Source organism: Curvibacter lanceolatus ATCC 14669 (assembly GCF_000381265.1).
Taxonomy (GTDB): Bacteria; Pseudomonadota; Gammaproteobacteria; order Burkholderiales; family Burkholderiaceae_C; genus Curvibacter; species Curvibacter lanceolatus.
Genome location: NZ_KB906286.1, coordinates 1 through 50,114 on the forward strand (window position 1 = coordinate 1; position 50,114 = coordinate 50,114).

Below are 50,114 nucleotides of genomic sequence, written 5' to 3' on the forward strand. Positions count from 1 at the left end.
ACCACACCGGCGCCCACAGTCTTGCCACCTTCACGGATGGCGAAACGCAGACCTTCTTCCATGGCGATGGGGTTGATCAGCTTCACAGTGATCGACACGTTGTCGCCAGGCATGACCATTTCCTTGTCCTTCGGCAGCTCGATGGCGCCGGTCACGTCGGTCGTGCGGAAGTAGAACTGAGGACGGTAGTTGTTGAAGAACGGGGTGTGACGGCCGCCTTCATCCTTCGACAGAACGTAGATTTCTGCGGTGAAGTGGGTGTGCGGCTTGACGCTGCCCGGCTTGCACAGCACTTGGCCGCGCTCGACGTCTTCACGCTTGGTACCGCGCAGCAAGATGCCGACGTTGTCGCCAGCCTGACCTTGGTCCAGCAGCTTGCGGAACATTTCCACGCCAGTGCAGGTGGTCTTGACGGTGGGCTTGATACCCACGATTTCGATTTCTTCGCCGACCTTGATGATGCCGCGCTCAACACGACCGGTCACCACAGTGCCACGACCCGAGATCGAGAACACGTCTTCCACAGGCATCAGGAAAGCACCGTCCACAGCGCGCTCAGGCGTGGGGATGTAGGTGTCCAGAGCTTCGGCCAGCTTCATGATGGCTTGCTCGCCCAGTTCGCCCTTGTCGCCGTCCAGCGCCAGACGTGCCGAACCCTTGATGATCGGGGTGTCGTCGCCAGGGAATTCGTACTTGGACAGCAGCTCGCGCACTTCCATTTCGACCAGTTCCAGCAGTTCAGCGTCGTCCACCAGGTCAGCCTTGTTCAGGAAGACGATGATGTAAGGCACGCCCACTTGGCGGGACAGCAGGATGTGTTCACGGGTTTGGGGCATCGGGCCGTCAGCAGCCGAGCACACCAAGATAGCGCCGTCCATCTGGGCAGCGCCGGTGATCATGTTCTTCACATAGTCAGCGTGGCCGGGGCAGTCCACGTGAGCGTAGTGGCGGTTGGCGGTTTCGTATTCAACGTGGGCGGTGTTGATCGTGATGCCGCGGGCCTTTTCTTCGGGCGCTGCGTCGATCTGGTCGTAAGCCTTGGCTTCGCCGCCGAACTTGGCTGCCAGAACGGTAGCGATCGCAGCCGTCAGGGTGGTCTTGCCGTGGTCAACGTGACCGATGGTGCCGACGTTCACGTGCGGCTTGGTACGTTCAAACTTGCCTTTTGCCATTTTTTCGACTCCGAAAAAAAATACCTAAATCAACACAACAAGGGTCAAAGCGCCCCCTGACAGGGGGCGCCGAAGAACGTGGTGCCCATGGCGGGAATCGGACCCGCGACCTCTCCCTTACCAAGGGAGTGCTCTACCACTGAGCCACATGGGCATCTGAAGGCCACCAGGCACTTCAAAAAAACTACTCTCGCAAACCGATGCTGGAGCGGGAGACGGGAATCGAACCCGCGTCATTAGCTTGGAAGGCTAGGGTTCTACCATTGAACTACTCCCGCCAAACAATGACAGGATTTCTCCCGACACTACCGGCGCTTTTGATCGCCACTCACATCAATTCACTCACTGGTGGAGGAGGCTGGATTCGAACCAGCGTAGGCGTAAGCCAACAGATTTACAGTCTGCCCCCTTTAGCCACTCGGGCACCCCTCCAGCGAATCTCGAACTATAACACAGTTTTTTAAGCCGCCTTACTTTCCGTTCGAGCCGCATGTCCTGATGAACTTGCGAGACCATGATTATGACCTTTTTTTCAGGCCTCTTTGGGCATTCCGAACAAATTTCTTCAATTGAGCCCAACTTTTTATGTTGCAGTGCACAAATCGTGTCAGCATGACCGCATGTACACCTTCCCCACTCCTGCGGAGCCGCCCAAGCGCCTGAGTCTTGCACTTCAAGGCGGAGGGGCTCATGGCGCCTTCACCTGGGGCGTGTTGGATGCGCTGCTCGAAGATGGCCGCTTCGATTTCGACGGCATCAGCGGGGCCAGTGCCGGCGCCATCAATGCCATTGCGCTCGCCCAAGGCTATCTGGGCCACCCGCCAGGTGACGATGAGCGCCAGGCCATCCGTGCGTCTGCGCGGCAGACACTGCGGCGGGTCTGGGAGGGCGTGGTGGCGCTGGGCAGCGTCGGGGCCCTGACCCAGAGTGTGATGCACATGATGCTCAACACCAGCATGGGTGGGCACATGCTGCAAAGCGCCATGGCCCCGTGGATGTCGCCATCGCAGATGAATCCGATGGACATCAACCCCCTGCGCAAATTGCTGGCGACCCACATCGACTTTGAAGGCCTGGCACGGCTGCACTCACCCCGTGTATTTGTATCTGCAACCCATGTGCGCACGGGGCTGGCCAAGGTCTTTTCCGGCCGACAACTCGACTTGCAGGCCGTCATGGCGTCGACCTGCCTGCCCATGGTGTTCCGGACCGTCGAAATCGACGGCGAGCCATTCTGGGATGGTGGCTATTCCAGCAACCCGCCGCTGATTCCGCTGATCAAGCAATGTGACGCGCAAGACATCCTGGTCGTGCAGATCAACCCCCTGCAACGCCACGAAACACCGCACTCACAGCAGGACATCCTGGATCGGGTGAATGAGTTGACCTTCAACGCCAGCCTGCTCGACCAGATGCGAAACGTGGAATTCATCAACCAGTTGATCGAACGAGGCCGCATGCAGGAGGGCGAAGACTATCGACGCATCCGCCTGCACCGTATCGATGGCGGCCAGGGCTTGGAAGACCTGCCGGCATCCAGCAAGGTGGCCACCGATGGTGACATGATCGAACGCCTCTTCAACATGGGGAAGGAGGCCGCAAAACACTGGTTGAAGCGCCACGTCGATGACGTGGGCGTGCGCGCCACCCTGCGCCTGCCCAAACCTTGAGTTCCGGGCGGAATGCCGTCAGCCGCCGCTCGCGTGCTGGTCGCGCCAGGCCCGGGCCTGGGAGAAATGCCCACACCCGATGAAAGGTGCTGGAGGTCGCAGCGCCGACAAAGGCGAAGGATGATTGGACAAAAGCACCAGGTGACGTGAGGCGTCGATCATGGGGCGCTTGCTCTGTGCGTGCGCACCCCACAGCATGAAGACCACCGGGCGAGGCCCCTGCGCCACATGCCGGATCACTGCATCGGTCAGCAGCTCCCAGCCGCGACCGGCATGACTGGCGGGCTGGCCCTCCTCCACCGTCAGGCAGGTGTTGAGCAACAACACACCTTGCTGCGCCCAACGGACCAGGCTCCCTCCGGGCGACGGGAACGCCGGGAACGGAGTCCCCAGATCCCGTTGCAGCTCCTTGAAGATATTGCGCAACGACGGCGGCAGGGGCACGCCCGGAGCCACCGAAAAGGCCAAGCCCTCCGCCTGGCCGCGCCCATGGTAGGGGTCCTGCCCCAGGATGACGACGCGCACCGCCTCTGGCGGTGTGAGCAGCAGTGCCCGCAGTGGCTGGGGCGGGAACACCGTGGCACCGTCTTGCAGACGTTGCTGTAGAAAGTTCAGCAATTGCACGCCAGCAGGCGCAGCAAAGAACTCATTCACCAGTGCTTGCCACCCGCCTGCCACAGGCCAATCGGCCGGGTTGGCCGATCCCAGTTGGTCGGGTACAGGCCGCTCGGCGGCGTCGATCAACTTCGACATTCCGTCCTCCAAGATCCCATCAGGCAAACAGATGCGCCAGCGCCTCGCCGGGATCGTTGGCCCGCATGAAGGCCTCGCCCACCAGGAAAGCGTGCACGTGAGCCTCACGCATGCGCTGCACGTCCGCCGGCCCCAAGATGCCCGACTCCGTCACCAGCAATCGGTCTGCCGGCACATCGGCCAGCATGCCCAAGGTGGTGTCCAGGCTGACTTCGAAGGTGCGCAGATTGCGGTTGTTGATACCCACCAGCGGGGTCTTGAGGCGCAAGGCACGCTCCAGTTCGGGGCGATCGTGCACTTCGACCAGCACGGCCATGTCCAGACTGCGGGCGATGGCCTCCAGGTCGGCCATCTGGGCATCGTCCAGGATGGCCGCAATCAGCAGGATGCAGTCGGCGCCCATCACCCGGGCTTCGTAGACCTGGTACGGATCGATCATGAAATCCTTGCGCAGCACAGGCAAAGCGCAGGAAGCTCGGGCCTGCTTGAGGTAATCCACGCTGCCCTGGAAGAACTGCTTGTCTGTCAGCACCGACAGGCAGGCTGCGCCATGCTCGGCGTAGCTTTGCGCAATGTCCGCCGGAATGAAGTCAGCCCGCAGCACGCCCTTGGAGGGGCTGGCCTTCTTGACCTCGGCAATCACCGCAGCCTGACCTGCAGCCATCTTGGCCCGCATGGCGCCGACGAAATCGCGCGTCAGCACCCGGCTTTCGGCATCGGCACGCATGGCGGCCAAGGGCACCTTCTTCAGGCCGGCAGCCACCTCCTCGTGCTTGACGGCCACTATTTTGTTCAGAATATCACTCATGTTCTTGCGGGCTCAGAGAGCCGTTTTTCAAAATTTTCGGAAACACCCGGTGCAAACCCCAGCCAACGCCCACAAAAAGCGCTGAAACACCCAGAGCGATCCAGGTGCCGGGGTCTTGCCACAGGCTCATCGCTCGGGCCTCAGAGTGCTGGCGTGAGGGCCTTGGCCGTGGCCACCAACTCGTTGAGCTTGGTGCGCGCGGCACCCGACTCCAGCGCGGCACGGGCACGCTGCAGGCCTTCGGTCATCGAAGGCACCACGTTGGCGGCATACAGTGCCACACCCGCGTTCAGCAACACGATATCGCGCGCCGCCCGCACGGCCGGGTCCGGGCTGTTGTCCAGCACCGCGAGCAGCAACTCACGGGATTGTTCCGGCGTGTCCACCTTCAGGGCCCGGTTGCTGGCCATGGGCAGACCGAAGTCCTCGGGATGGATCTCGTACTCACGCACTTCGCCATCCTTGAGTTCGCCCACCAGGGTGGCCGCGCCCAGGCTGACCTCGTCCATGCCATCGCGCCCGTAGACCACCACGGCATGCTCGGCACCGAGGCGCTGCAAGGCACGCACCTGGATGCCCACCAGATCAGGGTGGAACACCCCCATGAGGATGTTCGGCGCCTCGGCCGGGTTGGTCAGCGGCCCAAGGATGTTGAAGATGGTGCGCACGCCCAGCTCCTTGCGCACTGCCGCCACGTTTTTCATGGCCGGGTGGTGATTGGGGGCGAACATGAAGCCGATGCCGGTTTGCTGAACGCAGCGGGCAATCGCCTCTGGCGTGAGGTTGATGTTGACGCCCAGCGCCTCCAGCACGTCGGCACTGCCCGACTTGCTCGACACACTGCGCCCGCCATGCTTGCTGACCTTGGCCCCCGCGGCGGCGGCCACAAACATCGAGCAGGTGCTGATGTTGAAAGTGTGCGAGCCATCCCCCCCGGTGCCGACGATGTCCACCAGGTGGGTCTTGTCGGCCACATGCACCTTGGTCGAGAACTCCCGCATGACCTGCGCGGCCGCGGTGATCTCGCCGATGGTTTCTTTCTTCACGCGCAACCCGGTGATGAGGGCCGCCGTCATCACCGGCGACAACTCGCCACGCATGATGGCGCGCATGAGTTCGAGCATCTCGTCGTGAAAAATCTCGCGGTGCTCGATGGTGCGCTGCAGCGCTTCCTGAGGGGTGATGGGCATGGAAATCTCCTGAGAGGTCATGGCGTATCGCGCTCAAGGCGCGGGACGATCCGAAAAAGCCAGCTTGAGGCCGAAGCCGATGAACATCGCCCCGGCCACGCGATCGAGCCACTGCAAGCCACGCTGCACAGCGCCCAGGCGGCGAGCCATCCAGGCCGCAGCCAGCGCCCAGGCCAGATTGACCGGAATGGCGTTGAGGTTGAACAAGACCCCGAGCAGCACAAATGCCAGCGCCTTGTTGTCGGTGCCTGGCGCAATGAACTGCGGCACGAAGGCGAGAAAGAAAATCGCCACCTTGGGGTTGAGCACATTGGTCCAGAAACCGCCCATGAAGACCTGCCTCAGGCTCTGGGTGGCGCGCTCGGGTGAAGCGGCTTCGGCCTTCTGCACCAGGCTCGAATCAACCGCCCGGGCCAGCAGCATGCGCAAGCCCATCCACAGCAAATAGCCCGCCCCCAGCCACTTGAGCAAGGTGAAGGCCGTGGCCGATGTGGCCAGCAAGGCCCCCACCCCCACCGAGGCCGCGGCGATGTGGACAAAGCAGCCCCCGGTGATGCCCAGGCCGGCCACCACCCCGGCACGCACCCCGGAGCGCAGGGCATGGGAGACGATGTACAGCACATCGGGCCCCGGCGTGAGGTTCAGCAGCCAGCCGGCCAGCACAAACAGCAGCAGGTGATGGGAATCCGGCATGGCACTGCTCCCGTTTCAGCGTTGAACGCGGTCGCGCCCCGGCATGGCAGCCAGAGCGCAGCGGCTGCGGCGCCGCAACCGCATCAAGGCGCTCATGACCGCACCAGGAAGTTCTTGAGCATGGCGTGCCCATGCTCGGTCAGGATGGACTCGGGGTGGAACTGCACGCCCTCGATGTCCAGAGACTGGTGGCGCACCCCCATGATCTCGCCATCATCCGTCCAGGCGGTCACCTTGAGGTCGGCCGGGCAGCTGCTGCGCTCGATGGCCAGCGAGTGGTAACGGTTCACCGTGAACTTCTCGGGCAGCCCGGCAAACACGCCTTCTTGCGTGGTGGTGATCACACTGGTCTTGCCATGCATGAGCTCCTGAGCCCGGATGATCCGGCCGCCAAAGGCCGCCCCGATGGCCTGGTGACCCAGGCACACGCCAAGAATCGGCAGCTTGCCGGCGAAATGTTGGATCGCAGCCACCGAGATACCCGCCTCGGCAGGCGAACACGGGCCTGGCGAAATCACCAGCCGGTCCGGCGCCCGGGCCGCAATGCCCTCGAGCGTGATCTCGTCGTTGCGGAACACCTCGACCTCGGCACCCAATTCGCCGAAATACTGCACGATGTTGAAGGTGAACGAATCGTAGTTGTCCACCATGAGGAGCTTGATCTTGTTCGTCATGGCGTTCACTCCAGGCCTTCTTCAACGAGTTCAGCCGCGCGCAACAGTGCACGGGCCTTGTGTTCTGTTTCTCTCCATTCCATCTCGGGCACCGAATCCGCCACCACGCCGGCCGCAGCCTGCACATACAGCGTCTGGTCCTTGATCAGGCCGGTGCGGATGGCGATGGCCACATCCATGTCGCCCGCATAGCTGATGTAGCCACAGGCACCGCCGTACAGCCCGCGCTTGGTGGGCTCGAGTTGGTCGATCAACTCCATGGCGTGCACCTTGGGCGCCCCCGTGAGGGTGCCCGCCGGGAAGGTGGCCTTCAGCACGTCAATGGCACCCATGCCATCGTTCAGCGTGCCTTCGACATTGCTCACGATGTGCATCACATGGCTGTAGCGCTCCACCACGAAGGCCTCGGTCACCTTGACCGAGCCGATCTTGGCGATGCGCCCGATGTCGTTGCGTGCCAGGTCGATCAGCATCACGTGCTCGGCGCGCTCCTTGGGGTCGTTGATGAGTTCGACCTCGGCCGCCTTGTCTTTCTCGGGCGTGGCGCCCCGTGGGCGTGTGCCGGCCAGGGGGCGGATGGTGATCTTCTGCTCTTCGCGGCCATCGATCTCGACGCGCTCCTGGCGCACCAGGATCTCAGGCGATGCGCCCACCACATGGAAATCTCCGAAGTGGTAGTAGTACATGTAGGGCGAGGGGTTGAGCGAACGCAGCGCACGGTACAGCGACAGCGGGCTTTCGGTGTAGCGCTTCTTGATGCGCTGCCCCACCTGCACCTGCATGAAATCGCCGGCGGCAATCAGTTCCTTGGCCTTCTCCACGGCCACCAGGTAGTCGACCTTGACAAAGTCGCGCTCAGCCGGATAACCCTGGGTGGCCTTCACCACCGGGGCACTGACGGAGTACTTGAGCTGATCCTTCAGATCCCGCAGGCGCTTCTTGGCATTGGCAAAGGCCTCGGGCGTGGCTGGGTCGGCATAGACAATCAGGTACAGCTTGCCCGACAGGTTGTCGATCACGGCCAGCTCTTCGCATTGCAGCAGCAGGATGTCGGGCGTGCCCAGGGTGTCAGGCGGGCAGGTCTTCTCGAGCTTCTTCTCGACGTAGCGCACCGCGTCGTAGCCGAAATACCCCGCCAGGCCACCGCAGAAACGCGGCAAGCCAGGGCGCAGCGCCACCTTGAAGCGCTTCTGGTACTCGGCAATGAAATCCAGCGGGTTGCCCTGGGCGGTCTCGATGACCACGCCATCGCGCACCACCTCGGTCTTGGCTTCATCGCCAAAGCCGCTGGCCCGCAGCAAGGTGCGGGCAGGCAGGCCGATGAAGCTGTAGCGGCCGAAACGCTCACCCCCGACCACCGACTCCAGCAAAAAGCTGTAGCGGCCTCCGTCACGGGCATGGGCCAGCTTCAGGTACAGGGACAGGGGGGTTTCCAGATCCGCAAACGCCTCGGCAATCAAAGGGATGCGGTTGAAGCCCTGCAAGGCAAGGCTCTTGAATTCAAGTTCGGTGATCACGGCAATGAGCCTCCAGCTCTGGCGGCACCGCAGTTCAAAGGAAAGGTGCCGCGTTCATTCATCTCAACAGGCTCCGCCAAAAGGAGCCCCCGGGCGCATGCCGGCGCTGCCCGGACATGCTTGGTCAGTGGTGCACGTGAAATGGCTTGCGCCAGGGCCAGGCTCCCCGGTCGCTGCAACCTGTGATGAACGTGCGGTGAATGAACATGTCGGCAGAGTGTAGCAAACCTGCCAGCCACTCCGGCGCGCCAGTCGCTCAGGCGACGCCCGCCCCCATCGAAAACCCTGTTGCGTCAAACCGACCGACACGGGGAGACTGCAAACTCAACGATCAGGCCCACCGATCCGGGCTGATCTTCCGTCATCGACACCCATGAGCCTCCGATTTCGCACCATCGCCTTGAGCGCCTGCCTGGCCTGGCCGCTGCTTTTGCAGGCCGCCCCCACCACGGTGCAGGGCGTCAGCTTCGACGACCCCATCGAATTGCAAGGGCACAAGCTCAGCCTCAACGGCGCAGGGGCCCGTTACAAGGCCGTCTTCAGGGTCTACGCCATGGGCTTGTACCTGGAGCGCAAAGCCAGCAGCCCCGAAGAGGTGCTGGCCGCCCCTGGCGCCAAGCGCATCAGCATCACCATGCTGCGTGAAATCGATGCCAACGAACTGGGCAAGCTGTTCACCCGCGGCGTGGAAGACAACGCGCCCAAGGGCGAGATGTCGCACCTGATCCCCGGCTTGATCCGCATGGGCGAGATCTTTGGCGAACAAAAGAAACTCGCCGCAGGCGACACCTTCACGGTCGACTGGCTGCCCGACAGCGGCGCCACCCTCACGGTGCGGGGCAAGGTTCAAGGGGCGCCGTTCAAAGAGGCCGCCTTCTTCAATGCCTTGCTGCGCATCTGGCTGGGGCCCAACCCGGCCGACTGGAAACTCAAGGATGCGCTGTTGGGCAAGCCTTCCTGATCCCCGCAGCCTGAACCCATCACTTCGCTCGTCTCTTTGCCCGTTACCGCTGTCAGACCATGAACTACAACAACCTCAAAATCGGCGCCCGCCTGGCCATCGCCTTTGCCACCATCTTGCTGATCACCTTGCTGGTGGCGGGCTTTGGCGTGCAACGCATCACGGCCTTGCAGCAAGCAGGCGAGCACGTCGCCACGGTCGAGATGGAGCAGCAGACCCTGGTGGACGACTGGGCCTCGGACATCCGCATCAACTGGGCCCGCACCGAAGCCCAACTGCGTGCCGTGGACAGCACCTACATCGAGCGCCTCAAAAAGGAGATCGAAGCCACCTCCAGCGGCACGGCCGGCAAGATCAAGCGGCTGGAAGAACTGCTGCAGGACGACGAGGGCAAGGCCCAGCTGGCTGACATCCGCCAGGTTCGGGAGGCCTACCGCAACAAGCGGGTCGAACTGGCCAAGCTGCAGTCCATGGGTGAAGACATCAACAGCATGATCGATTCGCAGCTGCACCCGATGGCCGACGGCTACCTGGCCAAACTGGATGGCCTGCGCAAGCGCATGGCCAGCCAACTGACCCAAGGGCAGGAACGCAATGCCGCCCTGGCCCAGACCAGCCGCATCCTGCTGATGGCTGCGGCCGCCCTGGCCGTGGTGCTGGGAGCCTTCATGGCCTGGGCCGCCACCCGCTCCATCACCCGCCCCGTGCAACAAGCGGTGGACGCGGCCACCGCCATTGCCCACGGCGATCTGGCCCTTCAGATCCCGACCGGGGCACAGGACGAAACCGGCCAGTTGCTGCGGGCCCTGGCCGACATGCAAGGCCGACTGGCCGCCCTGGTGGCCGACGTGCGCCGCAATGCCGAAGGGGTGGCCACGGCCAGCGCAGAAATCGCACAGGGCAACAACGACCTGTCGGCACGCACCGAGCACCAGGCTTCGGCCCTGGAGCAAACCGCCGCCTCGATGGAAGAGCTGGGCTCCACCGTGCGCCAGAACGCCGACAACGCCCGGGCCGCCAACCAGTTGGCGGTGAACGCCTCCACCGTGGCCACCCAGGGCGGTGAGGTGGTGGCCGAGGTGGTCGACACCATGAAGGGCATCAACGAAAGCTCACGCAAGATCTCCGACATCATCGGCGTGATCGACGGCATTGCCTTCCAGACCAACATCCTGGCTTTGAACGCAGCGGTGGAGGCCGCCCGGGCTGGCGAGCAAGGCCGCGGTTTTGCCGTGGTGGCCAGCGAGGTGCGCAGTCTGGCCCAGCGCAGCGCCGACGCAGCCAAGGAGATCAAGAGCCTGATCGGCGCCAGTGTGGAACGGGTGGAGCAAGGCAGCCACCTGGTGGACCGGGCGGGCGCCACCATGACCGAGGTGGTCTCCGCCATCCGCCGGGTGACCGACATCGTGGGCGAGATCAGCGCCGCCAGCTCCGAACAAAGCTCGGGCGTGGCCCAGGTGGGCGAGGCGGTGATGCAGATGGACCAGGCCACCCAGCAAAACGCCGCTTTGGTCGAACAATCGGCCGCGGCCGCCGCCAGCCTGCGCAACCAGGCCGGCCTGCTGGTGGACGCCGTGGCCGTGTTCAAGCTCAGTGCCAGCCAGGGACGGGCCATCGAGGTCAGCGCCCCTCGGGCGACCCGATCGGCGGTGCCACCCAGCACCCCCTACCTGGGTCAGGAGCGCCGCCAACAGCCGGCCTCGGACCGCCGCACCGGCGCCGCAAGCCCGGCGGCTTCCGCCTCGCGCAACGCTGAAGCCTCGACCAGCACCAAGGCGGCAGCCAGCGAGCCGGCAGCGGCCGCCAAGACCGCCTCCGGTGGCGACGAGGACTGGACCAGCTTCTGAATGCAGGCGTTGAAAGCGCCTCAGCCCAACAAGGCGCTCAACTGGTCCAGAGAATCCACAAACCCATCCGCATCAACCGCCCGGATGGGCTCGCCATGGTTGTAGCCATAGGTCACCAGCACCACAGGACAAGCGGCAGCGCGTGCGGCCTGGGCATCGTTGCTCGAGTCGCCCACCATCAGGGTGCGGCCAGGCTCGCTGCGCAGGGCGGCGCAGGTCTTCTGCAGCGGCAGCGGGTGCGGCTTCTTGCGTTCGAATGAATCGCCGCCAAACACCTCGCTGAAATACCCGTCCAACCCTTTGGCCTGCAACAAGGGGCGGGCAAAAGACAAGGGCTTGTTGGTCAGGCAGGCCAGGCGCCAGCCGCGTGCCTTCAGCTCGTCCAGGCCCGCCAGCACGCCGGGGTAGACGCTCGAACACGAGCCGTTGATGGCCAGGTAGTGCCGCTGGTAGCTGCTCCAGGCATCCGGGTACAGCGACTCAACCTGGCCCGCGCCGGACGGCCCATCACTGAGCACATGGGCCAGCACGGTGCGCAGCAGGTGCTCTGAGCCCTTGCCCACCATGTGCTCGATGCGCTGCGCCTCGATGGCGGGCAATTGCAATTCGGCCAGCATGCGGTTGAGGGCCTCGGCAAAGTCGCCCAGGGTGTTCACCAAGGTGCCATCCAGGTCGAGGATGGCGGCTTCAAACGGTGTGGATGAAAGAAGGGAAGAAGACACGGCGTCGGGGCGCCCACACAGGCGCAAGCAAAACAGCGATTGTGCGACAGGCCCGACACGGCCGTCCGAAACGGACATCTGATTCGGCCCGTGTCATCGGCCCGTCAAAGCCATGTCACGCAGACCCACCACAGTCCAGTTCTTTACGCACTGGATACAAAACCCGGAGGGATGCGAGATGTACAAACCTGTTGCTCATTCGATGCGCCACGCCTGCACCGCAGGCCTGCTGGGCGCAACCACCCTGGCCCTGGTCGCCTGCGGCGGCTCCAACGGTGGCCCCGTGGTGGCAGCCAACACCAAGGCCAGCCTGGCCCTGCTGGAGACCACCGACCTGCACACCAACGTGATGAGCTACGACTACTTCAAGCTGGCCGAGGACACCTCGCTCGGCTATGAGCGCGTGGCCACCCTGATCAACAAGGCCCGCGCCGAATTCGCCAACACGGTGCTGTTGGACAACGGCGACACCATCCAGGGCACCGCCTTGTCCGACTACCAGGCCTTGATCAACCCGGTGGCCTGCAACCAGTCGCTGGCCATCTACAAGGTCATGAACCAGAGCAAGTACGACGGCGGCGGCATCGGCAACCACGAGTTCAACTACGGCCTGCCCTACCTGAACCAGGTCACCGGCAGCGCCTTCCAGGTCGACGGCGTGAGCAATGGCAGCACACGCTGTACCGGCCCGAACTTCCCGCAGGTGCTGGCCAATGTGTACAGCGCCAAGACCAAGGCCCCGCTGTTCAACCCCTACCAGATCATCACCAAGACCCTGACGGCTACCGCCCCCGATGGCAGCACGGTGCAGGTCCCGGTCAACATCGGCATCATCGGGTTCACCCCGCCCACCATCCTGTCCTGGGACAAGCGCTGGCTGGACGGCAAGGTCTACACCGAAGGTCTGGTCGAAACGGCACAGAAGTACGTGCCCGAGATGCGCAGCAAGGGTGCCGATCTGGTGGTGGCCATCTCGCACGGCGGGCTGGACAACAGCAGCTACGACCCCACGATGGAAAACGGCAACTGGCACCTTTCCAAGGTGCCCGGCATCGACGCCATGCTGATCGGCCACTCGCACCAGATCTTCCCGAGTGCCACCAGCACCGTGGCCCAGTTCAACCTGCCCGGCGTGGACAAGGTCAAGGGCACGGTCAACGGCGTGCCCACCGTGATGGCCAACTTCTGGGGCAAGCACCTGGGGGTGATCAAACTGCAACTGGTGCACAACGGCAGCAAGTGGACCGTGGACACCACCGGCACCACCGTCGAAGCCCGCAGCACCCAGAACGCCGACAAGAGCTACGTGGCCGTCGACCCCGCCGTGGCCAGCGCCATCGCCAGCGAACATGCCGCCACCATCCAATATGTCAAGACACCCGTCGGCAGCACCGACTTCAACATGGCGTCGTATTTCGCCGATGTGGGCGACCCCGGCGCCATCGAGGTGGTGAACCAGGCCCAGGCTTCGTATGTGGCGGCCTATGTGGCAGCCAACCTGCCGCAATACGCCTCGCTGCCGGTGCTCTCGGTCAGCGCGCCTTTCAAGAGCGGCTTTGCCGGCGGCAGCGACTTCACTGACGTGGCCAGCGGCAACGTGGCCATCAACAACGCGGCCGACCTGTACCTGTACCCCAACACCGTGTACGCCGTGCGGGTGCAGGGCAGCGACATCAAGGCCTGGCTCGAAACCGCCGCCACCCGCTTCAACCGCATCAATCCCACCCTGAGCACCGACCAGGCCCTGGTGAGCAGCTACCCCGGCTACAACTTCGACATGTTCACCTCGCCCGACATCCGCTACGAGATCGACGTGACCCAGGCCCAGGGCAGCCGCATCAAGAACCTGAGCTACAAAGGCAAGGCCATCGACCCTGCGGCCTACTTCATCGTGGCCACCAACAACTACCGCGCCAGCGGTGGCGGCAATTTCCCGGGCCTGGACGGCAGCAAGACGATCTACGCCTCGCCGGACGCCAACCGCGATGTGCTGATCAACTACATCAAGACCACCAAGACCATCACCCGGGCCAGCAACGGCAGCGACCGCAGCTGGCGCTTCACACCGGTCAGCACGGCCGGTCGGGTCACCTTCAAATCGGCCCCCGGCAAACTGGCCCTGGCCACGGCCGCCGGTCTGACCGGCATCAGCGCGGTCAACAGCGATGACGGCAGCGGCAAGAACCTGGCCGACTACGCCATCGACCTGAGCAAATGAACGCCGCATTGACGCTGTCTGCGCCCTCATCGGCGCCCTCATCGGCCCCGTCAACCCCGCTGCGGGTCTGGGCCGTGGCCGGGCTGCCTCTGCTGCTGGCCGCCTGGGGAGTTTGGGGCCTGCTCAGCCAGGTCGACACGGCCCCGTCAGAGGCCGAGTTGATCCATTGGGGCGCCCAGGCCCAAGCCCGCGATGAACACGCCACCACCGTGCTGCGCAACCTCGCGCGCAATGGGCTGACACCGGCCATGCCTCTGCTGGGGCGGGTGCTCGTGCAACGTGGCGATGCCCGCTCGGTGGCCGAAGGCCGCGACTGGCTGCAGCGCGCCGCCCAGGCTGGCGACGCCACGGCCGCCTTGCAACTGGGCAAGCTGTGGTTCAAGGGGGCGCCCGGCCTGCCGGCCGATGCCGACCGGGCACTGCCTTGGCTGAAGCAGGCGGCCGATCAGGGGCAGGAGGCTGCGGCCCACTACATCGCGCTGATCCTGAAGAACGGCAGCCCTCAAAACCCAGCCCACCCCGAGGCGGCGGCCCGCTGGATGCGCCGGGCCGCCGAGGCGGGCTGGGCTGATTCCCAGTTTCTGCTGGGGCAGATGCTGCTTTACGGCCAGGGCGTGAAAGCCGATCCGCTGGAAGCCCGAGCCTGGTTCGAGCGCGCCGCCGAACAGGACCACCCGGAAGCCAACCTGCAACTGCTGCTGGCCCAGACCCATGCGGAACTGGGATTGCACCGTCAGGCCGAGACGGAAGCGGAGCGCTGGCGTGAAGCCCAGCATGCGCTGAAGCACCGTCCGGAAGCACCGTGAGCGGCGCCGCTCGCCAGGATGACAAAGGCCGCGTCGGGCGGCCCCGTGCGCTCAGCCTGCCAGTTGAACGCGCATGGCGTCGATGACGGCGCGGTAGTCTGGCTTGCCGAAGATGGCGCTGCCCGCCACAAAGGTATCGGCCCCGGCGGCGGCCACGCGGGCGATGTTGTCGACCTTGATGCCGCCATCCACTTCCAGACGGATGTCCTTGCCGCTGGCATCGATGCGGCGACGCACGGCCTCGATCTTGCGCAGCGCCGAATCAATGAAGCTCTGGCCGCCAAAGCCAGGGTTGACGCTCATGATGAGGATCAGGTCCAGGTCTTCGATCACCCAGTCCAGCACATCCAGCGGTTGCGCCGGGTTGAACACCAGGCCGGCCTTCACGCCCTGCGCCTTGATGGCCTGGATGCTGCGGTGCACATGGCCCGAAGCGTCGGGGTGGAAGCTGATGTAGTCGGCACCGGCCTCGGCAAAGGCGGCGGCCAGGGCATCCACCGGTTGCACCATCAGGTGCACATCGATGGGCACGGCCTCGCCATCGGGCGTGCGGGCATGGGGCTTGAGGGCCTGGCAGATCATGGGGCCAAAGGTCAGGTTGGGCACGTAATGGTTGTCCATCACGTCAAAGTGGATCCAGTCGGCGCCGTCGGCGATCACCTGACGGACCTCATCCCCCAGCCGTGCGAAATCGGCCGAGAGGATCGAGGGGGCAATGCGGTAGGGGGTGGGAGCGGAGGTCTTCATAGCGCCAATTGTCGCAGCAGCGCCGTCCCTGGCGCCAACGGGGCCAATACCCGTCAGAAATGCCAAACCCTGCACAAGCGCGTCACGAATGACAGAATGCGGGAACTTCAAAGCCGCCCAGCCTTCTTACTGTTTGTCCATCCATCATGCCCAGTTATCGAATTCACGTTCACGTAGAGCCTCAACACCTGCCGGACCAGTCCAATGCGGAACAGTCTGTGCATGCCTTTGCCTACACCGTGACGGTCACCAACACCGGCGACGTGCCGGCCCAATTGATCTCGCGCCACTGGCAGATCCACGATGCCACCGGCCACCGCGAAGAGGTCAAAGGCCTGGGGGTGGTGGGCAAGCAACCGCTGCTCAAACCGGGCGAGGCCTTCCAATACACCAGTGGCTGCCGCCTGCGCACCCCCAGCGGAACCATGAACGGCAGCTATTTTTTCGTGGCGGAGGACGGCGAACGCTTTGACGTGCCGATCCCGCTGTTTCTGCTGGAGGCCACCTCCAGCGCCCATGCGCCGACCCGCGTGCTGCACTGAGCTGACCCGGTGCCACGCCTCGGCTTCATCACGCTCCTATGAATCGAACACCGCCTGACCTGCCCCAGATCCTCGACGCCCTCAACCCCCATGCCTCGCTGGTGCAGCGGCACCTGTGGCTGATGAGCCTGCTGCAGTGGATACGGGGCCGGGCAGACGACGCGCCGGCCGCCGTGGCCCGCCTGCGGCTGATGCTCGACGCCATCCAGCTGCGCCCCACTTGGCAGGCCGAATGGCAGCTGTGGTGGGCCCACTTCCTGGGCGCGGTGGATGCCACCTCGCTGCTGGCCGACCACGGCTTTGCACCCAGGCCGGCCTTCATGAGCGAGCTGGGCAACCGGCTGCGCAAGAAGCTGCTGCCGCAGACCCCCGAGACCACCGACCTGGGTGAGCTGTTCGAGTTGCTCGCACCCACCCCCTTCGATGCCGAGTGGCTGCGCGCCATCGACCCCGACACCCTGCTGCGCGTGCAGAGCCTGCTGTTCACGGCACCCGCCCCCAGCGAAGACAGCCTCGCCCCGCCCTTGGGCAGCGGCCAGTCCTTGCTGCTCGATGCCCTGACCTACAGCGTGGGCCAGGTCAGTGCCACGGGCTTTGCCTCCGAGATCCGCCAGCGCATGTCGGATCAGGCGCAGAACGAGCGCCCCTTCCATGAACTGCCTGCACATTTCGAGCGCCTGCGTCAGGCCGTGCTGCAGCTTGGGCCGCGCAGCGAGGCTGCGCTGCAGGCGGCGGATGTGCTGCGCCAGCAACTGGAAGCCTGTCGGCGTGCCGCCCAGACGGTCTACACCCACCTCGAAGAGCACGGGATCTCGGTGGGCATCGTGTTCCGCTTGCGCCAGCTGCGCGAGCGTGTGGTGCGCATCCGCGATCTGCTGAGCTGCCTGCAAAGCGAAACCCCCTCGGCCGATCTGGCCCAACTGCTGGCCCGACTGGTGCTGGTGAGCGAAGAAGGGCGCAGCATCAGAGCCCTGATCGCCGCCAGTTCGCACCTCACGGCAGCCAAGGTGGCCGAACGCAGCGCCGAGAGTGGCGAACACTACATCACCCGCAACGCCACCGAATACCGCGAGATGCTGCGAGCATCCGCCGGTGGCGGCTCGGTGCTGGCGCTGACCACCTGGGTCAAATTCGCCATCTATGGGCTCGGCCTGTCGGCCTTCTGGAGCGGCTTTGCCGCGGGCCTGAACTACGCCGCCTCGTTTGTGTTGGTGATGCTGATGCACTGGACCGTGGCCACCAAGCAGCCCGCCGTCACCGCCCCTGCCATGGCCGCCAAACTCAAGGACATGAGTGCGCCTGACGCGATAGAGCGCTTTGTCGATGAGGTGGCGCACCTGCTGCGTTCGCAAATCGCGGCCATCGTGGGCAACCTGGGCCTGGTGATTCCGGGCGTGCTGCTGATCTGCGCCGGCCTGCACGCCGCCGGCCTGGGCCCCATGGTCGACGCCGAACATGCGCACCACACCTTGCACGACCTGAGCCTGCTCGGGCCCACCGCCTTGTTCGCCGCCTTCACCGGGGTGCTGCTGTTTGCCTCCAGCATCATTGCCGGCTGGGTGGAGAACTGGTTTGTGTTGCATCGGCTGGACTCGGCCCTGACCTACAACCCCCGCTTCACCCGCTGGCTGGGGCCGTTGCGCGCGCGCCGCTGGGGCCAGTGGTTGCGTCGCAACATCTCGGGCCTGGCCGCTAACATCTCGCTGGGCATGATGCTGGGGCTGATCCCGGCCTTTGCCGCCTTTTTCGGGCTGGGCCTGGAGGTGCGCCACGTCACGCTGTCCACGGGGCAGGTGAGTGCCGCAGCGGCCACACTGGGGCTGGATGTGCTGCGCCACGCCGAGTTCTGGTGGGCGATTGCCGGGCTGTTCGCCATCGGCCCGCTGAACCTCGCCGTCAGCTTCTACCTGGCCTTCCGGCTGGCGTTGCGGGCGCACAACGTGGGCCTGGTTGAGCGCCGGCGCATCAACCAGGCCATACGCGCGCGCTTGCGCAGTGCGCCCGGCAGTTTCTTCTGGCCCGTGTAACCAAATGTCAAAGGCACAATAGCGGTGACGCAGAAACTGTCACGCTGTGCCCAGCCTCATGTCCGCTCAACCCCATACGCCAACCCGACCCACAGCCTCGCGACTTCGTGCCGATCAGGTGGAAACGCTGGTCACCCATGCGCTGAATGCCCCGATGTCCGTGGTGGACAGCGCGCTGCGTGTCGTCTACGTGAACGCCAGTTTTGCGCGCTGGTTCCAGCGCACGCCGGCCGAGGTTACCGGCCTCACGCTGGTCGATCTGTATGGGGCGGAGGCCTTGGACCAGATCCAGGGCCACATCGACCGGGCCCTGAGCGGCGAAACCGCGCATTACCAGCGACAGATCGGCAACCAGGCAGGCGAGGCTGAATGGCACAACGTCAGCCTGAGCCCCTGGCTGGACGATGAGGGCCAGGTGCTCGGTTTTGTCAGCATCGCCCTGCGTGTGCACGAACTCAAGATCACGGCCGATGCCTTGCGCGCGGCCAATCAACGCCTGGCCTCCCACATGGAAAACAGCCCCCTGGCGGTGCTGGAGATGGACGCCAGCCTGCGCCTGCTGCATTGCTCCAGCCGCGCCAGCCAATGGTTTGCCTGGGCCCTGGACGAGGTGCGCGGACACCGCCTGCCCGAGTTGCTGCCCGCCCGCTGGGACAACACCCCCCTGGGCGAGGCGCTGGGCCGGCTGCAGAGTGGCCAGGAACTGCAGAACCGCTCCGAACTGACGGTGCAGCGCACCGATGGGACCACCCTGCACACCGTGTGGTTCAACTCAGCCCTGCTCGACCCGCGGGGCCGCGTGGAATCGGTGATGTCGCAGGTGGAGAACGTGACCGAGCGGGTGATGGCGGCCGAGCAGCTGTGGCCCGAAGCCCCCCAGGCCTCGATCGCCAGCCTGCTCGATCGCAGCGACCAGATGTCCAAGATCTGCTCGACGCTCAAGCTCACCCCCGCCGAAGCCCGGGTGGCCGTGCTGCTCACCGAAGGTCACCCCCTCAAGCGCATTGCACAGATGACCCATCTGTCCATCCACACGGTGCGCAGCCAGGTCAAGAGCGCACTGAACAAGCTGACACTGCACCGCCAGGTCGATCTGGTGCGGCGTGTGATGTCGATTCGATGAATTGAAAACGGGCACAGAGTGCGCCCGACGGGACACAGGACACGGGCCGCCGGCATCTGGCTTGCACCAGACCGCCGGGGCCGAGCCTGTGGTTTCCGATGCCAGGAAAGACGCGCCCCGCCGGGCTCCCATCCCTTGCTCATCCCTATCCCGCGGGACGCGCGCTTTCTTGACTCTGAAACTCTTTTTCCTCCCTGGCAGCGACCTTGAGGTGCGACAGCTGACAGACGGCTGAGCAATTGTTCAACCATGGACGGAATGCTAAAAAAAATCCACCAAGTTGACCATCCCGCAAATAGGGTATGAAGAACAGGTGGCCCGCAAGCAGGAGGCTGGCCAGCCTTTATGCTTGCGGCTTCTTGAGGAATCCGCATGGGTGAATTTGATCTGATTGCCCGTTTTTTCACCCGCGCGCCCCGCGCGGGGGGCCCGGTTCGGCTGGGCGTGGGCGATGACTGCGCGCTGCTGCAGGCCTCGCCGGGCACGCAGCTGGCCATCTCCAGCGACATGCTGGTCGAGGGGCGGCACTTTCTGTCCACGGTCGACCCCGCGCGCCTGGGCCACAAGGCCCTGGCCGTCAACCTGAGCGACCTGGCCGCCTGTGGCGCCACCCCGGTCGCCTTCACCCTGGCCCTGGCCTTGCCGCGTGCTGACGCCCGCTGGCTGGAACCCTTTGCCCAGGGCCTGCTGGCCCTGGCCGATGCGCACGGCTGCGAGCTGATCGGTGGCGACACCACCCAGGGCCCGCTGAACCTCTGCATCACCGTGATGGGCGAGGTGCCCGTGGTCGACGGGCGCAGCCAGGCCCTGCTGCGCAGCGGCGCCCGCCCCGGCGACGACCTGTATGTGAGTGGCACGCTGGGCGATGCCCGGCTGGCGCTGGAAGTGTTCCGCGGCACGCAAAACCTGCCCGGCCCGGCTTTTGAGGCCGCGCGGGCCCGCATGGAGTGCCCCACCCCCCGGGTCGCCCTGGGCCAGGCCCTGCGCGGCATCGCCTCGGCCGCCGCCGACATCAGTGACGGGCTGGTCGGCGACCTGGGCCACATCCTGCGCCGCTCCGGCGTCGGCGCCAGCATCGACGCCGAGCGTGCCCTGAGCCTGCTGGCGGCCCGTTCAAGCCCCGAGAACCTCGGCCTGGACGACGACACCGCGCTGGGCCTGGTGCTGGCGGGCGGCGATGACTACGAACTGGTGTTCACCGCCCCCGCCGCGGCCCGTGAAGCGGTGCAGGCCGCCAGCCGCAGCAGCCTGACCCCGGTAACCCGCATCGGGCGCATCGAAAAACAGCCCGGCCTGCGCCTGCTCGACGCCCGTGGCCAGTTGATGGACCGCCGCGACGAAAGCTTCGACCACTTCAAGTGAAGCGGCCAGCGCACGGGGCCTCAGGCCACGCCTTGGGCCTGTGCCGCCGCGCTCTCGCAGTGCCCCCAGTGCTGAGGCGGCACCTCGCGCACGATCACGCCACTGCCCACCGCCAGCGGCTCGCCCCGGCCCAGCTGGCGCTGCAGGGCCTTCAGGGCCTGGGTGATGAACTCGGTCTTCTGCCCATCGCCCGCCTGGCCGGCAGGCAGGCTGATGTGCAACTGGGCGGCAGGCCGGTCCACCGGCTGTGCTGCCACATACCAGCGCGCTGCGGGCAGGTCGTCAATCAGAACCACGACCGTCTCCCGCGCTGCGCCCAGCCAGCGCTCGGCCAGATCGGTCAGGGCCTGGGCCAACAGGGGGTAACGCTCGGGGTTTTGCAAGGGCGCCACCTGAAGGTGCATGGAAGTCATGGCTTGTCTCTTTCGGCGCAGAAGCGCTGATGCGGATGAATTTGACAGCCGACTTTAGGGACCCCGGGGCGCCAGCGAAACAGCAGCCCGGGCAAACCGGTGTTGCAAACCCTGCAACACGCACGGCGTCTGCCAGCACGGCGTGGGCATGACAAAGCCCCGGCTAACATCGGAGCCGTGAAAGATCTGGACTTTGATGACATGGCCCTGTTCGTGCGCGTGGCAACACGCGGCACGCTGTCGGCCGTGGCGCGCGAACGCAACGTGCCGGTCAGCCAGGTGTCCCGCTCGCTCAGCCGCATCGAAAAACAGTGCGGCGTGCGTCTGGTGCAGCGCTCCACACAGGGGCTGTCGCTGACCGCCGAGGGGCAGACCTTTCTGGGCTACTGCCAGCGCATCACCGGCACCCTGGAAGAGCTTGAAGCCGAATTCGCCCACCAGACCCGCGAGGTCAGCGGCACGGTGCAGGTGGCGGTGAGCCCGGCGCTGGGCCATTTCATCATCGTGCCCAGCCTGGCCGGCCTGTACGAACGGCACCCGCGCCTGCAGATCGAGCTGCACTCCGATGACCGCCTGATCGACATGGCGCTCGAGGGCGTGGACCTGACCCTGCGCAGCGGCGCCCCACACACCGAGTCGATGATGGCGCGCCAGATCGGCCACCACGGGCGGGCGCTGTATGCCAGCCCGGCCTACCTGGCCCGCTTTGGCACCCCCGCCCACCCCGATGAGCTGCTGAGCCACCGCCTGATCACCAACAGCGCGGCCCAGCACCTGAACCGCTGGCCCTTCATCATCGATGGCGCGCAGATCGAGCGGCCTGTGCAGGGCCACTACCGCGCCAACTCCACCGGCATCATGATGACCATGGTGCTCAATGACCTGGGCATCTGCCGCTGCAACACCTTGATCGCCGCCCCCCCTGGTGGCCCAGGGCAAGCTGCTGCCGGTGCTGGAAGACTGGGTGGATGTGCAGAATTTCCCCATCTATGCCCTGCTGATGCCCCAGCGCCACCACCTGCCCAAGATCCAGGCCTGCCTGGAATACTGGAGCCAGTGGTTTCAGACCCTGCTGCCGCCCCGGCCCTGAAACGTCCCCGACATCTTCGAGACCCGCACCTACTCGCTCCGCTGCGCCATGAATACATCCCATCCCAATCAACAGGCCTGGCAAGCGCCTGACCCAGGCGCCGCCGTGCGCCCCACGGCCCGCTTCATGGGGTCGCACCCGGCCCACATCATTGCGCTCGGTCTGGGCTCAGGCCTGAGCCCGGTGGCCCCGGGCACGGTGGGCACGCTGTGGGCCTGGGCGGCCTACCTGCTGCTGCAGCTGTGGCTCACGCCGGGGCAGATCGGGGTGCTGATCGCCGTATCCACCGTGGTGGGCTGGTGGGCCTGCACCGTCACGGCGCGCCATCTCAACACCCTGGACCCCGGCAACATCGTGTGGGACGAGGTGGTCGCTTTCTGGCTGGTGCTGTGGCTGGTCATGCCCGCCAGCCTGAGCGGGCAGCTGGTGGCCTTTGCCCTGTTCCGATTCTTTGATGCCGCCAAGCCCGGCCCGGTGGGCTGGGCCGACAATCTGTGGCATGGCTTCGGGCCCAAAGGGGGCTTCGGCATCTTGTTCGATGATCTGGTGGCGGCGTTCTGCACCCTGTTGGTCATCGCCCTCTGGAGGTTTTTTGCATGACACAGCCGATCACTTTCGACCACGGGGCCGCCACCACAGCGCTGGCCCAAACCCTGCGCCAGCAGGGCCTGAAGCTGGCCACTGCCGAAAGCTGCACCGGCGGCCTGATCGCGGCGGCCTGCACCGAGCTGGCCGGCTCCAGCGACTGGTTCGAGCGCGGGGTGGTGAGCTACTCGAACGACGCCAAGACCGAACTGCTGGGCGTGCCGGAGGCGCTGATCGCCCAGCACGGGGCCGTCAGCGAGCCCGTGGCCCGGGCCATGGCCGAAGGGGCTCTGCGCCATGGCAGGGCCCAGGTATCGGTGGCCGTGACCGGTGTGGCCGGTCCCAGCGGCGGCAGCGCGGCCAAGCCGGTGGGCACGGTGTGGTTCGGCTTTTCAGTGCACGGCCAGACCCACAGCGAAGTACAGCGCTTTGACGGCAACCGGGCGGCGGTGCGGCAGGCCACGGTGGCCCACGCCTTGCAGCGCCTGCTGGAATTGCTGGGCGCCCACAGCGGCTGAGCCGCTGCGCGCCTTCAGGGCTCAGGCCGCCAGGGCCTCAGGCGCCTCCGCCAGGGGCAAGCGCATCGTCACCAGCGACTGGCGCACGGCCAGCTCGAAGGGCGTGCGGGGTTCCGCCCCCAGCCGCTGCACCAGCCGTGTGTTGTCCAGGCGGTGCGGAGTGCTGAACAGGTAACTGGTCTGGGCGATCGTGGCCAGGGTGGCGGAGGCCAGGCCGAACAGGCGAAAGAACCACACCGGCACGCGACGTACCGCCAGGTCCTGCCCGGGCTGCAACCAGCCCTGCTCCTGCGCCACCTGGCTGAGCACCGCCAACCACTGGCGGGCGCTGACCTGGTGCCCGGCAAAATGGAAGGTTTCGAAAGGCGCCAGATCGTTGCGCTCGGCCAGCATCACCAGGGTCCGGGCCAGATCGGGCAGGTAGGCCCAAGGGGTGCTCACGTCCAGGTCGCCCATCCACGAGGCCTTTCCCCGCGGCAGTTGCGGGGCCACCATCTTGTCCAGAAAAGTGCCCTCGCTGGCACCGAAGAAGTTGCCGGCCCGCAGCACCACGGCCCGCATCGCGCCGCCCGAGTCTTTGACCGCCTGGGCCATCTGCTGCTCCAGGGCGACACGGATGCGCCCCAGCTCATGCCGGGGGCGCTGCGGCGTGGCTTCTTGCAACACGGCCGGCATGTCTTCACCGTAGTTGTAGACATTGCCCGGCAGCATGAGCGTGGCGCGCAACTCGGTCGCCAGCGCCAACGCCGCGGCCATCAGGCGCGGCGCCTGCTCACGCCAGGCAGCCACGGTGTAGGCCGGGTTCAGGGCATGCACCACGACCCGGGCGCCGCGGGCCGCTGCGGCCAGGCCTGCCGTGTCCTGCAGATCGTGGGCCAACCATTGCACCCCGGGCACGACAGGCGCGGTGGCGCCGGGTCGGATCTGCCCCAAGACGCGCCAACCGGCCTGGGCAAAGGCGCGGGCCGCGGCCAGGCCCGGGCGCCCACGGGCGCCCAGGATGAGAACAGTGGAAGGACGGGTCATGTGAACGCTCCAGAAACGATGAGGGAATGGGGCGATTGTTGAAAACCCCAGGAGATCACACAATTGCCTATCGATTCATAACAGGAATTCAATTTTGAATACCTCCTTCGACTGGGGCCTGGTGCGCTCCTTCCTCGCGGCCCTGGAGCACGGCAGCCTGCTGGGTGCGGCTCGGGCGCTGCAGGCCAGCCAGCCGACCCTGGGGCGGCACATTGCCGAGTTGGAGTCGCAGCTGGGGGTGCTGCTGTTTGAGCGCACCGGGCGCGGCCTGCGCCCCACCGAGGCGGCACGGCAACTGGCGGAGTCCGCCCGGCTGATGGAAGCCGGAGCCCACCAGTTGGCACGGGCAGCCTCACGCACCGACGAGATGATCTCGGGAACGGTGCGCATCACGGCCAGCCAGCCGGTGGCCTGCTACCTGTTGCCCCCCGTGCTGGCGCGCCTGAGGCAGCAACACCCCGGGATCCAGGTGGAACTGGTGTCCAGCAACGAGGTGTCCAACCTGTTGCGGCGCGAGGCCGACATCGCGCTGCGCATGGTGCGCCCCGACCAGGGCAGCCTGGTGGCCCAGTTGATTGGCGAGGTGCCCTTGTGTGCCTGCGCCAGCCAAGGCTACCTGCAGCGGCGTGGCACGCCCTTGGAGCCCGCCGATCTGCTCGGCCACGAGTTGATCGGGAGCGACCGGCACGATCTGCTGCTCAAGGGCTTTGCGGCCATGGGCTACCCGGTGACACCGGCGCATTTCGCGTTCCGCACCGATGACCTGATCGCCACTTGGGAGGCTGTGCGCGCGGGCCTGGGCATCGGCTTCACGGCGCAGTACCTGCTGCGCCAGGACGCGCGGGTGCAGCGGGTGCTGCCGCAATTGCCGATTCCTGCGCTGCCCATGTGGCTGGCCGTTCACCAAGAGATCCGCACCAGCCGTCGCATCCGGACGGTGTACGATTTCCTTGCCGCCGAGATGCCCGGGCAGTTCTGATGCCGCGCCAGCCTTCGGCCTACCCACAGGAAACCGCACCATGACCCACCGCAACGCCGAGACGCTGCAGCGCTTCTACACGGCCTTCAGCCAGCTGGACCACGCCACCATGGCGCAGTGCTATGCGCCGGATGCCCGCTTTGACGACGAAGCGTTTTCCTTGCAGGGCCAGGCCCAGATCGCGGGCATGTGGCGCATGCTGTGCAGTGCCGCCCAAAAGAGCAAGCCCGGGGCCTGGCGGATCGAATTCAGCGACGTCCAGGCCGATGACCAGGGCGGCCAGGCCCATTGGGAGGCGCACTACGTGTTCAGCGCCACCGGCCGCCCGGTGCACAACATCATCGACGCGCGCTTCACCTTCACCTCGGAGGGCTTGATCGCCAGCCACCGCGACCGCTTCGGGTTCTGGCGCTGGGCGCGCCAGGCCCTGGGGCTGCCGGGCCTGCTGCTGGGCTGGTCGCCCTCACTCAAGCGCAAGGTGCGCAGCACGGCAGCAGCCAACCTCAAGAAGTTTCTGGGCTGAGCCCGGGACGGGCCGGCCTGACCGGCTCCGTCATGCGACGGTGCTCAGGCGCCGTGGCACTTCTTGAACTTCTTGCCGCTGCCGCAGGGGCAGGGGTCGTTGCGGCCCGGTCCGGCTTCCTTGCGGATGGTCTCCACCCGCGGGCCGAAGCTCTTCCAGAGCTGGCGCAGGTCGTACACCGCCCAGATGGCGTCGCCAAAGGCATCGAGCCGGACCTGGCTCAGGCTGGGCGGGCCGTCTTCGGCAAACATCGACAGCTCGGGCTTGCCGGTGTCGTCTTCGGTCAGGGCCACGATGCGGTTGAGCGCGTCGTCCAGCCACTCGGCGGCTTCCTTGTCCCGCGGAGCGGCCCATTCCTCGGGCCAGTTTTCCACCGCGAACATGAAGCCCAGGGCCCAGATCTGGCCGAAGGAAGGCACTTCCTGGTCGCCCAGTTCGGCCAGCTCTTCATCCGACAGCGTGGCCATGGCGCCGCGCATGTCCATCACCTCGGGTTCGTAGCAACGCTCGTCGCCCAGGCTGTCGACCTTGGTGTCCAGGGCCGTCTGCACCTCGTTCCAGCGCGCCTGCCACAGGCTGATGAAACGGGCTTGCTGAGCCGCATCGGCAAAGGCCGACAGGGTCGGAATGCCCTCGGCATCGGTGTCTTCTGCGGTGATGCCATCGCCCAGCAGCATGGGCAGGTACTCGGCCGGCGGCAGGGGGCGGCGGTTGCAGATCACCGCAGCCATGAAGCCTTCGCAGAACTCCCATTGGGGAATCTCGTCCTCGCGGCTGCGCAGGTCGTCCAGGATGGCGTCCAGCTCATCAAAGGCCTCGGGCGGCAGGCGCTCGCCGGCGACGGGGTAGACGGGCACGGCAGCGGCTTCGGTGGGGGTATCGGTTTGGGGGTCAGAAGACATGTCGGGGGGCGTCAAGACGCATCAGGATGAACAGAGCGGGCGGCGCCCGAATCCTCGGCGACAGACCGTATGATCGGTCGGCCAAGGGGCCGGGACAAAACACCGCGTTGGTGCAGCAGTTTACCGGCCCTGCCCTCCGGGCACGCGCCAAACCCGTTCAGGAGCCTCCATGCTGAAGCAGCTCAACGCCATCTACCCCGTGCGCTATACCGCCTTCGCTCTGTGCGCAGGGGCCCTGGCCCTGAGCCTGTTCGCCTGGCAACAGCAGGCCCTGGGTCCCGAGTGGGCCGTGCTGTCGGGGGCCCTGTTTGCCCTGGGGGTGTACGACCTGCTGCAGCAACGGCATTCGGTGCTGCGCAACTACCCTGTGATCGGCCATCTGCGCTTTGTGCTGGAGTACATCCGGCCCGAGATCCGCCAGTACTTCATCGAAAGCGACAACGAGGCCAGCCCGTTCTCCCGCGCCCAGCGCACCCTGGTGTACCAGCGCGCCAAGGGCGACCCCGACAACCGGCCGTTCGGCACCCTGCTCGACGTAGGCCAGCGCGGCTACGAATGGATCAACCACTCGGTGGCCCCCACCGAACTGCCCAGCCACGACTTCCGCATCACCATCGGGCCCAACACCGCCCAACCCTACAGCGCCAGCGTCTTCAACATCTCAGCCATGAGTTTTGGCGCCCTGTCGGCCAACGCCATCCTGGCGCTCAACCTGGGGGCCAAGCAGGGGGGCTTTGCCCATGACACCGGCGAAGGCTCGATCTCGCAACACCACCGGGTGCACGGCGGCGACCTGATCTGGGAGATCGGCTCGGGCTATTTCGGCTGCCGCCACCCCGACGGCAGCTTCAATGCCGAGCGTTTCGCCGAGAACGCACGCAGCCCCCAGGTGCGCATGATCGAACTGAAGATGAGCCAGGGCGCCAAGCCCGGCCACGGCGGCGTCCTGCCCGGCCCCAAGGTCACGGCCGAGATCGCCGAGGCCCGGGGCGTGCCGCAAGGCGAGGCCTGCATCTCGCCGTCGGCCCACACGGCGTTCTCGACGCCCGTCGAGATGATGCACTTCATCGCCCGCCTGCGTGAGCTCAGTGGCGGCAAGCCCACGGGCTTCAAGCTGTGCATCGGCCACCCCTGGGAGTGGTTTGCCATGGTCAAGGCCATGCTGGAGACCGGCATCACCCCCGACTTCATCGTGGTCGATGGGGCCGAAGGCGGCACGGGCGCCGCACCGGTGGAATTCAGCGACCACGTGGGCACGCCCTTGCAAGAGGGGCTGCTGCTGGTGCACAACACGCTCAAGGGCGTGAATCTGCGCGATCGCATCCGCCTGGGTTGTGCGGGCAAGGTGGTCACGGCCTTCGATGTGGCGCGCATGATGGCGCTGGGCGCCGACTGGTGCAACTCGGCCCGGGGCTTCATGATGGCGCTGGGCTGCATCCAGGCCCAGACCTGCCATTCGGGCCAATGCCCCACCGGCGTGACCACCCAAGACCCGCTGCGCCAACAGGCCTTGGTGGTGCCCGACAAGGCCACCCGGGTGAAGAACCTGCACCACAGCACCTTGCACGCCCTGAAGGAGTTGATTCAGGCCGCCGGCCTGCACCACCCGAACGACATCACCGCCCACCACATTGTTCGCCGGGTGTCGGACACCGAGGTGCGCCTGCTGAGCCAGTTGGTGATGCAGGTGCCCACCGGCGCCTTGCTGGGCCCGATCGAGAGCCTGCCGAACCTGTTCCGCGAATATTGGCCCCTGGCCCAGGCGAACAGCTTTTCGCCGCCCTCGCGGTAGGCCTCGGCGTCACGCGTAGCGCGGCTGCCGGTCGGCGGCGCACTCGGCCAGCAGGCTCAGCAAGGCCTCGACCGGCGGGTTGCGGCGCCACACCTGATGGCTGTGCAGGCGCACAAAAACACCGCGCCAGGCGCTCAGGTTCTGCAACTCGACGCCGCGGTACTGCAGGCGCACCCAGTTGCCTTCCTCCAACTGGCCGATGTACTCCGAGAACAGGGTGCGCGAGACCCCGCACAGGCGCGCAATCATCTGTTGCGACAAGGGCAGCATGAGGCTGTCGTCCTCGGGCGGGGGGGGTGACGCGGAGGCTTCAGCCGCCAGGCACAGGCCCTCGGCGCACAAGGCAAGGCCACCGATCACCCGCAGGGCCGAATTGCTGCATTTGTTGACGATCAACTGGTTGTTCTGCTGCCGGATCTGGGAGGACAGCTCGCCCAGCAGGTGCTGCGCAAAGCCGGCATCGCTGCGCACCAGGGCCAGGTAGGCCGAGGCCGGCAGGGTCAGCAGCTCCACGTCGGTGACGGCCAGGTAGTCGACCTGGGCCTTGCCGTCGCCGAGCAGATCGTGCTTGGCGAAACAGCTGTTGCGGCTGTGCAAGGTCAGCGGGTAGCTCAGGCCCTGGTCCATGGTGACCTGCTCGGCCACCATGCCTTCAATGATGTGGTGCCAATGGGTGATGGGGGCGCCCGTGCGCCAGATCAGGTCGCCCGCCTTGCGGGAAATGACGCGGCTTTGCTTGCCCGCTTCAAATGCGGCAGAGGCGCTCACCCCCATGCTCGAATAGACCTGGAGCGTGAAGTCACGCATGCGTTGGGTGGCGTCAAACATGGGACCTCTGCGACGAAAGCCCACGCATCGGCAGTTCAGACATCAGGGCCCGGAGGGGCGGAGCTTGGCCTGCGACCAGGCAAGGTGAGGTGTTGTGATTCATTCGCAGCCTTCAGCAACTCGGTGACCGCGCGATGCACTGCGCATCGGGGCGGAGACGGTGCGTCGGCGGACGGCCCGCTACCGAGCAGGGGAGGCCCGCAACACACCAGAAACCTGATCATGAGAAAGGCCCGGGCAGCGAACTTGAATGAATGTTCAACCTTGCACAGTGAACACGTAAGAACTGTGATGGCGTGCTGCAAAGCCCGCGCGCCGGAGGCCGTGCTGACTCAGACGGCGCAGGCGTCAGCCCAGGCGGGGCTGACGATCACATCGGCGCCCGCCAGACGGCGCCGCATGCAGAGCACGGCCTGGTCTTTGCTGAGCAGGGTGCAATGGCCCAGGGCCACGGCCAGGTCGATGAACTTCTGGTCATCGGCATCCTTGCAGGTCCAGGGGGCCTTGGCAGGCACTTCGATCGACTGCGCATGGCGATCGAATGCGGCCAGCACCTGCTCGGCCGTGCGGGTGTAGAAGTTCAGTCGGCGCACGATCTGCGGGTAGCCCAGCACCCGGGCCAGTTCGTCGCGCATGGCGCCTGTGGCGTGCCAATGCAGGGTGCCGGCCTCCAGGCCCGCGCGCAACGGGGCGGTGGCCGGGTCGGCAAACACGAACAGGTCCAGCACGATGTTGGTGTCCAGCACCACCTGGCCGGCTGCCGGTGCACAGGGCTCACCCACTTCAGGCCCCCTGTGGCGCGTCACCCGCAGGGCCGGAGGCCTCGGGGCGGGCGGGCTTGTCGCGCACGCTGCCGCGGACCAGGTCGAAGCGGAACAGGCGGCATTCGATGGGGCCATTCCACATGGGCACCCGGCGCGACTCCTTGAGCCGCATGCGGCCGGGCAGCTTGAGGTCGGGGGTCAGCATCCAGGCCTGCCAGCCGGCGTAGTTCTTCTTCCAATGGCTGGCCAACTGCACGAAGAACTCGCCACCATCTTCGGTCTGGGCGGTTTCGCGGCCGCCACGCGGCGCGCGCTGGCTGGCGCGCTGCCCCGCCACACCGGCCGCCTCGATGCGCTCACCATACGGCGGGTTGAGCAGCATCACACCGGGCTGCTCGCAAGGCGGCATGCGCTGCAAGGCATCGCCACCGCGCAACTGCACGGCATGGGCCACGCCGGCACGCTCGGCGTTGCGCTGGGCGAAGTCGACCATGCGGAAGGCCACATCGCTGCCGAACACGGGCACGGTGGGCGCCCGTTCGGCGGCCCGGGCTTCGCCCAGCAGGGCATTCCAGACATGCGACTGGAAGGGCAACAGTTTCTCGAAACCAAAGCGGCGCTGGGCGCCCGCCGCCATGTTGCAGGCCATCTGGGCCGCCTCGATGGCGATGGTGCCGCTGCCGCAGCAGGGGTCGTACAGGGGCAGCGGGGCGTCACCCAGCGGGTCCCAGCCGCTGGCGGCGATCATGGCGGCCGCCAGTGTTTCCTTCAGCGGCGCATCGCCCTTGTCCTCGCGCCAGCCGCGCTTGAACAGGGGCTCGCCCGAGGTGTCGATGTACAGGGTGGCGGTGTCGGTGGTCAGGTGCACATAGATGCGCACATCGGGCCACTGCGTGTTGACATCGGGGCGCACCCCGGTCTTGTGGCGGAAGCGGTCGGCGATCGCGTCCTTGACCTTGAGCGCCGCAAAATTGAGGCTGGTCAGCGGGCTGTGCTGGGCCGTGATCTCGATCTTGAAGGTTTGCCGGGTGGTGAACCAGATTTCCCAGGCCACATTGCTGGCGGCCTCGTACAGGTCGCGCTCGCTGCGGTAGCCGGTGTGGGACAGTTGCACCAGCACACGCTGGGTGAGGCGGCTGTGCAGGTTGAGCTTCATGGCGTCGCGCCAGGAGGCCCGCGCCAGCACCCCGCCCCGACCGGTCAGCAGATCCTCCCCGGTGAGCCCCGTGATGCGGTGGACCTCATCGGCCAGAAAGCCCTCGACGCCGGCGGCGCAGGGCATGAAAAGTTGCAATTGGTTCACGGTGTTTCACTCCGGCACGACCGACGAACGCTGACCCAGGCGCCGCGCCGTGCGCAAGACAGGGTCAGAGGGCTTTTCTCAGGTTGGCAGGGGCGATGCGCAGCGCTTCGCGGTATTTGGCCACGGTGCGGCGCGCGCACTCAATGCCCTGCTCCTTGAGCATTTCAGAAATCTGGTTATCGGACAAAGGCTTTTTCGCGCTCTCGGAGGCCACGAATTGCTTGATCAGCGCCCGCACCGCGGTGCTGGAGGCGTTGCCCCCCGTCTCGGTGCCCAGGGCCGAGCCGAAGAAGTACTTCAGCTCGAAGGTGCCAAAAGGCGTGCCCATGTACTTGGCCGTGGTGACGCGGCTGATGGTGGACTCGTGCAGGCCCAGCTCGTCGGCGATTTCACGCAGGACCAGCGGGCGCATGGCCAGCTCGCCATGCACGAAGAAGTTCTTCTGCCGCTCCACGATGGCGTTGGACACTCGCAGGATGGTGTCGAAGCGCTGCTGGATGTTCTTGATGAACCAACGCGCCTCCTGCAGCCGCTGCTGCAGCGCCGCATGGCCTTCGCCCTTGTGCGAGCGCAAGGCGCTGGCATAGATGTCATGCACTTTGAGACGGGGCATGACATCGGCATTGAGCTGCACCCGGAAGCGCACCTGGGCCCCGCGCCCGATCTTGGTGACGATGACATCGGGCACGATGATGTTGCGCTCGACATCGACAAAGCGGCGGCCCGGCTTGGGTTCCAGCCGGGTCAGCAGGCTGAGCGCAGCACGGATGCGCTCATCGCTTTCGCCGCACAGCTGCTGCAGGCGCTTGATGTCGCGCCGCGCCAGCAGCTCCAGGGACTGCCCGCACAGCTTGATGGCCACCTCCAGGGTGTCGGGCAGGATGTCGTCCACGCCGCCTTCATCGGACTGGAGCTGGCGCAGTTGCAGGCTCAGGCATTCGCGCAGATCGCGGGCCCCGACCCCGACGGGCTCCAGGCTTTGCAACAGGCGCAACGCCACGGTGAAGTGGTGCACCAGCTCTTCCACCTGCTCCAGATCGTCACCGGCCAGCCCACGGGCCAGATCTTCCAGCGGGTCTTCGAGGTAGCCGTCGTCGTTGAGCGACTCGATCAGGAAGCGCAGCGCGGCCGAATCCTCGGGCGACAGGCGCAGCGCCAGGGCCTGGCGGTGCAGAAACTGCTGCAATGACTCCTGGCTGCGCGCCAGCTCGGTGGCATCGACTTCGCCGTCTTCACCCAGGTTGTTGCGGCTGGGGGGGGCATCACCACCCCATTCGCTGTCGTCGGGGGCCATCTCGACTTGGCCGTCACCGTCCCAGGTGGGCTCGTCTTCCAGGGCACTGGGCGCCGGGTCGAGCTCTGCGGTGCTGGTTTCGGTGGCCGCCGCCTGCTCCTTGGGCGCCGAGGCCGGCAGCTCGTCGAAGGACGACACCTCGTCGTCACGCGCCGGTACATCGGCCTGCGCCAGGCCGAACTCCTCGCGTGCGGCTTCTTCGGTGGAGAGCTCCAGGAAGGGGTTTTCGTCGAGCATCTGGTCGACTTCCTGGCTCAGCTCCAGCGTGGAAAGCTGAAGCAGCCGGATCGACTGCTGCAATTGCGGCGTGAGCGCCAGATGCTGCGAAACGCGAAGCGATAAACCCTGTTTCATGCTCACATTCGAAAGTGCTCGCCGAGGTAGACACGCCGGACATCGGCGTTCTCCACGATCTCGGACGGGGTGCCCTTGGCCAGCACATGGCCATCACTGATGATGAAAGCGTGGTCGCAGATGCCCAGGGTTTCACGCACGTTGTGGTCGGTGATCAACACACCGATGCCGCGCGACTTGAGAAACCCGACGATGCGCTGGATCTCGATCACCGCGATCGGATCGATGCCGGCGAAAGGCTCGTCCAGCAAGATGAAGCGTGGCTGGGTGGCCAGAGCCCGGGCGATCTCGACACGCCGCCGCTCGCCCCCCGACAAGGCCAGCGCGGGGGAATCGCGCAGGTGCTCCACCCGCAGGTCTTGCAGCAAGGCATCCAGCCGCTCGGCAATCACGGCCTTGCCCAATGGGCGGCCTTCCTCGTCCTGTTGCAGCTCCAGCACGGCCTGCACGTTCTCGGCCACCGACAGCTTGCGGAAGATCGAAGCCTCTTGCGGCAGGTAGCTCAGGCCCAGGCGCGAACGGCGGTGGATGGGCATGTGACCCACTTGCTGGCCATCCATGAGGATCTCGCCCGCATCGGAGCGCACCAGCCCGACGATCATGTAGAACGAGGTGGTCTTGCCGGCGCCATTGGGGCCCAGCAGGCCCACGACCTCACCTTTGTCAACCGAGAGCGACACGTCCTTGACCACCTTGCGGCTGCCGTAGGCCTTGCGCAGGTGGCGTGCCTCCAGGCGGCTGGTGATGCCTTCTGTCAGGTCCGCAGCGCTCAAGGCTTGTCCCCCGAGAGTGCGCCGGAGGGCCGCAGGGCTGGGGCCACATTGGCCGGGCTGGCTGCTTCGGGCCGGGCACCGTCCTGGGCGGCCGCATTGCGCGGCGACAGCATGGCCCGCACGCGGTTGCCCGAAGGGTTGGCGGGACTCACATTGCGCGCCTGACGGGCACCGTCCACGTTGAAGACATCGGTGACGTTGTCATAGACGATCACATCGCCCGTGACCTGGTCATTGAGGGTGGTGCCCTGGTAGCGCCGCAGTTCGGCGCGTTTGATGAACTTGACGTTGTCGGCGCGGCCGTCGTATTCGATGGTCTCGCCCTCGCCTTCAATGTATTCCTCGCCGCCATCGCGCTTCTGGCGGAAGAAGGCACGCATGCCGGGCTCGGCTGTCACCACCCCGTACTGGTAGCCTTCGGCGTCCTGGCGCACATCCAGGCGGGCGCCACGGATGATGATGGTGCCCTTGGTCATGACGACCCGGCCCGTGAACACGCTCACCTGCTTGAGATCATCGTGGCGCAGGATGTCCGACTCGATGTTCATAGGCTTGCTGCGGTCAGCGCGCTCGGCCCAGGCCTGCGGGGCCAGCCCAAAGGCCAACGCGATCAGCAATGAGGATACAAAAGCAGGTTTCATAAAGGCATGGTTCTTGCAATTGATTGTACCGATGCATGCGCCCGGTTCGCCGACAGGGGCAAGAAAAAGCCCGCACGAGGCGGGCTGCTTCAGCGACCACGGACAGCTCAGCGCGACTTGCGCGCTTCGGCGATCAGGAAATCGGTGACCTGCAAGGCGCGGGTCATGCCACCGGCCATGGTGCCGTCGGTGACGAAGCGGCCAGCCACGCCCATGGCGGGCACGCCGTCGAGCTTGTAGGCGTCGACGAGTTGCTTGGCGCGTGTGGCCTTGCCCGTGACCGAGAAGGACTTGAAGAACTCGGTGAACTTGGCCTTGTCCACCCCTTGCTTGGCCACCCAATCGATGATGGCAGCGTCGCCCACCACCTTGAGGTGTTCGGTATGGATGGCGTTGAACACCTTGAGCTGCAGCTCGTCGACCTTGCCCATGGCCTCCAGCGCGTAATACATGCGCTGCTTGGGCTCGAAGTCCGCCAGGAAGGGCACCGGCAGGCGCCGAAAGACCACGTCCTTGGGGAGCTTCTTGAGCCAGGCTTCCAGCTCGGGCTCGAAGTGGGCGCAGTGCGGGCAGTTGTAAGAGAAGAACTCCACCACCTCGATGCGATCAGCCGGCGCATCGACGGGGGCGGCCGTGCTCAAGGCCACAAAGTCCTTGCCGGCCTTGAAGGCTGCCTGAGCCTGGGCCGACGAGGTGCCCAGCAGGCCCGCGGCGGCGGTGGAAGTGGCCGCCAGGGCCAGCGAAAAATCACGACGTTTCATCAGAAAGCCTCTTTCAAAAGGGGGGGTCACGTCACTCAGAAGGAGCGGACACCAAAAAGTTCACGGCTTGGAAGTTGACGCCTTCAGCCCCGAGCTCAGCGCTGCACCCGCACCATGGTGGTGTCGAGGCCGGCGTTGTCGAGCTTTTCCTTGATGCGTTCAGCGTCATCCCGCTTGGAGAAGGGGCCCACCCGCACCCGGAACACGGTGCGGCCAGCCTGCTCGCGTTCGGTGACACGGGCTTCCCAGCCCATCATGGCCAGCTTGGCCTTCTGGGTTTCGGCATCCTCATTGGTGCGGTAGGCACCGGCCTGCACGTAGTAGTCGAAAGGATCGACACCCGAGCTGGAGGCCGCCGCCTTGGCCTTGGCCAGATCACCCAGCGGATCCGACGAGGTGGCGGCCTTGGTGTCGCTGCCCTTGGTGACGGGTTTGACATCCGGGCGATCGGCCTTGTCGGCGCGCACATCGGGCTTGTCAGGCTTGGCATCGGCTTTCGCGTCGGCCTTGCTGTCAGGCTTGGCATCCGCCCGGCTATCTGGCTTGGAAGACTTGTCGTCGGCCTTGGCCGCATCGGAAGAGGCATCGGCGCCCACGGCGCCGCCCGAAGACTGGCGCGCGGGGTTCTTGCCGTACAAGGGGGAGTTGGGATCCCAGTCCTTGTTCTTGCGTGCCTCGGCGGCGTCCTGGTCGGCCGAGCGGGTCTGGCCCTTGTTCAGGAAAGGCACCGGCACCTTGGTCACATAGACCGCCACGGCCAACGCCACCCCCAAGCCCAGAACGATCCCGAGCACCAGACCCAGAAAGGTCCCGCCGCCTTGTCTTTTCATGTTGTCGCTCACATTTTCGAAGGTGCCGATACGCCCAGCACAGCCAGGCCATTGTGCAGCACCCGGGCCGTGGCCGCGACCAGCGCCAGACGCGCCAGCTTGATCGACTCATCATCCACCAGAATGCGCTCGGCATCGTAGTAGCTGTGGTAGCTGGCCGCGAGGTCACGCAGGTAAAAAGTCACATCATGGGGCGCAAAATCCTGCGCGGCCGCCGTGAGCATGTCGGGGTACTTGGCCAGTTGCAGCATCAGCGCCTGGGCCTGAGAGCCTTCGAGCGGCGACAGATCGACGCTGGCCAGCGAGGCCACATCCCCGCCCCAGGCCGCCAGCACCGAGCAGATGCGGGCATGGGCGTACTGCACGTAATAGACCGGGTTGTCGTTGTTCTGCGCCAGGGCCAGGTCGATGTCGAAGATGTATTCGGTGTCGGGTTTGCGCGACAGCAGGAAGAAGCGGACCGCATCCTTGCTGGTCCATTCGATCAGGTCGCGCAGCGTGACATAACTGCCGGCGCGCTTGGAGATCTTGACCTCTTCGCCACCGCGCATCACACGCACCATGGTGTGCAGCACGTAGTCGGGGTAGCCCTGGGGAATGCCCACGCCGGCCGCCTGCAGGCCGGCGCGCACCCGGGCGATGGTGCCATGGTGGTCTGTGCCCTGGATGTTGACCACCTTGCCGAAGCCGCGCTCGAACTTGGTGATGTGGTAGGCCACATCAGGCACGAAGTAGGTGTAGGTGCCGTCGGACTTGCGCATGACGCGGTCCTTGTCGTCGCCGTAATCGGTGGACTTGAGCCACAGGGCACCGTCTTGCTCGTAGGTCTTGCCGGCGGCGATCAGTTTGTTGACCGCAGCCTCCACCCGGCCGCTGGTGTACAGGCTGGACTCGAGGTAGTAGTTGTCGAACTTGACCTGGAAGGCCTTGAGATCCAGGTCTTGCTCATGGCGCAGGTAGGCCACGGCGAACTGCCGGATGCCGTCCAGATCGTCGGCATCGCCGCTGCCGGTGAACTCGCGGTCGTCCGACTTGACGGTCTTGCCGGCCAGGAAATCGGTGGCGATGTCGCCGATGTAGTCGCCGTTGTAGGCCGACTCGGGCCAGCCGGCGTCCCCGGGCTTGAGGCCCTTGGCACGGCACTGGGTGCTGTTGGCCAGGGTCTGGATCTGCACGCCGGCGTCGTTGTAATAGAACTCGCGCCAGACATCCCAGCCCTGGGTCTGGAACAGGTTGCAGATGGCGTCGCCGAGGGCGGCCTGGCGCCCATGCCCCACGTGCAACGGGCCGGTCGGGTTGGCCGAGACAAACTCGACCAGCACGCGCTCGTTGCGTGCCGACTGCCAGCCGAACTGCTCGCCAGCCTGCAGCACCTCGCGCACCACCTCCTGCTTGGCCGCCGGCTTGAGGCGGACGTTCAGGAAGCCCGGGCCAGCGATCTCGATGGCGTCGACCCACTGCGCCCAGGCCGGGGTGGCCATCAGGGCCGACTTGAGGGATTCGGCCACCTGGCGCGGATTGAGCTTGAGGGGCTTGGCCAGTTGCATGGCCGCAGTGCAGGCGAAATCGCCGTGCGCCGCCACCTTGGGGGACTCGAAGACCGCCTTGGCACCGGCACCGGGGGAGAGTTTCTCGAGCTCGGCCGCCAGCGCAGCGAGCAAATCGTGTTTGACAGAAAGCATGGGGGTGATTTTACGGGGCGGTGCCTGAACGGCGCGGGCACCTGGGTGCATGGAGGCCAGAACAAGGTGGTTTCGGCGTCGAATCTTGGGCAGGGCGCCGCCGGCGTCCCACCATTCCAAGGGAGTTTGCACCATGTCCAAGATGTTCTCCGTTCCAGGCGCACCGGCCCCGTCACCTGCCCGCCATGCCTGGCCTTCACTCCTCCGCGCCTGCGCCCTGGGCGCAGGCCTGGCGCTGAGCCTGGTCGCCACGCCCGCACTGGCCCAGGGCAAGGCAGCCGAGGCAGGTGATGGGGCACAAGCCAAGCCGCAAAACCGGATGTCGCGCTGCAGCGCCGACTTCAAGGCCACGGGTCGCCCGGGCAGCGAACGCAAGGCCTTCATGAGCGAGTGCCTGCGCAAGCCCCAAAAGGCCTCCTGACCCAGGGCCCGCCCCGGCGGGGGCTGCCGGCCCCCACGCCGCTGATCGATAATCGCGGCCATGCTTGATCGAGCCACCACCACCCCATCCATTTCCTGCGTGATGCCGGCCTACAACGAGGCCGGCAACCTGGGCCGCTTCGTGCCCCAGGTTCTGGAGGCCTTGCGCGCCCTCTCGCCCCAGGTGGAGGTGGTGATCGTGAACGACGGCAGCCGCGACCAGACTGCGGCGGCGGCCATCGAATTGACCCGCCAGCACCCGGAAGTGGTGCTGATCGATCTGTCGCGCAATTTTGGCAAGGAAGCCGCCCTGACCGCCGGCATGGAAGCCGCCCGCGGCGAGGTGGTGATCCTCATGGATTCGGATGGCCAGCACCCGGTGTCGCTGATGGCCCAGATGCTGCAGCGCTGGCGCGAAGGCATGGACGTGGTGTACGCCGTGCGCAAGACCCGTGACGACCAGACCCGGCTGCATGCCAACCTGGCCGGCTTGTTCTACACCCTGGTGAACCACAACAACCGGGTGAAGATTCCGCCCAATGCCGGGGACTTCCGGCTCATGGACCGGGCCGTGGTGGAAGCCATCAAAACCTTGCCAGAGCGCAACCGCTTCATGAAAGGCCTGTATGCCTGGGTGGGCTTCAACAGCACGGCCCTCGAATACGAGCCCCTGCCACGCACCGATGGCCAAAGCAGCTTCGGCCTGCGCAGCGCGGCCTCGCTGGCCCTGACGGGTTTGGTGGCATTTTCGTCACTGCCCTTGCGGGCCCTGGCGGTGGTCGGGCTGCTGATCTCGCTGGCCTCGCTCAGCTATGGCCTGTGGGTGGTGGTGTCGTACTTTGTGTACGGCATCGATGTGCCGGGCTACGCCACGCTGGCCGCCGGCATGATGCTGCTCAGCGGCATTCAGATCTTGTCGATTGGTGTGCTGGCCGAGTACATCGGGCGCATCTACGAAGAAGTGAAGCGCCGCCCCACCTACCTGATGAAGGCCCGACACGGCCAGGGGTTGCCGCCCCCTCAGGCCTGAATGGCGCCTGGCCCGACGCCCGGTCAGGCGTCCGGCCAGATGGGCTGAGGTGGGCTGACTAGCGTCGGCACGAAGGCAAACCCGCACCGGCCACCGTGCTCGGGCTGCGGTACAGAACCCAGGCCCGCCCTTCAAAGACAGTCGCAAAGCCCGTCACCTCGAATCCACGGGGGGCCACCAGCCACTGGCCCGGCTTCTGGGCGGCTTGGACCAAGGTGTCCGGGCCCTGCAGAACCTGGCCTGCCTGGCGGTCGAAATCGGCCCCCTCAAACAGCTCACGGCGCCAGTTGTCCCCGGCCTCGCGGCGCTGCAGGTCCCAGTCCTGAATCACGACCATGGCCTGAGGCAGGCGGGCCACGAAAGGCAGGTCGTAGGGGAAATCGCCGGCGGCCAGCACGGTGTCGGCCGGCGCCATCTGGCAAGCCAGCGCCGCGGCCACATCGGCGCTGCCACGGCGCTCGGTATAGCGGGCTGCAGCCACTTCCACCCCGCACGCCACCAGCAGCGCCAAGGCCAGCAGCCCCCCGAAATAACGCCCGGCGTGGGGTCGGCGGGCCAGCGTCTGCTCAAACCCCAGGGCGGCCAGGAAGGCCAGGGGGGGCATCACCGGCAAGGCGTAACCGATCAATTTGGAATGTGGCACCGAGAAGAAGCCGATGATGGCCACCAGCCAGATCCAGGCCAGCGAGACCCAGGGCCCCAAGCCGGCGGGCAAAGGCAAGGCCCGGCGGCGCAACCAGGCCAGCACCTGAGGCAGCACCAGAAAGGTCCAGGGGAACATCAGCAGGAACAGGCCGGCCAGGTAAAACCACCAGGGTCGCCCGTTGTTGAAGGTGGTGGCGGTGTAGCGGTTGAACTGCTGGTCTCCGAACAGATAGGCCAGCAGGCCCGGCGCCCGGCGTTCGGCCAGCACGAACCAGGGCACGGCGATCAAGCCGAACAAGGCCAGACCGCTGACCCAGGGCAGGCGCAGCACCTTGTGCCATTGCCGGGTCTGGAACAGCCAGATGAACAGCACCAGCCCAGGCAGCACCAGGCCGATCAGGCCCTTGCTCAGCACCCCCAGGCCGCAGGCCACAAAGCCGGCCCGGGCCAGCCACGGGTCAGGCACACGGTCACTGGATTGCAGAAAGGCCAACGCAAATGCCCAGATGGCAACCCCGATCCAGCAGGCCACCAGCATGTCATGGTTGACGTACTGACCGCCAATCAGAAAGGCCAGGCTGCTGCCCAGCACCCAGGTGGCCCGCTGGGCCAATCGCTCGCTGCTGAGCCCGGGCAAGGGCGGGGTGCGGCGCAGCACCAGGTACAGCACCAGCAACATCAGGCCGGCATGCAGGGCCGGCCCCAGGCGGGCCACCCAGGCATGCACCCCCAGCACGGCCATCAGGCTGGCATTGAGCCAATGCAGCAGCGGCGGCTTGTGGAAAAAGGGAATGCCATCAAGGCGGGGAATGATCCAGTCACCGCTTTGCAGCATCCAGCGCCCGATTTCGCCATAGCGGCCCTCGTCAGGCACGGCCAATGGACGCAGGGCGGCCAACAGCAGCAGCAGGCCCCAAAAAAGGGCCAGCCCGGCCCAGGATTTTTGTCGTTCGGTCACGTTAGGTTCCGGGAGGATGGGTGCCCGCGCTCAAGGCGTGGGCGCAAAAAGAATCTGGCCCCGGGCAAGCTGCACCTGGGCCTGCTGCAGTGCCACCGCAAAGGCCGGGCTGGACAGGTAGCTCCACTCACGCAGCCGGGCCGGGCCGATCTCGTCGCCCGGCTCGGCGGCCTGCGCCGGGTGGCACATGATGAGACAGGCCTCAGGCGCCTCGGCCAGCCAGTGCGACATGCTTTGGGCGTAGCCGGCCACATCGGACTGGAAATCGTCGATGCCCGACAGAAAAGGGGCAGCAGCCAGCCCACGGGATCGGGCCAGGCGCTGCAAGGCGCTGGCGCCCATGCCGGCAATCACCCGCCCCTTGAGGCCGCCTTGCCAGGCGACCGGACGCGAAATGCGCAGGTAGGGACGCGGGCCGGTGGGATAACGCTGAGCCAGGATGTCGACCACGGCCTGGCGAATTCCTGGGAATTGCTGCACGTGCTGGTGGCCGTCCACGTGATCAGGCGACGCACCCCAGTGTTGTTCAAAGCGGTCCAACTGGCGCTGCACCTCAGCACGCACCTGGGCGGGCGCCAGCCCGGGCCAGCAACTGCGGCGCATCAGAGCGCCCAGCGGTGCCCCGTGCCCAGCGGCCAGGGCGAATTCGCTGGTCCAGTCCAGGTGCAGCCCCACATCGATGCGGCCACGCCAGGGGGCCAGCACGGCCGCGTCCATGGCCCAGCGCGGCGACAGCGTCATGACGCTGGTGGCGCTGAGGCGCCCGGCTTCGGCCAGGGCGACGATGCCGTGCGACACGCTCTCGTTGAGGGCGTAATCGTCGGCACAGAGAATGACGGACTTCATGCTGGCCTCACCAGCCCCGCGCCCAGAACACCGCAATCACCGGGATGATGGGAAACAGATGGGCCTGCCACATCACCAAGCGCCGCACCCGGCGCACTTCGGCCGCCTCAGGCAACGCGCCGGTGGCTCGGCACTCACGACGCCAGCGGCGAAAGGCCAGACTGGGCGATATGGACAGCAGGCCCATGGCCGCAAACAGGCCCAGCTTCAGATGCAACAAGGGTTGCGGGCCATACCAGGCGGCGCCCTTGATGCCCAGGAAGACCCTGGCCAGGCCGGTGATCAGCACCAGCGCGACGGCCAGCCCGTAAAACAGATCCACCCGGGGCAGGCGTTCGACCACGGCGGCATTCAGCCATTCGGGGCGACACAGGGCGGCCTCGCTGGACAGGAACACCACCAGGGTCAGGATGGCCAGCAAGTGCAGACTGGCCAGCAGGGCTTCTAGGGTCATGGAAAGGTCTTTCTCCAGCCCAGGGCCGGCCTGCGCCTCAGGGGGCGCCAGGCAGCGGGAAGATCAGGACACCTTCCAGTAATCGGGCTGGCCGTAATTGTGCTTGAGGAAATCGATCCAAAGACGTACGCGCAGCGGCAGGTGTTTACGTTGTGGAAAGACGGCGTAAATACCGTTGGGCGGCGCAGCAAACTCGTCCAGCAGGGTCACCAGGCGACCCTGGGCGATTTCGGTTTCAACCTCCCAGGTGCTGCGCCACGCCACGCCGTAACCGGCCAGGCACCAATCATGCAGAACCTGCCCGTCCGAGCAGTCCAGGGGCCCGCCTGGCTTGAGGTGCACCAACTCGAATCCACCGTCCTTCGGCAGGCGAAAGGCCCAGCCCCGGGTCTGCGAGGCATCGCTCGACAAGGTCAAACAATCAAAGCGGGAGAGTTCAGAGGGGTGTTGAGGGGTGCCGTGGCGCTGCAGGTAGTCAGGCGTGGCCACGCACAGACGCCGGTTGTCGGCCAAGCGCACGCTGACCAGGGAGGAGTCGGGCAGATCGCCCACCCGGACCGCGCAGTCATAGCCCTCGCCCGCCAGGTCGACCACCCGATCGCTGAGGTTGAGCGAAATCGTGACCTCGGCATGCTGGGCGCGAAAGCGCGGCACCAGGGGTGCGACGTGCCGGCGCCCGAAGCCGGCCGGGGCGGTGATGCGCAAATGCCCACTGGCCTTGACGCCGCCGGCACTGACGCTCGCCTCGGCATTGGCCACATCGGCCAGCACGCGCTGGCAGTCCTCGAGAAAGGCGCTGCCCTCATGGGTGAGGGTGATGCGGCGGGTGGTGCGCATGAGCAGCTTCACGCCCAGGCGCTCTTCGAGCGCATCCAGCCGACGCCCCATGATGGCGGGCGCCACCCCCTCGGCATTGGCGGCGGCGGTCAGGCTGCCCCGGGTGGCCACCGACACAAATGACTCCATCTGCTTGAGTTTGTCCATGGGCCTCAGATTACGTTACAAAAAGTCAAAGCCCCAGCCGATAAAACCCTTATTACCGTCAAATTCGATTCGAATTTGCCGCAACAAGCCACGCCAAGCGCTGAGACGGTGGTATCCGCCGCCCTGCCGAGTGGGTTCGGGGCTGGCCTCGCGCAGATTACATCTTAATTTGTCACAAATAAATCTATTTTCAAGTTATTAATGATTGTCTAAGTGTGGAATAAAGTCTGACCATGGACAAACGCCGCGCCTCACCTGCACCCGCCTTCGGCCCGCCCAAGGCGGTGCTGTTTGACGCGTTCGGCACCTTGTTCGATGTCTACAGCGTGAGCCTGCTGGCCGAGCAGCTGTATGCCGGCAAAGGGGATGCCCTGAGCCGGCTGTGGCGCGACAAACAGATTGAGTACACGCAACTGCTGACCTGCGACGGCGGTGCCCACTACCAACCGTTCTGGGCCTTGACCCAGGCGGCGCTGCGCTATGCCGCAGCCCACCTGGGCCTGACGCTGAGTGAGGCACAGGAGTTGCGGCTGATGAACCAGTACCGCGCCTTGAGCGCCTTTCCCGAAAACCGGGAGGTGCTGCAGGCCCTCAAGACGCAGGGGGTCGTCACAGGCATCCTGTCCAATGGCGACCCCGAGATGCTGGCCGTGGCCGTGCGCAGCGCCGGGCTGGCGAGCTGCTTGGACCACATCATCAGTGTGGATGCGGTGCGCCGTTACAAGCCCCACCCCGATGCCTATGCCCTGGGCCCGAAAGCCACGGGGGTGGCGGCACGCGACACGCTGTTCGTCAGCGGCAACAGCTGGGATGCCCTGGGGGCCACCTGGTTCGGCTACAACACGCTGTGGGTGAACCGCCACGATCAGCCTGCAGAACAGATCGGCCCGCCACCCACCCGGACCGGCACCAGCCTGCAAGCCGTGCTGTCGTTTTTTCCGTCAGGCTGACGCCCCGCTACACGCCGGATGGCCTGGCACACCACGCACCCGATTTTTGTTTCTCGTTCACTTTCAACCCAAGGACCTCACCATGACCGCACGCACCCACGTTCACGGCCTGCAAGTCGCCACCTCGCTGTACAACTTTGTCAACGACCAAGTTCTGCCGGGCACCGGCGTCAGCAGCGACACCTTCTGGCAAGGCTTTGACGCCATCGTTACCGACCTCGCCCCGAAGAATGTGGCGCTGCTGACGGAACGCGACCGCCTGCAGACCGAGCTGGACGCCTGGCACAAGGCCCACCCGGGCCCCATCACCGATATGCCGGCCTACCGTGGCTTCCTGGAAAAGATCGGCTACCTGGCTGCACAGCCGGTGCAGGCCAAGGCCACCACCACCAACGTGGACGCCGAACTGGCTCTGCAGGCCGGCCCCCAGCTGGTGGTGCCCATCCTCAATGCACGCTACGCGCTCAACGCCGCCAACGCACGCTGGGGCAGCCTGTATGACGCGCTGTACGGCACGGACGCCATTCCCGAAACCGAGGGCGCCGAAAAGGGCTCGGGCTACAACCCCGTGCGCGGCGCCAAGGTGATCGCCTTTGCCCGCCAGGTGCTGGACACCTCGGCCCCCCTGGCCAATGGCTCGCACAAGGATGCCGTGGCCTACCAGGTGGTGAATGGCCAACTGGTGGTCAAGCTGAGCAATGGCAGCGACACCCCCCTGCAGGACACCGCGCAATTCGTGGGCTACCAGGGCGATGCCGCCACCCCCAGCGCCATCCTGCTCAAGCGCAATGGCAATCATCTGGACATCCAGATCAATCGCAACACGGCCATCGGCAAGAGCGACGCGGCCGGCGTGAGCGATGTGGTGCTGGAAGCCGCACTCTCCACCATCCTCGACCTGGAGGACTCGGTGGCCGCCGTGGACGCCGACGACAAGGTGCTGGCTTACAGCAACTGGCTGGGCATCCTGAAAGGCACGCTGACCGAAGAAGTGAGCAAGGGCGGCAAGACCTTCATACGTGGCCTGAACCCCGACCGCGTGTACACCGGCGCCAAGGGCGGTGAGGTTCGCCTGCATGGTCGTTCGCTGATGTTCCTGCGCAATGTGGGCCACCTGATGACCAACCCCGCCATCCTGTATGGCAACAATCAGGAAATCCCGGAAGGCATCATGGACGCGGTGGTGACCACGGCGATCGCGCTGCACGACCTGCAAGGCCATGGCGCCAACGGCATCCGCAACAGCCGCACCGGCAGCGTCTACATCGTGAAGCCGAAGATGCACGGCCCGGCAGAAGTGGCTTTCGCCAGCGAATTGTTCAGCCGCGTCGAAAAGCTGCTCGGCCTGCCCGACAGCACCGTCAAGCTGGGCATCATGGACGAAGAGCGCCGCACCAGCGTCAACCTGAAGGCCTGCATTGCCGCAGCGGCCAGCCGCGTGGCCTTCATCAACACCGGCTTCCTGGATCGCACGGGTGACGAGATGCACACCGCCATGCAGGCCGGCCCGATGCTGCGCAAGGGCGACATCAAGGGCAGCGCCTGGATCGCCGCCTACGAGCGCCGCAACGTGCTGATCGGTTTGCAGTGTGGCCTGCGTGGCCGCGCCCAGATCGGCAAGGGCATGTGGGCCATGCCGGATCTGATGGCCGCAATGCTCGAGCAGAAGATCGGCCACCCCAAGGCAGGTGCCAACACGGCCTGGGTGCCTTCGCCCACCGCCGCCACCTTGCACGCCCTGCACTACCAACAGATCAATGTGGCACAGGTGCAATCCGACATCGAGCAATCGGGCCAAGACCCCGAATCGCTGATGAATGACCTGCTGACCATTCCGGTGGCCGCCCAGGCCAACTGGAGCGAAGCCGACAAGCAGCAAGAGCTCGACAACAACGTTCAAGGCATCCTGGGCTACGTGGTGCGCTGGGTGGACCAGGGCGTCGGCTGCTCCAAGGTGCCCGACATCCACAACGTGGGCCTGATGGAAGACCGTGCGACGCTGCGCATCAGCAGCCAGCACATTGCCAACTGGCTGCTGCATGGCGTGGTCACGGAAGCCCAGGTGCGCGAGACCTTCGCGCGCATGGCAGCCGTGGTGGATGCCCAGAACGCTGGCGACCCGCTTTACATCAGCCTGGCCGCCAACCCACAAGGCGCGGCCTTCCAGGCCGCTCTGGATCTGGTGTTCAAGGGCTTGGTGCAACCCAGTGGCTACACTGAGCCGCTGCTGCACGCCTGGCGTCTCAAGGTGAAGGCACAAGCCTGAACCTTTCGCCCCAAGGGGGCGTGAAATGCCAATAGGGGCACCTTCGGTGCCCCTTTTTTTTGGCCTGGCAGCCCAGCAGGCCGGGCGATCAGAAGGGCACAATGCGGTGATGACTGCGAGCCTGCCACCCGAACCCCTGCGCGCTGACCTGTGCCCTCTGTGCGGTCAGCCCAACGAATGCGGCGCCTGCCAGGGCAATGCCTCTGCGTGTTGGTGCATGAGCACCCCGATCGGTGCAGATGTTCTTGCGCGCTTGCCTGCAGAAGAAAGAGGCTTGCGCTGCATTTGCGCGCGATGCGCACAAAAGCAGCCGCAAGTGGATGCACAGATCGACCCATCTGAGGCGCCGGGCTAAGGGATCGCAAAGGCGGATCACCTGCGTGATTCATTCCTTCTATGATTTGAGCCTTTCGAAACCCAAGCAATTCACACGATGCCCACTGATCACGTGGAAATGATGGAAGGCCGCACCATCGATCCCAATACGAAGCTGGTGGCAAAAGTTACCCGGGTGAGGGGCGAGGTCTTGGGCGGAGAAGCCGAGGCAGTGGATGGGATCATCACCAAGACCCGAAGCGCGCGACTGATCGGCAGGAAGTAAGGATGGCGGCCCCTATCGCGAGTGCAGACGAGCTGCATACCCAGGCCCTGCGCGAACGCTATGGGGAACGTTACCGGTGGTTGCTGTTGCTGTCTGTGATGATCGGCACGATGGCGTCCATCATGTCGTCCACCATCGTCAATGTAGCGATTCCGGCGATGAGCCACCATTTCTCACTGGGCCAGGAACGGGCCCAATGGGTGAGTTCAGGATTCATGGTGGCCATGACCGTGTCCATGCTGACCACCCCCTGGTTGCTGGCACGCTATGGCTATCGACGGACCTATTCGGGTGCTGTGGCGCTGCTGCTGGTCGGCGGCGTGGTGGGCGGCTTTGCACAGGTCTACCCATTGGTGTTGGGGGCGCGGGTAGCGGAAGGGCTGGCCGCAGGCATTGTTCAACCGATCCCGGCCATCATCATCTTGCGCGCCTTTGCGCCGCATGAGCAAGGACGGGCCAGCGGCATCTTTGGCATGGGGGTGGTGCTGGCACCGGCCATCGGGCCCAGCATTGGCGGGATTCTGGTCGACCTGTTTGGGTGGCGCTCCATTTTTTTCATGGTCGTGCCGTTTTGCCTGGCCTCTTTGTGGATGGCCCATCGCTTCGTGCCGACCACGGCACCCGGTGGGGTTGCAGCCAACCGCGGTGGTGCGGGATTGGATTGGCGTGGCCTGCTGCTGGGCAGTGTGGGCACGCTGTGTCTGCTCAATGGGCTGGTCGATCTGCGAGGAGGGTCTGGTCTGCAAGCCGCCCTGCTTCTGCTGGCCGCCCTGGCTTCCTTGTTCCTGTTCATCTGGTGGGAACGCCGCATCGCCCAACGCGGCGGCGAGGCGCTGATGAATCTTCATCTGTTCAGCTACAGGCAATTTGCCATGGGCAGCATCGTGGCCGTGATTTACGGTACGGCCTTGTTCGGATCCACCTACCTGCTGCCTGTCTACATGCAATTGGCGCTGCACATTTCGGCCTCTCACGTCGGCACCATCTTGCTACCCGCCGGCTTTGTTCTCGCGGGAACCATTGCGGTGGTGGGGCGCATGGCAGACAAACAACCCACCTACTGGCTGGTCAGCATTGGCTTGGCTTTGCTGGCCGCGTCCTTCGCGTTGATGGTGGTACTGACCTTGGAATCTGCTCTTTGGCAACTCGCCCTGCTGGCCGTCCTCGGACGAGTGGGATTGGGCTTCATCCTTCCCTCATTGAACCTGGGGGCCATGCGCCCTTTGTCCAAGGCTTTGATTCCACAAGGCGCAAGCAGCATCAATTTCTTGCGCATGCTCGGCGGTGCTGCTGGCGTCAGCCTGTGTGGCATCGTGCTCGAATGGCGGCTGGCAGCCCACGGCGACTCCTTGAGTAACCCCGTCACCAGCGCAGCCCGGGTGGCGGCCTTCGACGAAGTCTTTATGCTGCTTGCAGCCTTGTGTCTGCTCGCCATGGCTGCGGCCTGGCAGTTGCGCGAAGCGCCCGACGCCACGAACAACAAGAATCCAAAGGACCACTGATCCATGTGTCAATTGCTGGGTATGAACTGCAACGTCCCGACCGACGTGACATTTTCCTTTTCAGGCTTTTCCCAGCGCGGCGGGCGTACCGATCATCACTCAGACGGGTGGGGGATCGCCTTTTTTGAGGGACGTGGCCTGCGCCACTTTGTGGATCATGAGCCAGCAGCCGAGTCAGCGGTCGCACAGCTGATCCGACGTTACCCGATCAAAAGCCGCAATGTCATTGCGCACATCCGCAAAGCCACGCAAGGTGCCGTGAATCTGCAGAACTGCCATCCCTTCGTGCGCGAGCTGTGGGGTCGGTATTGGGTCTTCGCCCACAACGGTGATCTGAAGGATTTCTCGCCCAGGCTGCACGGGCATTTCCGCCCAGTTGGCAGCACAGACAGTGAATTGGCCTTCTGCTGGATCATGCAGGAACTGGCGAAATCGCATGCGAACGTGCCTTCTGTAGAAGAGCTCACGATCACCTTGCGCGAGCTAGCTCCCCGCATTGCCAAACACGGTACCTTCAATTTCTTGCTGTCCAACGGCGAAGCCCTTTGGGCTCATGCCTCCACGCGCTTGCATTACTTGGAGCGGTCTGCGCCGTTCGGGCAATCGACGCTGGCTGACGAGGACATCAGCATTGATTGGACGACCTGTACGTCACCGGGTGACCGTGCTGCGCTCATCGTCACCGAGCCATTGACCCGAGACGAATCCTGGGTTGAGTTCCGTCAGGGTGAGTTGAAGGTATTTGTGGACGGCCTGGCAGTGGCTTGAAGGGCCTTCTTGGCAGGGTATTGGGGTTGAGGTTGATATAGCTGACAACTGAGACGGAGTGTAAGCGGGCAGCCAAGTCATCTACCCAACCTGTTCCAACCCCCTGAGGATCCAGTCCACCAATCACTTCCCCTTGGTGGACACATGGACTCTTCAGCAATCAACCTCCCATCCCCTGGCCGGCGCCGCGGTCGCTACAGCGACTCCTTCAAGGCCGACATCGTCGCGGCCTGCAAAGCCCCCGGCGTTTCAACCGCTGCAGTGGCCCTGGCCAACAGCCTCAACGCCAATCTCGTGCGTCGCTGGGTGGCCGAGAGCGATCCGGCCCACAAGGCTGCTGTGCAATTGGCTCGCGTTCAATCCGCAGCCTCAGATTCAGTGTCGCCAACCGTGGCCTCACCTGTCTCCACGCCCGGCTTTGTCTCCGTGCCGCTGGCCACCCCCAACGCAGACATCCGCATCGAACTGCGCCGAGGTGATCACCTCGTCACCCTGTATTGGCCCGTGGCCGCTGCCGCTCAGTGCCTGGGTGCGTTGCAAGACTGGCTGCGGTGATCCGCATCGACGCGGTTTGGCTGGCGGTGGCCCCCATGGACATGCGAGCTGGCCCCGACACCGCCTTGGCCCGGATGGTGGCCGTCTTTGGCTCAGCCCAGCCTCACCACGCCTATGTGTTTGCCAACGCCCGCGCCACCCGCATGAAGGTGCTGGTGCACGACGGCCTGGGCCTGTGGCTGGCTGCGCGCCGTTTGCACAACGGCAAGTTCAACTGGGCCTCGGGGCCTGAGCCTGGCTTGCCC

At 65.5% G+C, this 50,114-nt stretch carries 51 protein-coding genes and 3 tRNA genes; 25 read left to right on the forward strand and 29 right to left on the reverse strand.

Going from position 1 to position 50,114, the window contains the following annotated elements:
* From tuf to F624_RS0129815, 4 genes are all read right to left on the reverse strand, one after another.
* Nucleotides 1–1,172: elongation factor Tu (gene tuf / locus F624_RS0129800; RefSeq protein WP_019577822.1), on the reverse strand; the 1,172-nt coding region annotated here is incomplete at its 3' end.
* A gap of 79 nt (nt 1,173–1,251) precedes the next feature.
* A tRNA-Thr gene (locus F624_RS0129805) sits at nt 1,252–1,326 on the reverse strand.
* 50 nt (nt 1,327–1,376) lie between these two features.
* A tRNA-Gly gene (locus F624_RS0129810) sits at nt 1,377–1,450 on the reverse strand.
* Between the two features lie 68 nt (nt 1,451–1,518).
* Nucleotides 1,519–1,604 (reverse strand) — tRNA-Tyr (locus F624_RS0129815).
* Between the two features lie 188 nt (nt 1,605–1,792).
* Here F624_RS0129815 and F624_RS0129820 point away from each other — a divergent pair.
* Entirely contained in the window at nt 1,793–2,842 is a 1,050-nt protein-coding gene (locus tag F624_RS0129820) for a patatin-like phospholipase family protein (RefSeq protein ID WP_031256753.1), read from the forward strand.
* An 18-nt stretch (nt 2,843–2,860) separates the two neighbouring features.
* Here F624_RS0129820 and F624_RS0129825 read toward each other — a convergent pair whose 3' ends face one another.
* The 7 genes from F624_RS0129825 to trpE all read right to left on the reverse strand — a co-directional run bounded on the left by F624_RS0129825 (nt 2,861) and on the right by trpE (nt 8,477).
* Nucleotides 2,861–3,595 carry a uracil-DNA glycosylase gene (locus tag F624_RS0129825; protein WP_019578042.1) on the reverse strand — a complete coding sequence of 245 codons (735 nt, stop codon included), beginning with the start codon at nt 3,593–3,595 and terminating at the stop codon, nt 2,861–2,863.
* 19 nt (nt 3,596–3,614) lie between these two features.
* Nucleotides 3,615–4,403 (reverse strand): indole-3-glycerol phosphate synthase TrpC, encoded by a 789-nt coding sequence (trpC, locus tag F624_RS0129830; RefSeq protein WP_019578043.1) that lies wholly within the window; start codon nt 4,401–4,403, stop codon nt 3,615–3,617.
* Complete coding sequence (locus F624_RS35440) at nt 4,396–4,533, reverse strand: hypothetical protein (protein ID WP_169426728.1); 138 nt, start codon at nt 4,531–4,533, stop codon at nt 4,396–4,398. Before F624_RS35440 ends, trpC begins: the two co-directional genes overlap by 8 nt.
* Nucleotides 4,534–4,543: 10 nt before the next feature.
* On the reverse strand, nt 4,544–5,593 hold the full coding sequence (gene trpD / locus F624_RS0129835) for an anthranilate phosphoribosyltransferase (protein WP_031256756.1): 1,050 nt from the start codon (nt 5,591–5,593) through the stop codon (nt 4,544–4,546).
* Nucleotides 5,594–5,626: 33 nt separating this feature from the next.
* On the reverse strand, nt 5,627–6,286 hold the full coding sequence (locus tag F624_RS0129840) for a LysE family translocator (protein ID WP_019578045.1): 660 nt from the start codon (nt 6,284–6,286) through the stop codon (nt 5,627–5,629).
* 92 nt (nt 6,287–6,378) lie between these two features.
* Entirely contained in the window at nt 6,379–6,960 is a 582-nt protein-coding gene (locus F624_RS0129845) for an anthranilate synthase component II (protein ID WP_031256759.1), read from the reverse strand.
* Between the two features lie 5 nt (nt 6,961–6,965).
* On the reverse strand, nt 6,966–8,477 hold the full coding sequence (gene trpE / locus F624_RS0129850; protein WP_019578047.1) for an anthranilate synthase component I: 1,512 nt from the start codon (nt 8,475–8,477) through the stop codon (nt 6,966–6,968).
* A 373-nt stretch (nt 8,478–8,850) separates the two neighbouring features.
* Here trpE and F624_RS0129855 point away from each other — a divergent pair, with 373 nt between their 5' ends.
* Nucleotides 8,851–9,438 carry a chalcone isomerase family protein gene (locus tag F624_RS0129855; protein WP_019578048.1) on the forward strand — a complete coding sequence of 196 codons (588 nt, stop codon included), beginning with the start codon at nt 8,851–8,853 and terminating at the stop codon, nt 9,436–9,438.
* A gap of 59 nt (nt 9,439–9,497) precedes the next feature.
* The gene (locus F624_RS0129860) at nt 9,498–11,285 is read left to right on the forward strand and encodes a methyl-accepting chemotaxis protein (RefSeq protein WP_019578049.1); all 1,788 of its coding nucleotides are present in this window, start codon (nt 9,498–9,500) and stop codon (nt 11,283–11,285) included.
* Between the two features lie 20 nt (nt 11,286–11,305).
* Here F624_RS0129860 and F624_RS0129865 read toward each other — a convergent pair whose 3' ends face one another.
* Nucleotides 11,306–12,085, reverse strand: coding sequence for a phosphoglycolate phosphatase (locus F624_RS0129865; protein WP_019578050.1), 780 nt, complete (start codon nt 12,083–12,085; stop codon nt 11,306–11,308).
* A gap of 124 nt (nt 12,086–12,209) precedes the next feature.
* Here F624_RS0129865 and F624_RS0129870 point away from each other — a divergent pair, with 124 nt between their 5' ends.
* Entirely contained in the window at nt 12,210–14,225 is a 2,016-nt protein-coding gene (locus tag F624_RS0129870; protein WP_043427032.1) for a bifunctional 2',3'-cyclic-nucleotide 2'-phosphodiesterase/3'-nucleotidase, read from the forward strand.
* A complete protein-coding gene (locus F624_RS0129875) occupies nt 14,222–15,031 on the forward strand; it encodes a tetratricopeptide repeat protein (RefSeq protein ID WP_084679827.1) in 810 nt (269 codons plus the stop codon). Before F624_RS0129870 ends, F624_RS0129875 begins: the two co-directional genes overlap by 4 nt.
* A gap of 51 nt (nt 15,032–15,082) precedes the next feature.
* Here F624_RS0129875 and rpe read toward each other — a convergent pair whose 3' ends face one another.
* The gene (rpe, locus tag F624_RS0129880) at nt 15,083–15,778 is read right to left on the reverse strand and encodes a ribulose-phosphate 3-epimerase (RefSeq protein WP_019578053.1); all 696 of its coding nucleotides are present in this window, start codon (nt 15,776–15,778) and stop codon (nt 15,083–15,085) included.
* A gap of 146 nt (nt 15,779–15,924) precedes the next feature.
* On the opposite strand from rpe, the gene apaG reads away from it, so the two are divergent.
* The 4 genes from apaG (at nt 15,925) to thiL (ending at nt 20,832) form a co-directional block, all read left to right on the forward strand.
* Complete coding sequence (apaG, locus tag F624_RS0129885; protein WP_027477666.1) at nt 15,925–16,320, forward strand: Co2+/Mg2+ efflux protein ApaG; 396 nt, start codon at nt 15,925–15,927, stop codon at nt 16,318–16,320.
* 38 nt (nt 16,321–16,358) lie between these two features.
* On the forward strand, nt 16,359–18,347 hold the full coding sequence (locus F624_RS0129890; RefSeq protein WP_019578055.1) for a site-specific recombinase: 1,989 nt from the start codon (nt 16,359–16,361) through the stop codon (nt 18,345–18,347).
* A 58-nt stretch (nt 18,348–18,405) separates the two neighbouring features.
* On the forward strand, nt 18,406–19,470 hold the full coding sequence (locus F624_RS0129895; protein ID WP_084679830.1) for a helix-turn-helix transcriptional regulator: 1,065 nt from the start codon (nt 18,406–18,408) through the stop codon (nt 19,468–19,470).
* 372 nt (nt 19,471–19,842) lie between these two features.
* Nucleotides 19,843–20,832 (forward strand): thiamine-phosphate kinase, encoded by a 990-nt coding sequence (gene thiL, locus F624_RS0129900; RefSeq protein ID WP_019578057.1) that lies wholly within the window; start codon nt 19,843–19,845, stop codon nt 20,830–20,832.
* Between the two features lie 20 nt (nt 20,833–20,852).
* Here the strand turns inward: thiL and F624_RS0129905 are convergent, their stop codons facing one another.
* Complete coding sequence (locus F624_RS0129905; RefSeq protein ID WP_084679833.1) at nt 20,853–21,245, reverse strand: tautomerase family protein; 393 nt, start codon at nt 21,243–21,245, stop codon at nt 20,853–20,855.
* A 177-nt stretch (nt 21,246–21,422) separates the two neighbouring features.
* Between F624_RS0129905 and F624_RS32985 the strand changes: the two genes are divergently transcribed.
* The 3 genes from F624_RS32985 to F624_RS0129920 are packed head-to-tail and all read left to right on the forward strand — an operon-like array spanning nt 21,423 to nt 23,438.
* Nucleotides 21,423–22,427 carry a LysR family transcriptional regulator gene (locus F624_RS32985; protein WP_245573770.1) on the forward strand — a complete coding sequence of 335 codons (1,005 nt, stop codon included), beginning with the start codon at nt 21,423–21,425 and terminating at the stop codon, nt 22,425–22,427.
* Entirely contained in the window at nt 22,384–22,935 is a 552-nt protein-coding gene (locus F624_RS0129915) for a phosphatidylglycerophosphatase A family protein (RefSeq protein ID WP_051107597.1), read from the forward strand. Before F624_RS32985 ends, F624_RS0129915 begins: the two co-directional genes overlap by 44 nt.
* Entirely contained in the window at nt 22,932–23,438 is a 507-nt protein-coding gene (locus tag F624_RS0129920; RefSeq protein ID WP_019578060.1) for a CinA family protein, read from the forward strand. Before F624_RS0129915 ends, F624_RS0129920 begins: the two co-directional genes overlap by 4 nt.
* Before the next feature lie 21 nt (nt 23,439–23,459).
* Here F624_RS0129920 and F624_RS0129925 read toward each other — a convergent pair whose 3' ends face one another.
* On the reverse strand, nt 23,460–24,464 hold the full coding sequence (locus F624_RS0129925) for an NAD-dependent epimerase/dehydratase family protein (protein ID WP_019578061.1): 1,005 nt from the start codon (nt 24,462–24,464) through the stop codon (nt 23,460–23,462).
* A 94-nt stretch (nt 24,465–24,558) separates the two neighbouring features.
* Here F624_RS0129925 and F624_RS0129930 point away from each other — a divergent pair, with 94 nt between their 5' ends.
* The gene (locus tag F624_RS0129930) at nt 24,559–25,443 is read left to right on the forward strand and encodes a LysR family transcriptional regulator (protein ID WP_019578062.1); all 885 of its coding nucleotides are present in this window, start codon (nt 24,559–24,561) and stop codon (nt 25,441–25,443) included.
* Between the two features lie 40 nt (nt 25,444–25,483).
* A complete protein-coding gene (locus F624_RS0129935) occupies nt 25,484–25,966 on the forward strand; it encodes a nuclear transport factor 2 family protein (protein WP_019578063.1) in 483 nt (160 codons plus the stop codon).
* 44 nt (nt 25,967–26,010) lie between these two features.
* On the opposite strand, the gene F624_RS0129940 is transcribed toward F624_RS0129935, so the two are convergent.
* On the reverse strand, nt 26,011–26,868 hold the full coding sequence (locus tag F624_RS0129940) for a UPF0149 family protein (RefSeq protein WP_019578064.1): 858 nt from the start codon (nt 26,866–26,868) through the stop codon (nt 26,011–26,013).
* 169 nt (nt 26,869–27,037) lie between these two features.
* Here F624_RS0129940 and F624_RS0129945 point away from each other — a divergent pair, with 169 nt between their 5' ends.
* Nucleotides 27,038–28,660, forward strand: coding sequence for an FMN-binding glutamate synthase family protein (locus F624_RS0129945; protein ID WP_019578065.1), 1,623 nt, complete (start codon nt 27,038–27,040; stop codon nt 28,658–28,660).
* A 9-nt stretch (nt 28,661–28,669) separates the two neighbouring features.
* On the opposite strand, the gene F624_RS0129950 is transcribed toward F624_RS0129945, so the two are convergent.
* From F624_RS0129950 to argS, 9 genes are all read right to left on the reverse strand, one after another.
* Nucleotides 28,670–29,488 (reverse strand): Crp/Fnr family transcriptional regulator, encoded by an 819-nt coding sequence (locus F624_RS0129950; protein WP_019578066.1) that lies wholly within the window; start codon nt 29,486–29,488, stop codon nt 28,670–28,672.
* A 332-nt stretch (nt 29,489–29,820) separates the two neighbouring features.
* Nucleotides 29,821–30,270, reverse strand: a complete 450-nt coding sequence (locus F624_RS0129955) for a PIN domain-containing protein (RefSeq protein WP_019578067.1) — start codon at nt 30,268–30,270, stop codon at nt 29,821–29,823.
* Between the two features lies 1 nt (nt 30,271).
* Nucleotides 30,272–31,555, reverse strand: a complete 1,284-nt coding sequence (locus F624_RS0129960) for a THUMP domain-containing class I SAM-dependent RNA methyltransferase (RefSeq protein WP_051107598.1) — start codon at nt 31,553–31,555, stop codon at nt 30,272–30,274.
* 64 nt (nt 31,556–31,619) lie between these two features.
* Complete coding sequence (locus F624_RS0129965; RefSeq protein ID WP_027477678.1) at nt 31,620–33,203, reverse strand: RNA polymerase factor sigma-54; 1,584 nt, start codon at nt 33,201–33,203, stop codon at nt 31,620–31,622.
* 2 nt (nt 33,204–33,205) lie between these two features.
* Nucleotides 33,206–33,976, reverse strand: a complete 771-nt coding sequence (gene lptB / locus F624_RS0129970; RefSeq protein ID WP_019578070.1) for an LPS export ABC transporter ATP-binding protein — start codon at nt 33,974–33,976, stop codon at nt 33,206–33,208.
* A complete protein-coding gene (lptA, locus tag F624_RS0129975; protein ID WP_027477679.1) occupies nt 33,973–34,617 on the reverse strand; it encodes a lipopolysaccharide transport periplasmic protein LptA in 645 nt (214 codons plus the stop codon). Before lptA ends, lptB begins: the two co-directional genes overlap by 4 nt.
* A 107-nt stretch (nt 34,618–34,724) precedes the next feature.
* Nucleotides 34,725–35,378 carry a thiol:disulfide interchange protein DsbA/DsbL gene (locus tag F624_RS0129980; protein WP_019578072.1) on the reverse strand — a complete coding sequence of 218 codons (654 nt, stop codon included), beginning with the start codon at nt 35,376–35,378 and terminating at the stop codon, nt 34,725–34,727.
* Between the two features lie 95 nt (nt 35,379–35,473).
* Nucleotides 35,474–36,208, reverse strand: coding sequence for an SPOR domain-containing protein (locus tag F624_RS0129985; RefSeq protein WP_031256771.1), 735 nt, complete (start codon nt 36,206–36,208; stop codon nt 35,474–35,476).
* An 8-nt stretch (nt 36,209–36,216) separates the two neighbouring features.
* Complete coding sequence (gene argS / locus F624_RS0129990) at nt 36,217–37,890, reverse strand: arginine--tRNA ligase (protein WP_019578074.1); 1,674 nt, start codon at nt 37,888–37,890, stop codon at nt 36,217–36,219.
* Nucleotides 37,891–38,023: 133 nt separating this feature from the next.
* Here argS and F624_RS0129995 point away from each other — a divergent pair, with 133 nt between their 5' ends.
* Together F624_RS0129995 and F624_RS0130000 are read left to right on the forward strand one after the other, a co-directional pair.
* Nucleotides 38,024–38,311 carry a PsiF family protein gene (locus tag F624_RS0129995; RefSeq protein WP_019578075.1) on the forward strand — a complete coding sequence of 96 codons (288 nt, stop codon included), beginning with the start codon at nt 38,024–38,026 and terminating at the stop codon, nt 38,309–38,311.
* Between the two features lie 60 nt (nt 38,312–38,371).
* Nucleotides 38,372–39,340: a glycosyltransferase family 2 protein gene (locus F624_RS0130000; RefSeq protein ID WP_027477681.1), complete on the forward strand. Its 969-nt coding sequence runs from the start codon at nt 38,372–38,374 to the stop codon at nt 39,338–39,340.
* Nucleotides 39,341–39,398: 58 nt separating this feature from the next.
* Here the strand turns inward: F624_RS0130000 and F624_RS0130005 are convergent, their stop codons facing one another.
* The 4 genes from F624_RS0130005 to F624_RS0130020 form a co-directional block, all read right to left on the reverse strand.
* Nucleotides 39,399–40,943 (reverse strand): ArnT family glycosyltransferase, encoded by a 1,545-nt coding sequence (locus F624_RS0130005; protein ID WP_019578077.1) that lies wholly within the window; start codon nt 40,941–40,943, stop codon nt 39,399–39,401.
* A 30-nt stretch (nt 40,944–40,973) separates the two neighbouring features.
* The gene (locus F624_RS0130010; protein ID WP_019578078.1) at nt 40,974–41,789 is read right to left on the reverse strand and encodes a ChbG/HpnK family deacetylase; all 816 of its coding nucleotides are present in this window, start codon (nt 41,787–41,789) and stop codon (nt 40,974–40,976) included.
* Between the two features lie 7 nt (nt 41,790–41,796).
* On the reverse strand, nt 41,797–42,243 hold the full coding sequence (locus tag F624_RS0130015) for a DUF2214 family protein (RefSeq protein ID WP_019578079.1): 447 nt from the start codon (nt 42,241–42,243) through the stop codon (nt 41,797–41,799).
* 63 nt (nt 42,244–42,306) lie between these two features.
* Nucleotides 42,307–43,227, reverse strand: coding sequence for a LysR family transcriptional regulator (locus F624_RS0130020; protein ID WP_019578080.1), 921 nt, complete (start codon nt 43,225–43,227; stop codon nt 42,307–42,309).
* 233 nt (nt 43,228–43,460) lie between these two features.
* On the opposite strand from F624_RS0130020, the gene F624_RS0130025 reads away from it, so the two are divergent.
* The 8 genes from F624_RS0130025 to tnpB all read left to right on the forward strand — a co-directional run.
* Entirely contained in the window at nt 43,461–44,177 is a 717-nt protein-coding gene (locus tag F624_RS0130025) for a haloacid dehalogenase type II (RefSeq protein ID WP_019578081.1), read from the forward strand.
* An 82-nt stretch (nt 44,178–44,259) separates the two neighbouring features.
* Nucleotides 44,260–46,443, forward strand: coding sequence for a malate synthase G (locus F624_RS0130030; protein ID WP_019578082.1), 2,184 nt, complete (start codon nt 44,260–44,262; stop codon nt 46,441–46,443).
* Nucleotides 46,444–46,552: 109 nt separating this feature from the next.
* Complete coding sequence (locus F624_RS34490; RefSeq protein ID WP_084679839.1) at nt 46,553–46,798, forward strand: cysteine-rich CWC family protein; 246 nt, start codon at nt 46,553–46,555, stop codon at nt 46,796–46,798.
* Between the two features lie 78 nt (nt 46,799–46,876).
* A complete protein-coding gene (locus F624_RS35210) occupies nt 46,877–47,044 on the forward strand; it encodes a tautomerase family protein (RefSeq protein WP_019578083.1) in 168 nt (55 codons plus the stop codon).
* Nucleotides 47,045–47,046: 2 nt separating this feature from the next.
* On the forward strand, nt 47,047–48,546 hold the full coding sequence (locus tag F624_RS0130040; protein WP_019578084.1) for an MFS transporter: 1,500 nt from the start codon (nt 47,047–47,049) through the stop codon (nt 48,544–48,546).
* Between the two features lie 3 nt (nt 48,547–48,549).
* A complete protein-coding gene (locus tag F624_RS0130045; RefSeq protein WP_031256775.1) occupies nt 48,550–49,314 on the forward strand; it encodes a class II glutamine amidotransferase in 765 nt (254 codons plus the stop codon).
* Between the two features lie 144 nt (nt 49,315–49,458).
* Nucleotides 49,459–49,869, forward strand: a complete 411-nt coding sequence (locus F624_RS0130050) for a transposase (RefSeq protein WP_031256777.1) — start codon at nt 49,459–49,461, stop codon at nt 49,867–49,869.
* Nucleotides 49,866–50,114: IS66 family insertion sequence element accessory protein TnpB (tnpB, locus tag F624_RS35215; RefSeq protein ID WP_019578087.1), on the forward strand; the 249-nt coding region annotated here is incomplete at its 3' end. The genes F624_RS0130050 and tnpB, both read left to right, overlap by 4 nt.

Coding starts and splice junctions, on each gene's coding strand:
- F624_RS0129820 (WP_031256753.1), top strand. CDS start 1,793: ATGTACACCTTCCCCACTCCTGCGGAGCCGCCCAAGCGCCTGAGTCTT.
- F624_RS0129825 (WP_019578042.1), bottom strand. CDS start 3,595: ATGTCGAAGTTGATCGACGCCGCCGAGCGGCCTGTACCCGACCAACTG.
- trpC (WP_019578043.1), bottom strand. CDS start 4,403: ATGAGTGATATTCTGAACAAAATAGTGGCCGTCAAGCACGAGGAGGTG.
- F624_RS35440 (WP_169426728.1), bottom strand. CDS start 4,533: ATGAGCCTGTGGCAAGACCCCGGCACCTGGATCGCTCTGGGTGTTTCA.
- trpD (WP_031256756.1), bottom strand. CDS start 5,593: ATGCCCATCACCCCTCAGGAAGCGCTGCAGCGCACCATCGAGCACCGC.
- F624_RS0129840 (WP_019578045.1), bottom strand. CDS start 6,286: ATGCCGGATTCCCATCACCTGCTGCTGTTTGTGCTGGCCGGCTGGCTG.
- F624_RS0129845 (WP_031256759.1), bottom strand. CDS start 6,960: ATGACGAACAAGATCAAGCTCCTCATGGTGGACAACTACGATTCGTTC.
- F624_RS0129855 (WP_019578048.1), top strand. CDS start 8,851: ATGAGCCTCCGATTTCGCACCATCGCCTTGAGCGCCTGCCTGGCCTGG.
- F624_RS0129860 (WP_019578049.1), top strand. CDS start 9,498: ATGAACTACAACAACCTCAAAATCGGCGCCCGCCTGGCCATCGCCTTT.
- F624_RS0129865 (WP_019578050.1), bottom strand. CDS start 12,085: ATGTCCGTTTCGGACGGCCGTGTCGGGCCTGTCGCACAATCGCTGTTT.
- F624_RS0129870 (WP_043427032.1), top strand. CDS start 12,210: ATGCGCCACGCCTGCACCGCAGGCCTGCTGGGCGCAACCACCCTGGCC.
- F624_RS0129875 (WP_084679827.1), top strand. CDS start 14,222: ATGAACGCCGCATTGACGCTGTCTGCGCCCTCATCGGCGCCCTCATCG.
- rpe (WP_019578053.1), bottom strand. CDS start 15,778: ATGAAGACCTCCGCTCCCACCCCCTACCGCATTGCCCCCTCGATCCTC.
- apaG (WP_027477666.1), top strand. CDS start 15,925: ATGCCCAGTTATCGAATTCACGTTCACGTAGAGCCTCAACACCTGCCG.
- F624_RS0129890 (WP_019578055.1), top strand. CDS start 16,359: ATGAATCGAACACCGCCTGACCTGCCCCAGATCCTCGACGCCCTCAAC.
- F624_RS0129895 (WP_084679830.1), top strand. CDS start 18,406: ATGTCCGCTCAACCCCATACGCCAACCCGACCCACAGCCTCGCGACTT.
- thiL (WP_019578057.1), top strand. CDS start 19,843: ATGGGTGAATTTGATCTGATTGCCCGTTTTTTCACCCGCGCGCCCCGC.
- F624_RS0129905 (WP_084679833.1), bottom strand. CDS start 21,245: ATGACTTCCATGCACCTTCAGGTGGCGCCCTTGCAAAACCCCGAGCGT.
- F624_RS0129915 (WP_051107597.1), top strand. CDS start 22,384: ATGAATACATCCCATCCCAATCAACAGGCCTGGCAAGCGCCTGACCCA.
- F624_RS0129920 (WP_019578060.1), top strand. CDS start 22,932: ATGACACAGCCGATCACTTTCGACCACGGGGCCGCCACCACAGCGCTG.
- F624_RS0129925 (WP_019578061.1), bottom strand. CDS start 24,464: ATGACCCGTCCTTCCACTGTTCTCATCCTGGGCGCCCGTGGGCGCCCG.
- F624_RS0129935 (WP_019578063.1), top strand. CDS start 25,484: ATGACCCACCGCAACGCCGAGACGCTGCAGCGCTTCTACACGGCCTTC.
- F624_RS0129940 (WP_019578064.1), bottom strand. CDS start 26,868: ATGTCTTCTGACCCCCAAACCGATACCCCCACCGAAGCCGCTGCCGTG.
- F624_RS0129945 (WP_019578065.1), top strand. CDS start 27,038: ATGCTGAAGCAGCTCAACGCCATCTACCCCGTGCGCTATACCGCCTTC.
- F624_RS0129950 (WP_019578066.1), bottom strand. CDS start 29,488: ATGTTTGACGCCACCCAACGCATGCGTGACTTCACGCTCCAGGTCTAT.
- F624_RS0129965 (WP_027477678.1), bottom strand. CDS start 33,203: ATGAAACAGGGTTTATCGCTTCGCGTTTCGCAGCATCTGGCGCTCACG.
- lptA (WP_027477679.1), bottom strand. CDS start 34,617: ATGAAACCTGCTTTTGTATCCTCATTGCTGATCGCGTTGGCCTTTGGG.
- F624_RS0129980 (WP_019578072.1), bottom strand. CDS start 35,378: ATGAAACGTCGTGATTTTTCGCTGGCCCTGGCGGCCACTTCCACCGCC.
- F624_RS0129985 (WP_031256771.1), bottom strand. CDS start 36,208: ATGAAAAGACAAGGCGGCGGGACCTTTCTGGGTCTGGTGCTCGGGATC.
- argS (WP_019578074.1), bottom strand. CDS start 37,890: ATGCTTTCTGTCAAACACGATTTGCTCGCTGCGCTGGCGGCCGAGCTC.
- F624_RS0129995 (WP_019578075.1), top strand. CDS start 38,024: ATGTCCAAGATGTTCTCCGTTCCAGGCGCACCGGCCCCGTCACCTGCC.
- F624_RS0130000 (WP_027477681.1), top strand. CDS start 38,372: ATGCTTGATCGAGCCACCACCACCCCATCCATTTCCTGCGTGATGCCG.
- F624_RS0130010 (WP_019578078.1), bottom strand. CDS start 41,789: ATGAAGTCCGTCATTCTCTGTGCCGACGATTACGCCCTCAACGAGAGC.
- F624_RS0130015 (WP_019578079.1), bottom strand. CDS start 42,243: ATGACCCTAGAAGCCCTGCTGGCCAGTCTGCACTTGCTGGCCATCCTG.
- F624_RS0130020 (WP_019578080.1), bottom strand. CDS start 43,227: ATGGACAAACTCAAGCAGATGGAGTCATTTGTGTCGGTGGCCACCCGG.
- F624_RS0130025 (WP_019578081.1), top strand. CDS start 43,461: ATGGACAAACGCCGCGCCTCACCTGCACCCGCCTTCGGCCCGCCCAAG.
- F624_RS0130030 (WP_019578082.1), top strand. CDS start 44,260: ATGACCGCACGCACCCACGTTCACGGCCTGCAAGTCGCCACCTCGCTG.
- F624_RS34490 (WP_084679839.1), top strand. CDS start 46,553: ATGACTGCGAGCCTGCCACCCGAACCCCTGCGCGCTGACCTGTGCCCT.
- F624_RS35210 (WP_019578083.1), top strand. CDS start 46,877: ATGCCCACTGATCACGTGGAAATGATGGAAGGCCGCACCATCGATCCC.
- F624_RS0130040 (WP_019578084.1), top strand. CDS start 47,047: ATGGCGGCCCCTATCGCGAGTGCAGACGAGCTGCATACCCAGGCCCTG.
- F624_RS0130045 (WP_031256775.1), top strand. CDS start 48,550: ATGTGTCAATTGCTGGGTATGAACTGCAACGTCCCGACCGACGTGACA.
- F624_RS0130050 (WP_031256777.1), top strand. CDS start 49,459: ATGGACTCTTCAGCAATCAACCTCCCATCCCCTGGCCGGCGCCGCGGT.